This window comes from bacterium (assembly GCA_028820935.1).
Classification (GTDB): domain Bacteria; phylum Actinomycetota; class Acidimicrobiia; order Spongiisociales; family Spongiisociaceae; genus Spongiisocius.
On the sequence record JAPPHZ010000036.1, the window covers coordinates 57,164 to 113,874 of the forward strand.

Here is a 56,711-nt window from a genome sequence, read left to right on the forward strand (position 1 = left end):
CGGTGGCCGCGTCGGCGTCCAGTTCCTCGAGGATGTCTGCAGCGTCGTGGGGGTCGGCGCTGGCCAGTTCCTGCCACTCGGCGGTATGGGTGTCCAGGTACTGCTCGACCTCATCCGGCTGAACCCGGGCGGTGCTCCGCAACCGCTGGGCGAGCTCCCTTGGCCTGGGCAGTCTTATCCGCACCGGTCTGTCTCCTACGGGGTCGGATCCTGCTGCCGGAGCATGACGGGGACCCCTAGGAGGGTGCTGAAAGAGACGGGGATTGGTTGGCCCGCGATCCGTGGACCGGGGGGTTCATTTGAGGCCTTCGGGCGAACCGGACATTATGCAGCACCCTCCGACGTTCAGCCGTCGTAGGGCCGGACCGCGAGCACCGTGACCTTGAACACGCCTCCGGGTGCCTCGTAGGTGACATCATCACCCACCGCCGCGCCCACCAGTGCGGTACCGAGGGGACCCTCGGGTGAGGCCAGCAGGAAGCCGGGGACCCGGTTCTCGGGAACGGCCACGAAGTACTCCTCCTCGAACCCCTCATCGTCCACCAGCGTGACGATCGAGCCGATCTGCACGGTGCCGTCGCTGGCGGCCTCGCCGACGGTGGAATTGTCGAGCAGATGCCGGAGCTTGCGGATCCGAGCCTCCATTAGGCCCTGCTCGGTCTTGGCGGCGTCATAGTCGGCGTTCTCCCGGATGTCCCCGTGTGACCGCGCCTCGGCGAGCCGCTCCGCGATGCGGGTACGCCCGGCGGTGGTGAGCATGCCGTATTCTTCTTGAAGTTTCCGGTACGCGGCAGGCGTCAGCCAGGTCTCAGGGGTGCTCATACCGGCCAGGATACCCGTTGGGATGTTCTTGCCGGCCGGGTGCCACCAGCCGGGACACCCCCGGCCAGGGTTCGCACCGCATCGTGCCAAACTCCTGGCCCTGGGTGGAACTGTCCGGCCGGAAGAAGGTGGAAGGAGGTGAGACATGTCCGAGATACGACTTACGTCCTTCTCGCCGGGTGGCGGCTGAGCGTCCAAGCTCGGCGCTGACGAGCTGGCGCAGGTCTTGCGCCCCCTCAGAACTCACCACGCAACGTCCCATTCCGACCTCTTGGTGGGAATCGCCACCTCCGACGATGCGGGCGTGTTCCACCTGGACGACGACCGCGCGCTGGTCCAGACGGTGGACTTCTTCACCCCGATCGTGGATGAGCCCTACGACTGGGGACGGATCGCGGCCGCCAACGCCCTGTCGGACATCTACGCGATGGGCGGGCGGCCGCTGACGGCCCTCCAGTTGGTGGGATGGCCTCGGTCCGCGTTGCCGCTCGAGGCGTTGAGCGATGTCATGACCGGCGGGGCCGATGTGATGGCAGAAGCCGGGGTCACGATCACGGGCGGGCACTCCATCGACAACGAGACGCCCGTATACGGGTTCGCCGTCACCGGGACCGCCTCCCCGGCCCGGGTCGTCACCAACGGCGCCGCCCGACCGGGCGATCTGATTGTCCTGACCAAGCCCCTGGGAACGGGCGTCGTCGCCGCCGCCCTCAAGGCGCGGGTGGCCGCCGCCGCCCTGCGCGACGTGGCGGTGGAGACCATGGTGGCTCTCAACGGGCCGGCCTCTGCGGTGATGGTGGAGGCGGGTGTGACGTGCGCCACCGACGTAACGGGCTACGGACTGTTGGGCCACATCCGGGAGGTGATGTCGGTTTCCGGGGTGTCCGCGCGCCTGGACATGGACGCGGTTCCGGTACTGGCAGGTGTAGCCGATCTGATCGAAGCGGGGATGTATCCGGGCGGTAGCCTGCGCAACCTGGAGTCCGCGCGAACTTCCCTCAGGACGTCTCGGAGTAGTACGGAGCAGAAGATCCTGGCGGATGCTCAGACCAGCGGCGGCTTGCTGATGGCGGTTGCCCCGGACCGGTCGGGACGGCTGCTGGAGAAGCTCCGGCCGGTTGCACCGGCAGCTACGGTCATAGGTGAGTTCACGGCGGCCGGCGGAGAACCGGTGATAGAGGTGGTATGACCGACGTGGCCAGTGGTCCGGAGCGGCTCCGGATGATCGCCTCCGCCCTTTCCATCGGGGGTCTGCAACGCCATATCTTCCTGTGCGCCCAGCAAGCGAATCCCCGCTGCTCGACCTACGAGGAGAGCAAGGAGGCGTGGCGCCGGCTGAAACGGACCGCCAAGTCGCTCGACATAGCCTCGGCGCCCCCGGGGTGGCGGGGGAACCTCTCCCGCCCGGCGACAGGGGTGGAGCAGGGCAATGGCACGATCCTGCGATCCAAGGTGGACTGCCTGCGGGTGTGCGAGCAGGGACCGATAGCGGTGGTCTACCCGGACGGGGTGTGGTACCACTCCGTGGCAGGCGAGGTACTCGACCGGATCATCCAGGAGCATCTGGTGGAGGGCCGTCCTGTCGACGAATACGTGTTCGCGGTGGACGACCTGTCGGCCCCCTCCAGAGCGTGATGCGTCTCCGTGTAGCCGTCCCGGTCATCGCACTGGCCATGGTGGTCTCGGCCTGCTCCCAGCGTTCGCCGGAGCTTCCACCGGTCGATGTCCCCGCCGAAGTCGTTCCTGACCTCGTCAACCCGGCGGATGTGGACAAGATGTTCCCGCTCGGTGGCGACTGCCTGCTGGCGGTTGGAAGCGGCGTGCGGGTGCTGGACGTGGTGGACGGTACGGGTGCCGCCGGTGCGCTTCGGCCGGGTGACATCATGACCTCGGTTGATGGCGTGCCGGTCAGCTCCCGGGAGATTCTGCTCCAGGTGCTCGAGGGCCGGCGGGTGGGGGAGCGATTGGTTGTGGAAGGAACTCGCGTCGGTGCCCCGTTCAGCGTTTCGATTGCCCTTTCTCCGGTTCCCGGTCAGACGGGACGGGCCATCCTCGGCGTCATCACCGAGACCAGGCTGGAGGCTGTCCGGCCGGCGAGCCTTCCCGATGCGGTCATCGACGACCAGCTGGCCCGTCCGGTGATCGTGGACGGCGGGATCTACCGGTACGTGCCCCTGGGCGCGGTCTGGACACCATATCCGGGTAACCCCGCCGAGCACATGGCGGAGTTGGGCTCCGACATCTACACCGTGGCAGCCGAGGAGCCTCTCTCCCTGGTTCGGGTGGGTGACGAGGAGCCGATCGCCATCGATCCCGGGCCGGTCGTCTACGAGACGCCGGTAGGTCCGCTCGAGGTGGTGGCTTCCGGATTCGACGAGGTGGTCGGATCGGTGGGAGGGTTGTTGCTCATAGCCGGGCAGGCGGAGGCCGGGCCCGGAGACACCGCCGCGGCGGTTCACGGGGTCGATCCTGTCGCGGCGACGGTGGAGTGGATCCGCCCCTTGGGTCTGTCGGACTCCGGGAACACGCTGGCCGCCGTCGATGCCTACCGGAGCCCCTCCGGTGATCGTGCGCTGGTTGCGCTCGTCGAGTATGACGTGGAAGGCGGCGGCGGAACAGAGCTGTTCAATTACTACCTGGTGGACGAGGAGGGCGAGGGGACGGTGGGTCCGCCCGGCATCGATCAGTTCTTCCCCACCGACGGTGTGACCGGCTGGTACGACGACAACTCGCTCATCTACCTGGTCGATATCGAGGTTCCGCAGATAGTCCTGTGGTCGTTGGGCAACGGCGAGCACACCCTGCTCAGGTCATATACGGCTGAGGAGGCCTTCAGCCTGCGTACGGCGTTTCCGGTAGGGGATGGAGAGCACATCGTGGAGGTGCGTGACGGCGAGGTGTTCCTGGTTGACGTGAACCGCCCCGAGCTCACCCGCCTGATTTCTCGTGGATGCCGGCACGTGCCTATAGAAGGCAGGAGCCTGGGCTAGTGGTCTGTCTCCGCAACAGCCAGGTGTGTTCTGGCTGCCATCGGTGTCCCGTCGCTGCGTTCCGCTTCCTCAACGTACCGCTGCGGGTACGCCTTCGTCAGCGGGCCTTGCGAGGAACACCGCTGCCGACGCCATACCACACCGCCATTACACAGACAGACGCGAAAGTGGCCTGTCTGCGCAATAGCCAGGTGTGTTCTGGCTGCCATCGGTGTCCCGTCGCTGCGTTCCGCTTCCTCAACGTACCGCTGCGGGTATGCCTTCGTCAGCGGGCCTTGCGAGGAACACCGCTGCCGACGCCATACCACACCGCCATTACACAGACAGACCACTAGTCGGAGCCGGGCTACTCGGTTTTCTCGGCGCCTACGGCCTCGGGTGCCGGGGCTGTGACCGGGAGGCCTCCGTTGCCTTCCACGTCCTCCGGAGCGGCCAGACCTAGGGCGGACCGATGATCCTCCACGCTTACCGCTGCGAAGCCGACGGGATTCTCCTTGGTTATCACCCCTGCTTCGAGGCCGATGATCTCGGCAACCTCGTCACCCGAGATGGTCTTCTTCTCCTGGAGACAGACCGCCACGTTGAACACCGCCGCCTTGTGCTGTTCGAGCATCTCGTAGACTTCGTCGTAGAGCCGCTGAAGCCTCCGCTCCACCTGGGAGGCCATGGTCTTGGCTATCTCGCCACTCGGGTCGGGCGGCTGGTCGAGTGCGTGGCGGGGCATACCGGCGCTCGAAGCGATGTTGTCGCCCATTCCCCAGACCCCGATCATGCGGCTCTCGATAGTGGTTGCGTTCCGGAGATCACCCCCCACCCCCATCGAGTTGTCGCCCTTGAAGAACATGCGCTCTCCGGCAAGGCTGGCCAGCGACACCTTTATGTCCACCTCCAACTCGGTCTTCCATTGGACGAACCGGTCCTCGAGGGAGATGTATGAGACGAAGCCGCCGACATCACCGCGGCGCTCGATGGTGGCGACATCGACGTTGGCGTGGGACTTGAGAAGGTGGGCGGCCACCGCGTGGCTGGACTCGTGGATGGCGACGGCGAACTCTTCGCGCTCCACGTACTCGAAACCTTCGGCCGGGCCCATTTCCTTGAGGGTCTTGGCCTTCCAGATGTCATCCCACCCGATGATGTCGCGGTCAGCTCGCTGGGCCAGGATGAGGGCCTCATTGACCAGGTCCTTGATCTTGGCGCCGGAGTAGTACGGAGTCTTGGCGGCGAGCTCCTCGATCTGTTCGTCGGTGATGTCGTGGCTGACCTTGGCCAGATAGCCCTCGAACGTGCGAGCACGGCCCTCCTTGGTCGGGAATCCGACTTTGTAGATACGGTCGATCCGTCCCGGACGTAGCAGCGCCGGGTCGAGCACGCTGGGGAGGTTGGTGGCCATCATGATGAAGATGCGGTACTTGGGTGGAGGCTTGGGCTTTATCCCGAGCGCCTTCCGGGCCTTGTTGGTGATCCCTCGAGGCTTCTTCAACCCGGATATCTCGGTCAGGAGGGCTTGGAGGGTACCCATACCGCCGCCTCCGCCGCCCATCATCATCACTCGGTTGATCCACGTTCCGGGAAGCCCTTCCGGTTCGCCGGAAGCCGGGCTCGTCCGGGCCGCATCCCCTTCGATGATGCTGAGGGACTGCGGGCTCAGGTAAAGGGAAGCGTTGCAGCCCATCCCGGCGCTGAGCGGTGTGGTGGGTTGTGGCGGTCCTCCTCCCTGGGCGAGGGCGCCCCGGTTACCGAGGGCGTCGGCCTCGTCGAAGAAGACCACCACGCCCCCATGGCGCAGGGCCAGCTTGCGGAGCTTCCGGAACAGACCCTTCACCTTCAGGATGCCGACCCCCATGAACATGGCTTGGAAGGCGCCGGGATCGACGAAGACGAAGGGGAGGCCGACCTCACCCGAGGTGGCCTCGGCGATGAGCGTCTTCCCCGTTCCCGGAGGGCCCCACAGCAGGATTCCACCGGGCACGTAGCCACCTTTGGCCTCGATCTCATCCGGCTTCTCGAGGAACCCGACGTTCTCCCGGACCAACTCGAGTACATGGTCCTGACCCCAGACATCGGAGTACCGGGTCTCTATCTCCTCCGGCATGATCGTGTCGACGCCCCCTCGGGACAGGAACCAGAAGAGGGCGGCGAATTGCATGATCAGGAACAGGGGATAGAACAGGAACATGATGAACTGCTGCAGGTTGCGGGCCAGGATGCGGGGGAGTTGGATCACTGCCTCGACCGGTCCGTTCACGTCGGCCACGAAGTAGTCCACCACCGAGCCCAGGATCAGCAGGAAGATCAGGATCCGGACGTAGCGGCCGAGCCGGAAGCGGGTCCACGGCTTGAGGCGTCGGTGAGCTTGGCGTTCCATCCCCCCGAAGAACCCTTGGGCCCAGAACCGGTTGTAGCGGGCCCACTTCTCCGAGACGTAGTAGTGGATCTGGCGGAGCAACTCGATGGGCAGGGCGATCATCAGCACCCGACCGAATGTCTCGTTCCAGGTGTCCCCGAAGGCCTGGCCGAATGTGGTGAACGGGGCGGTGACCTTGGCGCTGATCAGGATGCCGAGGAAGAACAGGATCAGCACCACAAACTTGATGCGATCCCACGTAGGGGAGCGCCTGCGGACGTCTGTCTTCATAATCGGCTTCCTTATCGGCGGGTGTTCACGATCCACGACTCGACCGCCGCCACGATATGCTCACCCTCCCGGGCGAAGCATTCCAGGGAGCAACCCGCCGCCATCGAGTACAGCTCGGTGGCCTGCGGATTGGTGACGGCCAGCACGTAGACGAGTCCCTGGCTCTGCCCATCCTGGGCGGTGAGCCCCACCGTGGCGCCGATGCCCTCGAAATCCCTCCCGAACGTGAAGTCCCACGTGTCGATCTCCACTCCCTGGCCCGGGTTGGTGACGTCGTAGGCCGAGACCGCCATCAAGCGGCGTGAGAGTAGGTCCTTCTCTTCCGGGCTGATCTGGCGGATTATCTGGGCTCCCACCGGGAACGGGGAGGTTGCCGCATCGAGGGACAGGTTGTTCAGGTCACGTCCCGCCGCGCCGTCGAACGCCACGAAGCTGATCGGCCGGTAACCACCGATGTCCGGCACGAACGGCACCGGAGCGATCTGGGACAACTCGTCGGCCCGGTAGAGGTTCCAATTCTTGGGCAGTTCGAAGAGGGACCGATTCTCCGCGTCCCGGTAAACGGTGATGTCGGGATCGCCCCCGCCGCACGCGGTCAGCAGCAGGGCCCCGACCAGTACAAGGATCACGATCCTCGAGTGCGCTCTCATGGGTGTTGATGTCCTCGCCATAAACGCCGTCCGGGTATTCTACGCTAGTGGTTTGTCTACGTAACGGCGGTGTGGTCTGGCGTCGGCAGCGGCGTTCCTCGCAAGGCCCGCTGACGAAGGCGTACCCGCAGCGGTACGTTGAGGAAGCGGAACGCAGTGACGGGGCGTCGATGACAGCCAGAGCACCCCTGGCTGTTGCGGAGGCAGACCACTAGGACGATGAGCTAGCGGGGCCGTTTGCGATCCCTCGGGCTCAGCGGAGATCGATTCGAGAGCGTTGTGATCGTGTCCCTCGTGACCTTGCTGGCCCACCATCCCTACGACACCGTTCTGGGCTTTTCGATCGCGCTGGTGGGGATAGTCCTGATCATGTGGGCCGAGAGGCGGGCCAAGGCGCGGCGCCAGGACGGGAACCACCGATCCGCGCCTCCGGATAATTAGTTGCCAGTCGGTAGTTTCTAGTTTCTAGCTTTAACTCACTACTAACCCTGATTAATCATGTTCTCAGCACACCGATGCGCATCAGGCCACCTCAACCTCCAAATATGCGAGGCGGCCACTCCTCATCCGGCGGTGAATGTTTCGCCAAGCCGAGGCAGGGGCTGCGGATAGCTCTGCTCCCCAAGTCAAGAGCCCGTAAGCCCTCGCTTCTGTCATCCTTCAAACCCCTATCCATGAATAATTAAGGCGAACAACTAACAACTAGCAACTAGCAACTAGCAACCAGAAAGGCAGACCACTAAGATTCCCGCCGATGTCCGATTCACGTGTGGCCGCTATCGGCGAGATACTGGGAGGCGCTCCCGACCATCTGGTGGAGCGATCGGCAGAGGCTCGCGCGGCGGCACAGGGGATAACGGTCGATGAGGTGTTGAGCGCCTGGTCCGGCGGGGCGGTTTTGGCCCCTACGGCTCCACCTCCGGCATCCGATCCGGTCGTGGCAGAGACCGAAGCTCCTGCGGCGCCGGCACCGGCGCCGGTAGATCCGATCCCTGGCGACGTGCCGCAGCCTGCGCTCCAGCCGGTAGCCGTTGCCGCGGTCGAGGTCGTCGAGGAGGAGGAAGAGATCGAGCCGGTCGATCCGGCGCCGTTGGCAGATCGAGTTCGCTTGGGCGCCAAGGTGGGAGCCGGCTTCGGCGCAGTGCTCGGTTTGGTGTCGTTCGCGGCGATGGCGCCGCTGATGCTGACCCGGCTTTCGCAGACAACGGCGGCGGGCGCTCCGGCCGGTGAGGTCACCTGGACCTACGTGGCTGCCACCGCAGTGGTCTGGACGGTGGCGGGCGCCATCATCAACGTGGCCTCGCGGGGGATGGGCCGCTTCAGGTCACCGGCCTTCGACACCGAGACCGGTTGGGTCGGTTCGGTGTTCTCGGGGGGTTTCCTGGGTCTGGTGGTGGGCGCCGCGTTCGGAGGCGTCCTCTATGCCACCGGCGAGGCATCCCTGTCGGGGACGCAACTCCTTGCCGTCAGTCCCCTCTCGATCATGTGGACCTGGTTGGGCTGGACGGCGCTGGGCGCGCTGATCGGCGGGCTCGGCCAGGCCATGGCGCAGCCGGCCGCCCTGTCCGGTACCGAGGCGGAGGAGGCCCGCGAGGTCCGGAAGCGCCTCACCGACGGGTTGGCCATGCCGGTGCTCGCGACGCTGGTGATCGCGGTGATCGTGGTTGCCTTCGGGTCCCTGCTGCTTCGCTATGCAGCGTTCGCTCCGCTGATCGCCATCCTGGTTTCCATCGGAACGATCGGTTTCGCGGCGCTGATGTCATCGCGTCCCAACCTGCGTGTCACCAAGGCAGAGTTCCTGGTGGCGGCGGCCGGTGTCGGGGTAGTGCTGACCATGCTGGCGCTGATCGCGGCGGCGCTGTCGGGCGAGGGCGACGAGGGGGGAGCCGGAGAGCCCGCCGGGCATGCTCTGGAATACGTCATCACGGATCCGGCGAGCCGGTAACCCTCCTTGACACGGGAGGGCGGCTCCCTCAACCGAGCAGCAGCACCAAGCCCCCGATGGTGAAGACGATCATCGCCGCCAGCATCGGATACTGGGACCGGACCGCCATCTCCGGGGGGAACCTCTCCAGCGCTCGATCATGGGCCACCAGCACCGCCAGCATGTGACCTATGGCGATGGCAGTTGTCTGGGTCCATGCGATGGTGCCGGTCGACAGGATCGTGTAGTCGACACGCCACTGGGCCGTACCGAACAGGTTCCATCCGAGCCCGTACGGGTCCGAAGCCAGCCTGATCAGGTTCTGCCCTTCGAAGACCAGGAAGCTGAAGTAGTGGGCCACGGTGTAGGCCACCATGATCGGGACCAGGGAGGGCCCGAAAAGGTCGCCCAACTCGTACTCGGGCTCGCCGGTTATCCGGGCCATGGCCGCGATGGCCACGCGGTACAGCGCCATCACCACGCCGATCCCGAATACCAACCCGCCGGTGTTCACGGCGGTCAGTTCCCACCCGGACCGGTTGGAGACGATGTCGAGCCACAAGGAACTCCGCGAGAAGCCGTCGAACGTCGTGGCGCCTATGACCACCAGAACGAGCCGCACCGTTCCCGGGCCCATGCGCATCCGCGCCAGCCCGGTCACGGGGTACCGGAGCCGCAAAGTTCCGCCGGCGTCCTTGTGGAGGGGCGCCAGCGCGCTGATCGTGCGGAACAGGACGGAGAAGCCGTCAGCCTGCCGGACCCAGGCCGGTCCGTGGAGCACGGCCCCCGCTACGAGTGCGATCGCATAGAGCAGCAGGTAGGCGCCGATCGTCCGGGGCGCCGCGCCCTGGTGGTATGCCAGTTCCATCCAGAGGAACACCACCATTCCGAGGAGCGAGATCGGTTCCCCGCCCCGCGCCGGCTCCGGTTCGATTCCCGTACGATCCGAACGGCGGATCCGCCCGCTCAGGTCGGCCAGGGTTGCGAAGGGGTTGACGGCGGCCCACAGGTCGCCTACGAAGGCCGACGCCACCGCCACTCCCACCCATACGAGCACGAAGGCCGCGAACGGCGCCAGGTTGGAAGCCACGTCAGGATTGCCCCTGAAGGCGGCGTGGATGGTCACCGCCAGCATCGCCACCCCGATCAGGCGCGTGATCGGCAGGAGACCTCGCGCCACCGACTCCAGTCCGCGCGGGAAGCGGACACCGCGGGAGGCGGGCGCCAGGCGGGCGTAGGTCCAGTAGCGGCCCAGCACGGCAAACGAGACGAGGACCGCGAACGCGGCCGTCCAGGCGAATTGCCAGATGGGGATCGGTAGATCGAGACGGCCGCCCAGTCCGTGGGCGCGGGCAGGCGTCGCCATGGCCAGCAGCAGCACAGCCGCCACGGGCAAGGCTGCGAGGCGGGCCCGGGTCAAGACACCTCCAGCTGGAGGACCAGGGTGTGGGTTCGTTCCAGCTCCACCTCGAAGACGCCGGGAATCGATGCTTCGAAGGTCAGTCGGCCCTGGCCTTCGACCAGTTCGATGTAGAGGTCATAGCCATGGATATGCACCTCGTCCGAGGTGTTCCCGCTCACCCGGAGCGTCACCCATTGTCCGACTCGCGCCGCCTCGCGCCGAACGCCCCCCTCCACCGAGCCGTCCGTGATCGTCAGGTCGATCACCACTCCGGGCGGATTGGCTTCGGTGGTCGGCGGAACGGTCGTGGTGGAGGGAGCCGGTGGCGCCGTGACCACCGAGGCAGCGGGCGCGGATGTGGTATCCACATGGGAGTCGCCGGCGTGCCAGGCTGAGCTGTGGGCGTCTCTCATGGAAACCGCCAGGGGCGGATCCGCCGACCGGTCCAATCCCACCAACAAAGGTTCCGACGTACGCAGGTGATCGTACAGATGGGCCAGCGGGAAGCGGAAGTCGCCATCGGGCGCCGGAACGATCTCTATGACCTCACCGCCGTCGGTCCGTAGCACGAACGACTCGATGGCTTCCAGGTCGCCGTTGACTTCGAGGACCACTCCCTGGACGGTCTCGAGGGAGGGTGTGTCGCCGGAGTCGCCGCAGGCTGCAAGGAACAGAAGCAGACCCGCCAGCGCCGCAACGTACTTCATGATCCCTTGCGAAGCTCCCGTTCCAGGGCTTCCCAGCGTTGCTCGTACGCATACCACCGGAACCAGACCACCACCAGGACACCCCAGAGGATGGCGCCGCCGCCGAGCTTCATCACCAGCCCGGCCAGGGTCTGGTCGGTGATGGCGTCGATACCCCACAGGCGAGGCGCCTCGGCGTAGAAACGGTAGAGAGGCTCCCTTCCGAATGTCAGGAACGAGGCCGGGATGGTGGGCAGCAACGAGTGGGCGAACAGGTACAGCATGCGTAGCGGAGGGGTAAGCCGCTTCAGTTCCGGCACCGGGCTCAGCACCGGAATCCACATCACGACGGCCGCCGCCATCAGCAGGGCGTGAATGGCGAAGTGGTAGATGCCGGAGGTGACCATCAGGTTCACGATCTCGGGCCAATGGATGCCGACCAGGATGCCGTTGAACACGAAGAAGGCCGCGAGCGGTCGGGTGAGCGGGCGAAGGACGCTGAAGAAGCGCGGGTTGGTGAAGATCCTCCGGAGCATCCAGGCCGGTGTCCCGGCGATCATCAACGGGGCCGACACCAGCGCCAGGGTCATGTGTTCGATCATGTGGAACAGGAACAGGTGCTGTTCGGCGATGTCGTGGAAGGGCCAATCCGATACCACCCATAGCGATGCCAGCCCCGAGGCGAAGAGGGCCACCTGGCCCCGGGTGACCAGCGGTCCGTCGACCTCCAGGTAGGGACCGATGCGGCGGATGGTGTACACGTACCAGAAGCCGACCACGAACACGAAGGCCCACACGTCGAAGTGGGGGTGCCAGGCCGGGATCATCTCAGTGATCCATCAGGCCGTGTGGTGGTGGCTCGGGGGCGTTTCATCGGGGGTGTCGCTCGGGATAAGGCCAGTGTAAATACCGGCCAGTAGTTGGCTACCGGCAACTGGCAGCCCTAGAAGGGTGCTGAAAAAGACGGGGATGGGTTGGCCCGCGATGTCGTGAGCAGGAGTTTCGTCACAGGGTCTCGGGCCAACTGGACATTTTTCAGTACCCTCCTAGAACAGGACGACTGCGCCCAGCGCGGCGAGGGTGATCAAGTACAGGGCGCCCGCCAGGATGGCGCCGGAGGTGAAGAACCGGGACAGCAGTCGCTTTTCAAACCTGAGGTGCATGAACATGGCAACCACCAGGTAGAACTTGAGGGCGCTCAGGATCAGAAGGGCCGGGACGGTCAGGGACTGGCCGATGGCGTCCACGCCGGCCTCCAGGTAGAAGAGCGCAACCTCGGCGGCCGTGAGCACCGCGAGCACGATGGCGATCATCACGTACTGCCGAGGCTGGGGATGGTGTGCGCCGCCGGCCATTCCTAATGCCCTGCTTCTCTCATTGGATCAGGTAGACGAGCACGAAGATGACGATCCAGATGATGTCGACGAAGTGCCAGTACAAGCCTACCAACTCGACGTTGAGCCCTTCGGCCTCGGACAGGCCGCCGGTGCGCATCGACTTGAAGGCCAGCACCAGCAGCATCAGGATCCCGAGAACCACGTGGAGCCCGTGGAATCCGGTCAGCATGTAGAAGGCGCTGGCGGCCGGGTTGATGTTGAGTTTCAACCCGTGGAGGATGAACTCCGCGAACTCGAAGAACTGGCCGGAGACGAAGACCGTTCCCAGGAAGGCGGTGGCGAACAGCCATGTCTTGGTCTGGTCCTGATCGCCGCGCGCCAGCGCCGAATGAGCCAGGACCATCGTCAGCGAGCTCATCAGCAGGACGAACGAGCTGATCGACGTGAACGGAATGTCGTAGAGTTCGACGGGATACAGGGTTCCCGGCCCGAAGTCACGGCCCTTGAACAGCAGGTAGTTGTTGATCAGGGCGCCGAAGAACAGGAACTCCGAGCTGAGAAACACCCACATTCCGAGCTTGCGGCTGTCGATGCCGGTCAGCTGGTGGTGGCCCCCACCCTCCTCGTGGCCGTGGGCGATGTCCGCCATCAGACGTCTCCCTCGCTCATCGCCTGTCCGGTGTTCGCCTCGTGCGCGTCGCCGTCGTGGTCGCCGTGCTCCTCGTCATGGACCTCCTCGAGCGGTTCGGACCCCCAGGCGAACAGCGCGCCGATGGCGACGAAGGCCCCTGCCGCCAGCATGGGGATGCCCCACGGGTGGGTGTGGTACATGATCCCGTAGGCGATGAACATGATGCCCAGCCCGACTATGAAGGGGAAGTACGAGGGCGCCGGTAGGTGGATCTCGTGGTCGGGGTTGCCGTTGGAGCGGATCAGCTCGTCGACCAGTTCATCCGCCTTCTCCTTGCGCACCGCCCGGCCTTCCTCGTCCTCGTCATACTTGAGGTGCCAGAAGTCGTCCAGGGAGGTGACGGTCGGCTCCACCGCGAAGTTGTATTCGGGAGTTGGGGAGGGCATGGTCCACTCCAGGGTGCGGGCATCCCACGGGTCATTGGGCGCTACCCGACCCCGCCGCTTCGAGTAGCTCCAGTTGATCATGAAGACCAGCACCCCGACGGCGATGACGAAGGCGCCGACGGTCACCACGAAGTTGCCGGCGCCGAGGCCCGCCTCCTCGGGGTAGACCCAGGTCCGCCGCACCATGCCCTGCAGTCCCAGCCAGTGCATGGGACCGAAGGTCAGGTTCATGCCGATGAACATCAGCCAGAAGTGCCACTTGCCCAGCGCCTCGTTGTACATGCGGCCCCAGACTTTGGGGAACCAGTAGTAGATGCCGGCGAAGAGACCGAAGAGGGCGCCCCCGAACAGCACGTAGTGGAAGTGGGCCACGATGTAGTAGGTATCGGTCTGCTGCCAGTCGGACGGGACCACGGCATGGGTGACCCCCGACAGGCCCCCGATGACGAACAGGGCCACGAAGCCCAGCGAGAACAGCATGGGCGTGGTCAACCGCACCCTGCCTCCCCAGACGGTTCCCAGCCAGTTGAAGATCTTTATCCCGGTGGGAATGGCGATGGTCATCGTGGACAACCCGAAGGCGGCCTGGGCGACAGTGGGAATACCGGAGGAGAACATGTGGTGGGCCCAGACCCCGAAGCCCAGGAAGGCGATGGCGGCGCCGGCGAACACCACCGCCGGGTAACCGAAGAGCGGTTTCTTGGAGAAGACCGGCAGGGTCTCGGAGACGATGCCCATGGCCGGCAGGATCAGGATGTACACCTCGGGGTGCCCGAATAGCCAGAACAGGTGCTGCCAGAGGATGGGATCGCCACCGGCTTCCGCCACGAAGAACAACGTCCCGAACTGCCGGTCGAAGGTGAGCATGAACAGGGCGATGGCGATGATGGGGAGCGAGAAGAGCAGCAGCAGCGCCACTACCAGGGTCATCCAGACGAACACCGGCATCCTGAGGAGCCGCATCCCCTTGGCCCGCATGTTGAGGATGGTGACGATGAAGTTCACCGCCGAGATGAGTGAGGCTACGCCCAGGATCTGCAGTCCCAGGGCCGCGTAGTCGACCGCCGTGCCGGGGGAGTAGGTGGCGCCGCTGTTGGGGGCGTAGATGAACCACCCGCTGTTCGGGATCGACCCGAGGGCGCTGGCGTCGGCGGCGCCACCCGGGAGGCTGCCGCCCACCGGAGGCGGGGAGGTCCCGAAGATGAGGGACGAGTAGATGAAGAGGCCCCCGAAGAGGAAGATCCAGAAGCTCACCGCGTTCATCCGGGGGAAGGCCACGTCGCGGGCGCCGATCATCAGGGGCAGCAGGTAGTTGAAGAAAGCTGCCGAGATCGGCATCACGAAGAGGAAGATCATCGTCACGGCGTGGGTGGTGAAGAGGCCGTTGTATTCGGCCGCGGTCAGGAATGCCCCGTCCGGGCCCGCCAACTGGATCCGGAGCAGCAGGGCCTCGATACCGCCGGCGAGGAAGAAGATGAAGGCGGTGTAGCCGTACATGAGGCCGATCTTCTTGTGGTCGGCGGTGGTGATCCACGACCAGAATCCGTAGGTAAGCCGGGGACGCCGGAAGAGGGTGGTCTCAGCCCGCTCGACCTTGTCGGTCGCTACGTCGATTGCCATGAGGCCCTCCTAGCTAGTGGTCTGTCGGTGGAATGGTGGTGTGGTATGGCGTCGGCAGCGGTGTTCCTCGCAAGGCCCGCTGACGAAGGCGTACCCGCAGCGGTACGTTGAGGAAGCGGAACGCAGCGACGGGGCGCCGATGACCGCCACAGCACACCGAGCTTTTTCGCCGACAGACCACAATCATTCCAGGCTCGACAGGTACACGACCAGGGCGTCGATCTCGTCGGCGGTCAGGCCGAGTTCGGGCATGAACGAGCCCGGCTTCCAGGTGGGTGGATCGGCCAGCCATAGCCGCAGGCCTTCCTCCCAATCGGCCTGGGTGGGGTCGAGTTGGGCGGGCAGGGTGGCGCCGGCGAACACGCCCCGGCTGGCGAAGTGCGTCAGGTCGGGGGCGGGGACGGTCAGCGTCTCGGGGTCGGGGTTGTTGACGCCGTCGATGATGTGGCAGCCGATGCAGGCGCCGCCCAGGAACACCTCCATCCCGCGCTCGGCCTCGGAACCGGGCTCCGGCGAGACGGCGGGAAGGAGTTGGCCGGCCGTCCAGGCGTCGTAGTCTGCCCTGGTCATCGCTACCACGCGGGCCCGCATCCGCGCATGGCTCAGCCCGCAGAACTCGGCGCAATGACCCCAGTATTCGCCCGGGTCGTCGGCATACAGCCGCTGCTCGGTCTCCTGCCCGGGGACGAGGTAGCGCTTGCCGGCCAGCTTCGGAATCCAGAAGTTGTGCAAGACGTCTTCGGAAGTCATCTTGGCGCAGACCTCGGTGTCCTCCGGGATCACCATCACGTTGGCTGTCACCACGCCCGAATCGGGATACCGGAACTCGAACCACCACTGGTGCCCGATCACCTCCACCTCCATGGCGTCGCCGGGGCACTCGGCCAGTTCGAACAGGGTCGAGATGGTGGGGACGGCGATGGCGGCGAGGATGATCGTCGGAACCACCGTCCAGATCAGCTCCAAGCGCGTGTTGCCGGCGACCTGCTTGGGCTCGGGACGTTCCTTCCCTTTTCGCTCCCTGAAGAGGAAGACCGCCAGCAGGAGAGCGCCTTGGACCAGCACGAATATCACCGCTGCGCCCCAGAAGACGGGCCAGAACAGCTCGTTGATCCGCTCGGCTATGGGACCCCGGGAGTCGAAGGTGTTGAGGGGTTGTTCCACCCTCCCGCAACTCGCAAGCAGGATTGCGGTCAGGAGAGCGACCGGCAGACGTCTGGACAGCCAAAGGACCGGCCGCTCGCGTCGTTCCATGTCTCCCTTCCAAGCCAGGGCCGCGGGGTACCGCGCAGACCCCTATATGTTACGGGTTCGGGTATCCGGCCACCAAGCCGGGGACCTCGGGGGGCGCCACGCCTCCCGGCGCCTCAGGAGGTCACTCTATCCAAGGCAGCATGTAGTTCAGCGCGATCGAGCACGCCCTCGAATCGGTGGGTCACGATGCCCGCGCCGTCAACCACGAAAACCCAGGGCTCGTTGGGCAATCCCCACTCGACGACCGCCCTGGTCAACTCCAGGTCAGCGCGATTGGAGGCGTCCAGGTTCTCGTAGATCTCCACATGGATCCAGTTGACGTCCGGGTAGATGTCGATCAGCGGTTTCGCTACGTCGACCACGGGGCCACAGGTCTGGCTGGTGCAGAAGGCGGGAGTGGCGAAGACGATCACCGACGGCCGGCCGGAACCGACCGCTTCCCCAACGGTCGTCTGGTAGAGACGGACGTCGGGCGCCGGGTCGGTGGTCAACGATCCCAAAGGTGTTTCCGGGAGGGTCTTGGAATCGGAGGGCGGCGCCCGTTCTCCGATCCCGACGGTGCGGGGCTCGGGGCTCACCGAGAACGGGGCGCCCTCGATCGCCCGATCATCTCCAGTCCGCATCCGGAAGGTCCACGTGCCGGCCTGGTCGAAATCGACCTCCGCCACCCACAAGCCCCGGACATCCGGAATGGCCCAGATGAACCGACCCGGCACCTCTTGAGACAGTGAGCCGCCCGGCGCCACGAAGGCAAGCTCTATCGGCTGGTCGGTGACCAGTGATCTGTTCTCGGCATCGATGGCGGAGACCAGCACCCGCTCCCTGCCCACCGCCAGATCCGAGGAGACCACCAGCACCAGTGCGTCATCCAGTTCATCGGAACTGCTGCCACACGCAAGGAGGCCGGCCGTTACAACTACCAGCAGCCATCGGGTAAGGATCCCGCCGGACTGGAGTCTCCGAAGCCCGGGATCGGAGAAGAGGGGCTTCCCAGCGTCCTGTGTTCTTGGTTCGGCGCGTTCTGTGACCTGTGGCGGTGGTGGGCGGCGCGGGCCACCCGGACATGGCCCGGGCGCCCGAACAAGGGGGTTGAACATGTCACGCACCCGTCGCATACTGTCCGGCAGTCACAAGCACCGCCGGTTCTCTGCTTATCGACGTCGAGTGAACCGGCACAGGGATCAATTCGGGAGCGGACCCGTTGGGGGATGGCGGAACGCGTTCGGACCGAAGGAGGTGGTGGCTGGGGGATGGGCCCGCCGGGGCGGGGCGTGTCCCGGCGTTTTTCGCGTTCTCGTTGTCTCGGGTGCGGATGTATCTCGGAGACAGGGCACTAGAACGGTGCTGACAGGGGCGGGGATGGGTTGGACCGTCGTCACGCTTCGACCTGGGGTTACTTCTGCCCAGCGGCCAACCGGACACTTTCTGGTAACGCTCCTCCCCACCCGATCCAAGTACCGGCTCAGGCGGCGCGGATCGCGACCGGCATGCCGGGTGTCACGTCGAACAGGTCGATCCCGTCGAGGGGCATGACGAAGCCCCTGATCCCGTTACGGAGCCGCTCGCGGTCCTCTGCCAGTTCCTGCGCCGATGCCTCGGCGCGGCCGGTCACCAGCCGCGTGAAGGCCACGCAGGGCTCTGCCACCTTCGCGTTCGAAACCAGGATCGAAGCTTGGGGGTTTCCGATGCGGATCCCTCCATCCAATTCGGATTCGGAGATCACCTCATCACTGGAGACGATCAGGTTCTCACCGCTCGCACCGAGCGGGATCGGTGTGAACCGCTTCCAGATGTCCTCGTAATGAGAGGTGAATCCGATCGAAAGCGCCCGCCCCGGGCGGTGGGAAGTGGCCTGCGGGTGATAGCGGTGGTGGCAGTCCACGATCCACGAGCCGCCGTCGAAACCGATCGGCCCGTCAGGCGTGAGCCGCAAGGTGGACACTTCGGCCAGGGGATCGAGCCGGTATACCCCTTCGTCGCGTTGGTGGCGCCGGTGGATCTGGAGCTTGACTACTTGCCCGACCTCTACCCAGTCACCCATCACGTGGTTCCTTCCGGTTCGTGTTCCGCCTGCGCTCGGTCAGGAGGGTTCGGAGCAGGTCCGGACGGTCGGTGATGAGACCGTCCACTCCCATGTCCAGCAATTCCTCCATCTCGGCCGGATGGTTGATGGTCCATACTATTAATGGAACCCCCAGCCTCCTGGCGGCCCGGACCGTGCGGGGCGTGACGATAGTGACGCCACGATCCTTGACGGGCACCTGGAGGGAGTCGGCTCGGGGGCGGTACGGCAGGCCGGTCCGCGCCGCGGTCAGGAACCGGACAATCTCGGCGGGGCCGGCCGAGGTTGCCACCGGCCGGTCGATCAGCGCCCGGAACCGGCGCAGGCGGAACCCGCTGAACGAACCGACGACTACCCGTTCCCACAGGTCGAGACGGCGGATGAGGTCTACCAGGGCCGCCTCCATGCCGGCGCTCTTCAGGTCGAGGGCGAATACGCCGTCCGGATAGGTGACGACCAGTTCCTCGAGCGTCGGCACCTGGATTCCCTGTCCTCGATGCGGGTAATCCCCGTCGCGCTCGAGTCGATAGCCGGCGTCGAGGGTCCGGAGTTGCTCCAGCGAGTAGTCGGACACGAGGCCTGCGCCGTCGGTGGTGCGGTCGACCGTGTCGTCGTGGATGGTGACAAGGATGCCGTCCCCCGTGATCTGGAGGTCGGTCTCCAGGTATCTGTAGCCGAGATCCACCGCGCCCTGGAAGGCGACCATCGTGTTCTCGGGCCACAGCAGCCCGGATCCCCGGTGCGCCATGGCAATAGGGTGCTCGTGCCCGAGCGCGACGGGAAGCGACATTGGCCGGAAGGTTACTGTGGCCTGTGTCCTGCGGGTGGTGGCTGAATCAAGAGCCGGCCATAGATGGGCGCGCCATATGCCATAGTATGGCTAGTATGGGTGATATGAAGACGACGCTGGACATTCATGACGAGTTGCTTGCGCGGGCCAAGCGCCACGCAAGGGACACCGGTCTGCCGCTGCGGGCGGTCGTGGAGGAGGGGCTGCGGTGCGTGCTATCAGTGCCTGAGCCCGCCGCTTACGAGTTGGCTGATCGGCGCGTCGGTGACCCGGAGCGGGCGGACCCTTTGGAGCGGTACTCGTGGCCGGAGCTGCGTGGGTTGATTTACGGCGGCGAAGCACCCTGATGCTCGCCGTCGACACGAGCATCCTCGTCTACGCGCATCGCCGGGAGAGCCGCCACGGAGAGCAGGCCTACGAGGTCCTGCGGGCGCTCGCCGAAGGAGACCGGACCTGGGCGATCCCGTGGCCGTGTTGCTACGAGTTCCTCAGCGTGGTGACCAACCGGCGCATCTGGGGCGAAGCGGCCTCCTCTCCGCAGCAGGCGTGGGGTCAGTTGGCCGCGTGGGTGGCATCTCCGTCGAACCGCCTCATCGGCGAGACGGACGGTTTCGTGGAGATCCTGGCCGGATTCGTGGATCGCCCGCGTGTCGTCGGCGGCATTGTCCACGACGCTCGGATCGCCGCTATCTGCGTCGCCCACGGCGCCGAAGCACTGTTGACGCGTGACCGCGACTTCTCGATGTTTCCGAAGCCTCGCACCAGAGACCCCCTGGCCACATAGCCCACACGTCCCGATCGCCCCGGTTATCTGCTGACCACCACCTCGCCGGCCTTGAGCACCTTCCACACCAGGTTGGTTCCTGGCCGGTATGGAAGGTGGGTTGGGCTGGGAGCGTCGAGAACGATCAGATCAGCTACCGCGCCATGGCCAAGCCAGCCCCGGTCGCCCAAGCCCAGTGCCCGCGCACTGCCCATCGTGGCCGCCCAGATGGCCTGGTCGGAGGTGAGCCCCATCTCTGTGACGGCCAGCGTGATGGCGAGCGGTAACGACTCCACCATCACCGGCGCCGGGCTGCAGTCGGTCCCCAGTCCCAGCGGGACGCCTCGCTCCATGAGCTTGCGAAGCGACGCGGGGGAGCGCCGGGTACCGAGCACCGCCGTGGGGGTGATCACCACGCTGATGCCCCTCTCTGCCATCTGCTCGGCCTGATCACGGTCGGGATACCCAGCGTGGTCGACCACCGGGACCGAGGCTTCCAACGCCAACCTGTACACATCCGGCGTCCGGCCCCGATGGTGAATCCGGGTCCGGGTCCCGAGGCTTGCGGCAACCCCGATGAGACGGCGTGCTTCCTCGGTTGCCAGAGCGTCGGTTCCGAGAGACAACCGGACCGCCGCTCCCAGCCTCGTCGCGGCGGGAACGTGTAGCTCGGCCACTTCATCCAGCGTCCTCTCACGGTCGGATGCGGTCACCGGCAACCCCGGTACGTCGAACGTGGGCACGAGGTCAACCACATGACGCCGGCCCGCTTCGACCACCGTGTCGATGAGCGCCAGCTCCCGCTCGTAGTCGTTCGAGTACCCGGCGGACGCTTCGACCGTGGTGACGCCGAAGTCGAGCATGCGGTTCAGCCGCCGGCCGATGACCTCGGCGATCCGGGAGGCATCCGCGAGGTGGTTGAGGCGGGCTGTCGTGGCGCTGCCGGAGTGTGCAACCGCTCGGGCTTCGGGCATGCCGGTGCTCCTGAGCACGAACTCCTCGCTCCGGTCGCCCGCGAACGCCAGATGGGTGTGGGCGTCCACCAGTCCCGGAAGAACCGCCCGGCCCCCGCAGTCCAGGCTGGGCAGAGACCGGAGTCCCTGGGGCGTTCTTTCCGAGGGCCCCGCCCAGACCACCTGGCCGCGGCGGATCGCCACCGCGGCATCCGTTACGAGACCCAGCAGACCGGGGAACCGCCGATCATTGGTGGCCAGGGTGCCGATGTTGTCCAGCACCATGTTGCCGATCGGTGTGGCCTGTTCCCGCACCAGGCCGACCGCGAGGTCCACACAGGCATCACAGATGGCGGCGCCTGCCTCGCCCATGACCAGGTTCCCGGCATCTTCCGCCCGGGTCCCGCAGAAACTACAGATCATCGGCCAGGCACCGGCATCGGCGACAATCCCGCATGAATGGGCTACTGGCGACTGTGACCATGACCTGTCTCACCGCCCAGATAAGTTACTCGAAACAGCCCGGAACACGGGGATCGCCGTTGGAGGTGTTTAACGGGTCAACTCCAAATGGCGCTTATGGGGACGGCTCGGATCCGGTCGGCGAGTTGGAAACCGCGGGTCCGGTGTGCAGAATCACGCCGGCCAGGAACCGGTTGTCCACCTGGTCGCATAGAACGATACCGCTTCTGCTCACGTTGTGATGTCACTTCTGCGCGGCTCTTGATGTCGGGTCTACCCACACTTGCGCAGGGTCAGGGTGGACCCGCTTCGTTGATGATCGCATCCTTTGAGGGTCAGAGAAGCTTTCCTGCCAGGTAGTCGATCACGACCCCCGGATAGAGCGAATGGAACGGCCGGCCGAAGTTCTTCATCGTGATCTTCTCCTGTACCCGCGTGGTGTGGTCCTGGGCGTCCAGCTGGAAGGAATGGTTGGCGCCCGGGATCACCCGCAGCTCGACATCCCTGTTCCCGGCGGCCCATAGGGCTCGGACCGTCTCGAAGGCGTCTTCCACCGGCACGTTCAGGTCCGCGGCGCCGTGCAGAACGAGGGCGGGGGCGGCCAGGTGGCGGAACTGGTCCTCGGGAGGGAGATCCAGGTCGTACCGCAGGCTCGACAGGTCGCGGGCCCTGGTCACTCCATCGAACTCCGCCGTCGCGATCGACCGGCGGTTCTCGATCGCGCTCACGATGGTTCTCATCATCATCGCATCCTCGTAGGCCTTCGGTGAATGCTCCTTGACCCACGCCACCTGGGGCTCGCCGAGGCCCATGTAGTCACGAACCAGGCCGTAGTTGTACTCGAGCAGCTCCGCGATCGACCGGTAGAGGGCGCCCTGCAGCACCGCCGCGTCGGGCTGCCCCACTTCGAGCGCCACCCGGCAGAGCACGTAGGCGCCCGCGCTGTGGCCGAGCATGGCCGCCCTGCCGTTGCACTCCGGCACGGCCCGGACCCATCGCCACACGGCCCCGGCGTCGGCGACCTCATCGGCGCGCCGGACTCCCAGTTGGCCGGTGCTCTGGCCTGCTCCTCTCCGGTCGAAGCGGAAGGAGGCGATGCCCGCCCGCGCCAGACCGCGGGCGAGGATGGCGTACATGCCGCGCCTGGGGACTCCGGGCCACAGCCTCGGATCCACATCCGCATCTCTGAGATCCGAGAATGTCCCGCCGAGGAGGAGGGTGACCGGCCACGGAGCTTCGCCAAGGGGCATGGTCAGGGTCCCGGCCAAGGTAGCGCCGTCGACCTTTACGAAGCGGTCCTCGTCCCGAAAGGATGCGGCCCGGCTCACCGGATCACCACCCCAGAGGCCGACTCTTGCATTCGAGTGTGCATCGGAACGCTCCTGGAGGTGCATCTTGGCTGGGATGCGATGTTCGGAGGTAGGAACCCCTGTGATCCCGGTAAGCAAGCCTACCCACGCCGCCAGCGGCCGAGCCGAGGGTCGTGTTCAGGCGTCCAGGGCCATGAAACGATTCAGGTCTACGTGGCAACTCCCTCTTGCAGACAACTTGACGGCCGGCACATTTGTTGTAAACTACTTTGTAATACAAACTAGACGGGAGGTTCCCGGTGTCAGGCTCAGAAAGTGGAGGGTCCACCCTCACCCCTCAAGAGAGTTGGGGATCCATCCACACCACGATGGACAAGGCGAGGAGTTCGATGTACCTCGCCGGAACCTCACCCATCCTGCTGCTGTGGGGAGGTCTCACCGCGGTGGCGTACCTCTTTGCATACTGGCTCCAGACCGGGGGCTCCGATCTGGTGGAGCAAAGGCCGTGGGTGGTGGTGCCGTTATTCGGCGTCCTGATCGTGGCCGGGACAGTCGGGAGCGCCATCATCGGGCACCGGGCGGGGAGCAGGAACGTGTCCAGGGAGGCCAGCCGAGCGGTCGGTCTCCGGGTCTTCGGCTTCTGGATGGCAGTGGCGGTGGCGGCCTGGCTCATTCCGGCAGCCGCGGGGATGTGGAATGACGAACTCGGTCCTCGAATCCCCCACGTGGCTATCGGGATAGTGGCTCTGGGGTACATCCTGTACGGCATGATGACGAGGCCGGCGCTGGCAGCCGTCGGCGTAGGGATAGCCGCCGCCTACTACGTTCCCAGCTTCCTGGCGGGTGACGCCGCACTGGTGGTCTCGGCAGTGGCGACCCTGGCGGTCGTGGGCGGGGGCGCAGCGTGGTTGCGCAGGATCGGAATCCGGTGACCGACGAGCCCGTCGACCTCGACCAGATCATCCATCAGCCGGTCCGACTGCGGATCATGACGCTGCTGGTCTCCCAGCCGGGCAACGGCCGGGTGGCCTACACGTTCATCCAGAGGACTCTGGATGTGACCGGCGGGAACCTCACCATTCACCTGCGCAAGCTCCGGGACACCGGTTACGTTGCGATCAGCAAGGAGTTCCGGAACGAGAAGCCCTCCACATGGGTGAACGCCACGCCTTCGGGCCGCCGGGCCTTTGCGGACTATCTCGTCAACCTGGAGAAGGTGCTGAAGTGGGTCCCGCCCCTCCAGCCGGAGAGTTAGCAGCCGGAACGCGCCATGCCGGCAGCGCCAGGCCGAGGACTTGATTCACCCTGCTACGTACGGGTCCTGGCTCGGTAGAAGGGGCGTAGCTGGGCGGCGGCGGGGATGCGGACTCCGGCAAGCTCGATGTCCCAAGCACCCGTCTCTATCCACTCTGGGGTCACGCCCTCGTCGCGGAGAACGTAGCCCATGGCCAGGCAGGCGCCGAAGGTGTGGCCGTACATTCCGGACGTTGTGCGGCCGACCAGTTCGCCGTCGCGGCGGATCGGCTCGTCGTGGTAAACGATGCCTTCCGGGTCCTCCAGCTTGAACTGGACCAGCCGTTTGGGTAGCACGCCTGCCTCGCGCTGGGCGACCAGGGCTTGGCGTCCCAGGAAGCCGCCCTGCTTGTCCCAGGCCACCGCAAAGCCCAGCCCGGCCTCCAGCGGGGTGTCCTCGTCGGTGATGTCGTGGCCCCAATGCCGGTAACCGGCTTCCAGCCGCAAAGTGTTCATGGTGTGGTATCCGGCGGGGTGGATGCCGGGTGCCCTTCCCGCCTCCATGACCGCGTCGAACAGATCGACCGCTGCTTCGCGGGCGACGTACAGCTCCCATCCCAACTCGCCCACGTAGCTGACCCGCAGAGCCCGTACCGGTATGCCGGCCACTGTCATCTCCCGTGACCATCCGAACGGGAAGGATGCGTTGTCGAGGGGGGTGTCGGTCAGGGCGCTCAGCAGGGCTCGCGACCGCGGTCCCATGACCCCGATGGTGGGGAGCTCCATGGTGATATCGGTCAGATCGGCGTCGTGGCCCCGTAGCGCCCGTCTCAGGGTGTGGTAGTCCCGGTTGGCCACCGCGGCTCCCGTCACCACCATGAACTCCTCGGGCCCGGTGCGGGTGACGGTGAGATCGGCCTCGATGCCGCCCCGGTCGTTGAGCCACTGGGTGTAGACCACCTTTCCGATCGGCGTGTCCACATCCGCGCCCCCGATGTGGTTGAGGACAGCCCGGCCATCGGGTCCCCGCACGCGGAACTTGGCGAACGAGGACTGGTCGTACAGCGCCACCCTCCTGCGGGTGGCCTCGCACTCGGCGGCCGACGCCGGATACCAGTTCTGGCGGCCGTACGAGTACCGGTACTCGCGTTCCATTCCCTCCGGCGCGAACCAGTTGGGTCGCTCCCATCCGGCCACCTCCCCGAAGACCGCGCCCAGGTCGTCGAGGCGGTCGTGGAGGACCGACCGGAACACGTCGCGGGCCGATACGAACTGGCGGAAGGGCCAGTGCATGGCGTAGAGCAGCCCCAGGCTCTCGGAGATACGGTCCTCCAGGTAAGCCTTGCCGCCCTGGAACGGGAAGGCCCGGCGGAGGTCCACCGCCGACAGGTCCATCGGAGGGTGCCGCTCGGCGATCCAGTCCGCCAGCACCCAACCCGCCCCGCCGGCCGACTGGATACCGACCGAGTTGAACCCGGCGGCCACGTAGAGGCTGTCCACTTCCGGAGATTCACCCAGGTAGTAGACGCCGTCGGGTGTGAAGGCCTCCGGTCCGTTGAGGAAGAGCTGGATGCCGCACTCGGCCAGGGCGGGGATGCGGTGGATGGACCTCTCGAAGATCGGCCCGACGTGGTCCCAGTCGTCCGGCAGGGTTCCGAAGGTGAAGTCCCGCGGGACCTCGTACTTCCAGGTCTTGGCCTTCGGCTCGAAGAACCCGGCCATCAGCTTGCCGGTCTCCTCCTTGAAGTAGGTGTAGTTGGTGGGGTCGCGCAAGGTGGGCATCCCCGGCAGCATCCCGTCGAGCGGTTCGGTCACCACGTAGAAGTGTTCGCATGGATGGAGCGGCACGTTGACGCCTGCTGATGCCGCCAGCTGGCGGGTCCAGATACCGCAGGCCAGGACCACGGTCTCCGCCTCCACGTAGCCTGCCTCGGTCTCGACCCCGACCGCCGCCTCGTTCTCCACCCGAACCCGCTCTACCGCGATACCCTCGCGGATCGTGACGCCCCGGTCCCTGGCGCCCTTGGCCAGCGCCATCGTGGTGTCCACCGGGCTGGTCTGGCCGTCTCCGGGTATGTAGACCGTGCCCACCAGGTCGTCGATGCGGAGCAGCGGCCACATCTCCCGCGCCTGCTCGGGGTCGATCACCTCCATCTCCACGCCGGCCGTCCTGGCCATCGACATGCCGCGCAGGATCTCCTCCCACCGCTCCTCGTCCGAGGCCACCGAGATCGATCCGGTGGTGCGGTAGCCGGTGGACTGGCCGGTCTCGTCCTCCAACTCTTCGAAGAGGCGGGTGGTGTACGTCGCCAGCCTGGTCAGGCTGTGGCTGGACTTGAGCTGGCTCACCAGCCCGGCCGCGTGCCAGGTGGTCCCTCCGGTCAGGGTGTTCTGCTCGAGGAGCAGCACGTCGGTGATGCCCCGTCTGGCCAGGTGGTAGGCGATCGCGCACCCGACGATCCCGCCGCCGACCACCACCACTTGGGCCCGGTCCGGGAGGGCTCCGCCGGACGGGCTATCCGGTGGCGGCGCGACTGTGGAGCCGGGATCCGTCATCGGCCCTCGTACTCAGCCACCTAGCGCGGACCTCACCGTCTCGTTGGCGATGGAGCCGCCCCGGGTGTTGACGCCCTCTGCCAGCTCCGGGCGCCGCTCGATGGCGGCGTCGACGCCATGATCGGCCAGCAGGCGGACGTAGGGGATGGTTGAGTTGGCCAGAGCGAAGGTGGAGGTGCGGGGCACCACGCCGGGGATGTTGCCGACCGCGTAGTGCACGACCTCGTCGATCAGGTAGGTGGGGTCGGAGTGCGTGGTCTCCCGTGAGGTCTCGAAGCAGCCTCCCTGGTCGATCGCGATGTCGACCACCACGGAGCCCGGCTTCATGTCGCTGACATCCTCGGCGGTCAGGACCCGCGGGGCGCGGGCGCCGGGCAACAGGACCGCGCCGATGACCAGGTCCGCATGCAGCACCGCTGCTTGAACATCGGCTCGATTGGCGATCAGGGTCGTCACCTCCCGGCGGTACAGGTTGTCGATCTCGCGCAGGCGCGCCGGGTTCAGGTCGAAGACCTTGACGTTGGCGCCCATCCCCACCGCCACGCGGAGGGCATTGCCGCCGGCCATGCCGCCACCGATCACCACCACATCGGCGGGCGCGACACCGGGGACCCCGCCGAGGAGTACGCCACGGCCTCCACCCGACTTCTCGAGAAAGCGGGCCCCGACCTGGGTGGCCATGCGCCCTGCTATCTCCGACATGGGCGCCAGCAGGGGTAGGTCGCCGCCGGGAAGCCTCACCGTCTCGTACGCCACCGAGGTGGTGCCTGCCCGGCAGAGAGCCGAGGCGACCTCGGGATAGGCGGCCAGATGTAGGTAGGTGAACAGGATCTGGTCGTGGGAGAGGTGGGACAACTCCTCCTCCTGAGGTTCCTTGACCTTGACGATCAAGTCGGCGCTCGACCAGACATCGGTAGCGGCGCCGACGATGGAGGCGCCCGCGCTGGCGTAGTCGTCATCGGAGATGTACGAGCCCATCCCGGCGTTCTCCTGAACCAGGACCTGATGGCCGGAGCCGGTCAGGGCTTCCACCCCGGCCGGCGTGAGAGCTACCCGGGACTCATCCGGCTTGGTCTCGGTGGGTATCCCGATCCTCACGCGATCCCTCCACCGTCAGTGCTGTGCCGGGTTAGGAGCATGCCGAAAAAGATGGAGATGGGTTGGCCCGCCACCCCTTGACCCGGGCTTCAACTCCCGCCATGGCGCCAACGGGACATCTTTCAGCACGCTCCTAGATGCTAGAGGCGAGCTGGACCAGGACCTGCGACACACCCTCGGTTATCTCGTCCAATTCGGTGGTGGCGACGAGTGGGGGAGAGAGCATGATCTTGGCGCCGCCCCGGTCGTCAACCCGGAGGTGCATGCCCGCTTCGAGGGCCAACGGGGGTAGAACCTCGTAGACGGCCCGCTTTGCTTCCTCGTCGGAGTATTCCCGGCCTTCCTTCCGGCTATGCCCTAGAGCAAGGGAGTACAGGTAGCCGGTTCCCCGGACGTCCATCACCACATCGTGCGCTCCGGCGAGATCATGAAGGCTCGCCTCGAATAGCGGCGCGTGGCGGGCGACGTTGTCGATCACCTTCTCGTCCCGCATGGCGGTGAGGTTGGCGATGGCGGCTGCCATGACCACCGGATGACCACCCCAGGTCGCGCCGTGCAGGAAGCTTCCGGTCGGCGAGTCCAGGACTTTCTCGACCAGCGGCCGGCGCACCAGAACGCCGCCGATCGGCGCGTAGCCCGAGGTGGCACCCTTGGCGAACGTGATCATGTCGGGTTCCGCGTCCACGACCTCCGATCCGAACCAGGCGCCGAGTCGCCCGAACCCACAGATCACCTCGTCAGCGACCAGCAGTACGTCATACCGGTCGCAGATGCGACGCAGTTCCCGCCAGTAACCCACCGGAGGAACGAGGGACCCGCCCCCGTTCTGGACCGGCTCGGCGATCACCATGCCCACCTGCTCCGGTCCCCGGCGCAGGATCTCCTCCTCGACCACCCGTGCGGCTTCCACCCCATCCGAGAAGCCGAGGGTGTTGGGTACATGGCTGAAACCCGGCAGGAGAGGTAGGAAAGGCTCTCTGATGGGTTTCAGACCGGTAGCCGAGAGTGCGCCCATGCTGGTGCCGTGATAGGCGTCGTTCCGGGCGATGACGCCGGTCTTGGTGGGCCGGCCTTCGGCCTGGTGGTACTGGCGGGCGAACTTGAAGGCTGATTCGTTGGCCTCGGAGCCCGAACTGACGAAGAACACGGCGTCCAGATCGCCGGGCGCCAGATCGGTGATCAACGAGGCGGCCTCGAGAGTGACGGGAGTGGTGGCGGACCAGGACGGGAAGAAGGCGAGCTGCTCGGCCTGCTCGCTCATGGCCTTCGCGATGTCGGTCCTCCCGTGGCCGATCTGGACCACGAACAGCCCGGCCAGCGTGTCGAGGTACTTGTTGCCCGCGTGGTCCCAGAGATAACAGCCCTCACCGCGGGCGAACACGGGGACGGCTCCGGAGCGCCAGTACTTGGCGCCGGTGAAGGACGGCAGGAGGTGGCTCAGATCAGGTGAGTTCGTCATACCGGAAGTCTACCTGCCCGCCGGGCCTGGGTAGAGTGATAATGTCGATCGTCGGGGCGGTGAACGATGACGTCTGATCAGCACTACGCGACGGTCGCCCGCCTGTCCGACTCCCTGAGCGACGAGACGAACAAGCCACGTTTTCGCCGTCTCAAGGACGGACTGACCCGGGCGATCGAGAGGGGGGAGTTGCACGGGGGTGAGATGCTCCCCTCGTCCCGGGTGCTGGCCGACCACCTGGACGTCTCCCGCAACACTGTCAACCGGGCCTACCGGGAACTGGCGGTGGAGGGGTTCATCGAGCCGATCGAACGGGTCGGCTACGTGGTGAATGAGGGTCTCGGTGATGGCGATGCGGGTGTGCCGCACCGGGATGGATCGTCCACCCCGCCCAGGGTCCGCTGGGACGAGAGGTTGGACGCCCTGGCCGACGGCCATGACGAACGGACCCGGCCGGCCGGTTGGCGTTCCTACCCCTATCCGTTCGTGGTCGGGCCGGGTCCGGAGGCCTTCCCGATCGGTTCGTGGACCAGGGCTATGCGCATGGCGCTGCGCGAGGAGCACAGGGGCACCAGCCTCCACAACCTGGACGACCAGGATGACCCGCTCCTCGTCGAGCAGATCCGGCGCATCATCCTTCCTGCCAGGGGTATCCAGGCCGCGCCTGACCAGATCCTGGTGACGCTGGGAACCCAGCACGGACTCCACCTGGTCGCTGAGGCGTTACTCGGAGCCGGGTCCACGGTGGGCGTCGAGGATCCCGGCTATCCCGACGCCCGGAGGATATTCCTCAAGCAGGAGGCGAAGCTGGTGCCGTTACCGGTCGACGCCCACGGCGCGACCGCTCCTGAAGGCCTGTCGGGGCTGGACTTCGTGTTCATCACCCCGGGCCGCCAGTTTCCCACCAACGTGACGATGACTATCGGCCGCCGGCGAAAGCTTCTCGCTCAGGCCGCTCGCGACGGCGCGCTGATCGTGGAGGACGACTACGACTCGGAGTACTGCTACTCCCGACGGCCCCCGCCGGCCCTCAAAGCCCTCGACACGACAGGGCGCGTCGTCTACGTCGGGAGCTTCTCCAAATTCCTGGCCCCCGGGTTGAGACTCGGATTCGTGGTTGCCGATCCCGTCCTGATCGACTATCTGCGCCGCTTGCGACATCACATGCTCAGGCATCCTCCGGGGATCATCCAGCGCACCACCGCCCTGATGATGGAGGTGGGTGATTACGGAAGGGTGATCAGAAGGCACCGCCGGGTACTCAGGTCCAAGTGGCAGGCCATCACCGAGGCGGTGGACGACCTGTTTCCATGGCCGGTACCGGGCACCGACGGGGGAATGAGCCTGTGGGTGGCCGGCCCGGAGGATCTGGACGCAGCCTTCCTGGCGGAGCGGGCACTGGATGACGGGGTGGTGATCGAACCGGGCCGATCCTGCTTCCTTGGCCCGGTCCGTCCCGCTCGCTACTTCCAACTCGGGTTCGCCGCCATCGATCGGGAGGCGATTCGCCCGGGAATAGAGCGTCTGGCCCGGTTCCTCTGAGCAGATTGGCGGATCCGCCGTCCCGCCTCTGACCTGACCTCCAACTCGATGGGGTGTGGCTGTCGCACCCACAGGTATAGCCAGGTAGCGTTTCTTAGGATAAACCATCGAATGGTAGGGGCGACAACCGAAGTCATCGCCCACCACCACAACTTGGCGGGTATTGCCTGTTGGTACAGGACCGGGCCTCACATGCTCGGAGTCGTGGAGCGTAACCTCCTGGCTGCGGTTCGACTCCGCTGCCCGCCGCCGTTTCCCGCAGCCTTGCGGACCAGTGTAGCACATACTCTTCCATTGACAGCATCCGCCAACCGGTATTTATCTTAGTTTTCTTGCACATGTCGTCTGGTCGTCGTGAACCGTTCTGCCCGCTTCACGAGGCAGGGGCGCCGATGGCCACCGGAGCACGCAGGCTGTTTCGCAGGCGGACCATTAGAATCGGGAGTGCGGCCGGCTGCGGTATGGTGGCAGCCCCGTAATGGGTTACCTGTTCTTTCCAGGTCGAGAGGTGCAGATGTCGGATCAGGTTCGAGGAGACGACGGATCCCATGATGCCGGTAGCGATCTGGCCTTCGGTATGGCCATCATGAAGGGCTCCATCGTCGGTCTACCCCTGATGGTCGCCTTCATGACCGTTGCCGTCTGGCTGATGACCGATCAGAGCTGGCAGACCTCGATCGCTACCGCCTTGCTTCCCGGTGTCCTGTTCGGCGTTTTCGGCGGCGGTTTTCTCGGCATGATCCGGGCGATGGATCACTGAACGAGGGCTCTCACTCGTCCTCGTAGTCGTCGTCCTCGTCGTCATCGTCATCCTCGTCGATCAAGCGGTCCGCGTACGCCTGATCGGCTTCGGACGCTCCCTCCGGCCGCCTGAGCGGTAGTTCGACCGTCATCTGGGCGAACTCTCCCTCCTCCGAATCCACGGAGATGGACCCACCATGGGTCCGGACGATGTCGCTCGAGAGCGCCAGGCCCAGGCCGGTGCCCTTGTCGGTCGGCTTGGTGGTGAAGAACGGATTGAAGATCTTGTCGATCACGTCGGGAGGGATGCCGTCCCCGTTGTCCCGAATCACGACCTGAACCCGGTCATCGATCCGCTTGGTCTTCAGCCAGACCGTGGGCGTGTAGGGCGTGCCATCGCGAGGTGTCTCCTGGATCGACACCCGCTTGAAGTCGACGGCTTGGCAGGAGTTGCCGACCATGTTGAGGAAGACCCTGCCCAAGTCCTGCGGGATGGCCTCGATGTCGCCTACGCCGGGATCGAAGTCGCGCTCGATGGTCAGCTGGAAGTCGGGATCCACAGCCCGGGCGCTGTGGTAGGCCAGCTGGGCGTGCTCGTTGAAGACGGTGTTGAGATCGACGGTCTGCCATTCGCCACCACCCCGGCCCATCATCAGCATGTCCTGCACGATCCGGTTGGCTCGCTCGCTGTGCCGGCGGATCCGTTCGAGGTTGTCGGTCAGATCCTCGACGATCTCGGCTATCTCGTCCTCGTCCAGGTCGTCCTCCTCGAGGATCTCCTCGAGTTCCTCCAGCAGTTCCTCGGAAGCCTCGGAGAAGTTCTTCACGAAGTTCAGCGGGTTGCGGATCTCGTGGGCCACCCCGGCGGTGACCTCACCGAGCGCCGCCAGCTTCTCCTGCATCACGATCTGGTCCTGGGCCCGCTCCAGCTCGGAGAGGACCTCCTCCAACTGGCTGTTCTTCTCGACCAGCTCGGCGGCCATCTTCTCGACCAGGTTCAGGCGCTGGACCTCGAGGGCGTGGCGGCGGAAGACCTCCAGGGCGGCGGCCATGTCGGCCACCTCGTCCCGGCCCTTGATGTTGACCTCGGCTTCGAGGTCCCCGTCGGCCATCTGCCGCATGCGCGCCGACAGTATGTGGATCCGGCGGAGCAGCACCCGGCCGACGAAGCCGTAGCTGATGGCGAAGGCCGCGAGCACGCCGAGGATGCTGATCGTCACCAGCAGGGCGCGGCCGGTGTTGATGGCGTTGTCCGATGCCTGATTGGCCGCATCGGCGGCCTGGTTGGCGGAGGTGACCAGGCCATCGACCTCCGTGGTCAACTCTGCGGCCAACTCGGTCGTGTGGAGCAACAGGGCGTCCTGGCTCTCCTCCAGCCTGAGCTTCTCGATCAGGAGGTCGAAGCCGTCCCCCTGAGTCGTGGCTGTACGGAGCAGTTGATCGAAGAGCGGGGTGAGTGAGGTGTGGAGCTCGGTTCCCTCTATGGCGCCCAGGCTGATCGCCAGGCGCCCGGAGGTCGATTCGAAGCTCTCCTGGAGGGGTTCGATGTAGGCCGCGTCCGAGACGCTCAGGCCGCTGGACAGGAGCTGGGTCGCCAGCGTTGCTTCCGACTTGAGCGACGCTAGGTGGCGGTAGCGGTTGAACTCGGTCTCCGACAGGTAGAGGGTCCGGCTGACCGGCGGTTCGCCCAGATCCCGAAACCCGGTCAGCTGGTAGAACAGCTGATCGTCGATGGCGGGGACGATTATGTCGTCGAGTCGGGAGCGCAGGTCGATGATCAGCAACCTCAACTCCTCCGCTCGCTGGACGAGGGTGTGATGCTGGGAAAGCTGTCCCTGGATCCGGTCGATGTTGAACAGCAACTGGAAGAAGACCGCCTGCGCGTTGGGGATGTAGGTCTGGATATGATCTTCGGTTCTCGCCAGCCTTTGCAGGAGGAGGATCTGATCCTCGAACCCCTGCTGGGCTTGGCGGATCTCCTCGGATATGGCGCCGACCTCGGTCGGTTGGGCGGCTACCAGCCTGGGAGCTGCCGCGGCGAGGGTCCGGCTGTACTCGGCCATCCGGAACGCCGCCTCCATCTCGGGCAAGCTCTCGCTCTCCACCCTGGCCTGGGCGGCGCCGACCCGGTTGAACGAGACCCAACCGACGAAGCTGGCCGCAATGGTCAGCGCGACGACGGCTCCGATCCCGATGTACATCTGGGTGGATATGAGGGTGCGGAGCGCCCAGAGGCGGCCGAGCCAGTTCACCATATCCTCTTGATCTTTTGGGCCGGTTCGTACTCGCCTTCGCTGTTGATGAAGGTGAGGAACACCCGGTCCGAGCCCTGGTTGTCACCCGCGCCGAAGTTGAGGGGGAACCCGTCGATGTCCATGGCGCCGCCGTTCAGGATGCTGTCCAGGAAACAGGCGCGGGTCGGTTCGAGTCCGCATGCCTCCAGGCCGAAGATGGCCAGCCGTCCTGACAGGTAGCCCTCCAGGGAAACGAAGCTGGGCGAGGCATCCGGGGCGTAGGCCGCCAGGGCGTCTATGTAGGAGGCCACGACCGGTATGGACCTATCCGTGGGGAACGGCACCACCTGGGTGACGAATACGCCCCGGCCGTCCGGGCCGAGCTCCCTCGCCAGGGCGTTGCTTCCCACGAAGGAGATGGTGATGAAGATGGGATCGAAGCCGATGTGTCTGGACCAGGCGATCAGGGCCGCCACGGGCTGGTAGGCGCCGACCACGATGACCGCGTCGGGGTTGCCCAGGGTGAGGTCGATGAGGCCGGTCTTGATGGCCGTCGTGTTGCGAGGGTAGATCCCCACCGATACGGGCTGCATGTCGCGGCGCTCGAGTGCTGCCTGGGCGCCCTGCAATCCGGTCCGGCCGAACGAGTCGTCCTGGTACATGATTGCTATGCGCTCGATCTCCAGGTCCTGGGTGAGACGGGCCACCATCTCCTCGGTCTCCTGGGCGTAGGACGCCCTGAGGTTGACGATATTGGTCCAACTCTCGGACCGGAGGAACGCGGCGCCGGTGAAGGGCGCCACGAAGGGGACTTCCGCCTCGGCGGCGACCGGGGTGGCGGAACGGGACGTTGGCGTTCCCACCTCGCCTATCAGGGCGAATACCTGCTCGTCCTCGATGAGCTGGAGGGTGTTGGCGATGGCCAGTTCCGGTTCGTACGTGTCGTCGAGGCTGATCAGTTCGAGGCGGCGACCACCCACCCCCCCGTTCGAGTTCACCTCGTGGAAGGCGGCATTGATGCCCAGGCTCATTTCCAGACCCAGCTCCTGGGCCGGGCCGCTGAGGGCCGCCGACTGGCCGAACAGGACCCGCTGGTCGTCCACACCCGGGGTGGCCTGGCCCGAGGCGGCCGTGGCGGCGGAGGAGGTGGTGGTGGGATCGGTGTCTTGGGGGCCTTCGCCTGCCGGCGGCGACCCGCAAGCGGCCAGTGCTAGCACGAGAATGCCGGAACCGATGGCCTGAAGAGTCCGTGGCCGGCGCTTCCTGACCCCCATCCGGCCGGAAACCCCTATTGGGCGCGCCTTATCGTGATGGTCAGATGATTCCAACCCTCTTCCCTTCGATAAGCAAGGTCGTCCACCATCTCCCGGATGAGAAAGATTCCCAGACCGCCTATCGGTCGATCATCCATGTCCGCGCCGGGATCGGGAATCGGCGCGTCCTTGGTCGGGTCGAAAGCAGCGCCGTTGTCATGCAGCTCGAGCACTATCTCGTCAATGCCGGGCGTGATCGATACCTGGAACTCGGACAGGCCCTTCTGCCGACCGTAGGTCATGGCGTTGAGCGCCAACTCCTCCAGGCATAGCTGGACCAGGTAGAGCAACTTGGGGGACCACTCGTCCTCTTCCCCGATGCCTTCGATCTGAGCGGAGATACTCTCGAGCATCTCCGCGTTGGTCGCCTGCGAACCCTGCTCGAAGTCCAACGCCAGCGAGCGCGAAGCCATCGCTACCTCGGGATCCTGGAGATGGTCAGACAGGTTATGTCGTCCGATTGGGGCGTGCCACCGGCGAAGGAGTGCACGGCTCGGAAGACGGCCTCGTTGGTGTGTTTAGCAGACGTGGGCGGCTCTTCCATGAAGATCGCCTGCAGGCGCTCCACGCCGAACTCCTCGTTGTCAGCGTTCATGGCCTCGGTGACACCGTCGGTGTACAGCAGGAGCGTGTCGCCCGGTTGCAAGGTGAGGGTTCCCTGCGCGAAGGGCGCCCCTTGGAGGATCCCCAGGGCGATCCCCCCGACCCGAGGAACGAACTCCGAGCTCCCATCGGCGTGGATGAGCAGGGGAGGGTTGTGGCCGCCGTTCGCGTAGGTCACTTCGCCGGTCATCGGTGAGTACACCGCGTAGAAGACCGTCACGAACATGGCCGTCTCGTTCTCCTCGGTCAGGAGGTCGTTGACATCGGACAGGACCATTCCGGGCTGTGGCAACCCGATAGCAGTTCCCTTGAGGAGGGTCCGGCTCGACATCATGAAGAGCGACGCGGGCACGCCCTTGTCGGACACGTCGGCGATGGCGAGTCCGATGTGGTCTCGCTCCAGCATGAGGATGTCGTAGAAGTCTCCGCCGACGTTGCGGGCGGGTTCCATGCTGGCGTGAATCCCGTACCTCTCGTGCTGCGGGAACTCGGTCGGCAGGATGGACTGCTGGATCTTGCTGGCCACGTCCAGTTCGTTCTGGAGCACGACCAGCTGGTCGCGGGAAGCCAGAGCCTCCCGCCACTCCACCAGGTTGCGGAGGGTTCTCGCAATGGTGTGGCGCAGGTCCTTGAAGTCGAGGGGCTTGGTGACGAAGTCGAAGGCGCCGCGGTTCATAGCGGTGCGGATGTTCTGCATGTCGCCGTAGGCGGAGATGATCACGGAGCGGATGTTCGGATTGACGCTCGGTATCTGTTCCAGCAACGTCAGGCCGTCCATCTGGGGCATGTTGATGTCCGACACCACCATGTCGATGTCGGGTTGCGCGTTCAGTTTCTCGAGGGCCTCGATGCCGTTCTGCGCGAATTCGAACGTGTACTTGCCGGAGCGGATGGGACGGCGCATCCGCTGGAGGATGAGGGGTTGCAGGTCCGGCTCGTCGTCGACGACCAGTATCTTGTACGGGTAGTTGTGGCTCGCCTCCGGGTCTTTATCGCCGGACCGGCGGGATCGTTTTTCCGATGCCATGACTCGACCTCGATGATGCTCGCTATCCGGAGAAGGCCGGATAGGCGGGTATGACGGTCACCGAAACAGGGTTCGCCTGTTTCCTAGGAGCGTGCCGAAAAATGTCCCGTTGGCGCCATGGTGGTAATGGAAACCCAGGTCGAGGCGTGGCGGGCCAACCCATCCCCGTCTTTTTCGGCATGTTCCTACTTGAGCGCGCCGACAGCATCGGCTCCGGAGTCGAAGATGGCGATGATCTGGTCGAACCCGCTTATGGTGAAGATCTCCTTGACGGAACTGGAGAGCGAACACACCCCGAACCCGGTCTGCTTCTGACGTAGTTCCTTGGCGAGGAGCAGGATTACCCGCAGGCCGGCACTGCTGATGTAGTTGATGCCCCCGAAATCTAGAACGACTCCGTTGTCGTCGTCGCTGACCACCGCCTGAATGGACTCAAGGAACTGGGCGGAGTTCGATCCATCAATGCGGCCCTCGGCATTGATCACGAGCACCCCGTCGGTCCGTTCGGTGTTGATTTCCATGGTTACCCTTTCCTGGATCGTTGGTGTCGACGCTTCCTAGCAGGTATCGGAACGCATCAGTTGCCCGAATTCTCCACTCTATCGACTGTTTGCCACTGGTACGCGGTTGAGGGTGTTGGTTCGAGTCGCCTACGGAGGACTCAACGTCACTTCGCCTCTTGATCAGAGGGACGCCGATGACGGCGGCCCCGGGGCACCCGAACGGTAGGATAGTGGTTCACCCAGGGTCTTGCACCGGATACCTCCTCCATCCTCCCGCCACCGTACCACGGGGAGGCGCGCCTGATTCCGCGCGTGCCCGGGGGCGGCCTACGGCTCGAAGCCGAGGCATCGAATCACAGCCGACCGCCGTTGCGCAGACAGACGCGAAAGTGGTCACTAGCCTGGCGGGGCGTGCGTGGAAGGGAGCCCGATGTTCGAGTTGATGCAATTCCTGCATATCCTGGGTGTGGCGGCCTGGTTCGGCGCCAACCTGGTGCGGGCCTTCGCCCGCGGTCCCATGACCAGTGAGGGCGACGGCTCCGCCGCCGCCTGGCACCGCGTCACCGTTTCCATGGGCCGGGTGATCCACACCCCGGCGGCGATCGTGGTGTTCGTAACCGGGTTCGGCCTGGTCGGCCTGGCGAACGATGCCTACAGCATGACCGACCCGTTCGTGGTGGTCGGGATTCTGGCCGTCGTGATCGGCGCGGTGCTGGCGATGACCGTCATAGGCCCGAACGGGAGACGGATCGCGGCCGCGTACGAGCGGGCCGATCACCGCCAGGCCGAGAGCCTGTCCCGCCGCTCCAGCCTGGTGGGTTGGGTGGATACCGCCGTACTGGCTTTCGCCATCCTCGTCATGGTGACGCGCTGGGGCGCCTGACATCTCGGGGACACCGGGCCCGGTGGGCAGGTGTCGACGGGAAGGGGCTTAGCCCTGCTCCAGGTCGTGGATTGCTTCAAGGGCGATCCTCACCATCTGGTCGAAGGTGCGCTCCCGCTCGGCTGAGGAGGTCTGCTCCTCGGTCACGAGGTGGTCCGAGACGGTGACGATGGCGAGTGCCTGGGCTCCCTCTTCGGCCGCGATGGCGTAGAGCGCCGCCGCCTCCATCTCCACCGCCAGCACCCCCATCCGCTGCCAGATCGCCAGGGCGTCGGTGTAGCTGTTGTAGAACAGATCGGAGGAGTGGAGGTTCCCGACATGGGTGTCGATCCCCATTCCGGCGGCGGCATCGGCGGCCGCGCGGAGAAGCGGATAGCTGGCGGTGGCCGCGTAGTCCCAGCCGTTGTAGCGGGTCCGGTTGATGGCCGAATCGGTGCCGGCGCCGATCGCCAGGATGACGTCCCTCATCTTCACGTCGGTGGAAATCCCGCCGCAGCTTCCCACCCGGACCAGCCGCCGCACGCCGTAGAAGCGGGTCAGTTCGGTGAGGTAGATCGATGCCGAAGGCATCCCCATGCCGGTGCCCATGGTCGACACGCGCGTTCCCTTGTAGGTGCCGGTCAACCCGAGCATGTTGCGGACGGCGGTCACCTCGGTGACGTCCTCCAGGAACGTCTCCGCGATGTAGCGGGCCCGGAGCGGATCGCCGGGCAGCAGGATGGATTCGGCGAACGCGCCATCCGGAGCTGAAATGTGCGGCGTGACCATGCGTGCCTCCTTAGCCCTGATTCTTCATGTTTCCAGTCACGCCGACGTACATTAGGCCTGATTATTCCTGTTCCCAGCACACCAACGCGGATCAGGCCACGTGAACCACATAATGCGCATGCGGCCACATTCCACCCCGCGGTTGATCCCGCACCGACTGGAAGACGGGCCAGTCAGATGGTTGTAACCCCAGGCTAGGAGGACGAAGCATCCATCTCGTCACCCGGACAGACCACCACCATGAATAATCGGGGCTAGGCACGTCAACTTCACGAGTTCATTCCTGCCACTCCAACACCGGGCAGGTGAAGGTCACGCCAAGCCGAACTTAACGACCAGATAGCTATAACCCCAGGTCGGGAGGCCGAAACTAGCGCGCCATTCAGCGCACAAAACCCCCGATCCATGAAGAATCGGGGCTACCGGGCGGTCAGGACCAGCCAGGAACAGCTGGCGCAGAAGTCATCATCCTCGTCGGGCCTGCCGTTTTCCGGTGTTCCTCGATGCGGTCGCGGTCCACGATGTGGTACGTTCCTCCCGCGAGGTGGTACCTCCGACATCGGGAGATCCGGCCATGGGCAGGGTGCAATCAATTGACCGGGCTTTCGCCATCCTGGACGTCATCTCGGCCTCCGACCTGGGAATCACCGAACTGGCCGAGCGGGTCGCGATGCCCAAGAGCACGGTGGCCCGGCTGGTCAAGACCCTGGTGGAGTTGGGCGCCGTGGAGCGGGTGTCGCCCGGTTCCACCTACCGGATCGGTCCCCGCCTGTCCGGTCTGGCCGCCGGCAGGAGCCGGGCGGCCGAGTTAGTGGCGCGGGCCCGGCCCCATCTCAAGATGCTGGCCGATGGACTGGGGGAGGACGCCGGGCTTGCCATTCCGGACGGCAACCGGGTCCAATACATCGCTCAGGAGGACGCCCAAAACAATATCGTGGTGAGGGATTGGACCGGCACCCTTCTACCCATGCATGTGGTCTCCTCCGGGCTGGTGATCCTGGCCCACTGGCCGCCCGAACAGCTGGATAGCTATATCGCCTCCAACCCTGAGTCCTACACCCGCTACACGGTGACGGACGCTCGGCTGATACGGCAACGCATGAAGTCGATCCGTACCCAACGCCACGCCTGGGTCGTGGACGAGTTCGTAGAGGGGATGAGCTCGGTCGCCTCCCCCGTCTACGACCACCAGATGAGGGTGCTCGGGGCGATTCACGTCCACGGCCCCTCATACCGCTTCCCGGGCTCGGCCGACCGGGACGCCATCGCCGCCCGTGTCACCGACGCTGCCGAGCGCGTGTCGATTGCGCTCCAGTAGAAGGCCGTTCTGAACAGATAGTAACCAGCACTAGCAACTAGCGACTAGCGACCAGCTCAGGGGGTGTCGTGGCGGCGGGTCGAGATCACCCGGCGCGCCATCGGTTCGAAGAACTCCAGAGGCAGGGACTCGTAGTCGGGGTCGAAGCAGTTCTGGTCGTATCGGGCACAGAACTCCACCGTGTCGTCGTACCACGGGTGATCCTTGTACCTGTCGCGGGCGTCGCGATCCCCGCCGAAGTAGTGGAAGTAGTAGTAGCCCTGGAAGAGGCCGTGGTGCCTGATGATCCAGTAGTTCTTCTCTGATATGTAAGGACGCAGCATGTCCGCCGCCACCTGGCTGTGGTTGTAGGGGGAGACGAGATCGCCTATGTCATGGAACAGGCAGCACACCACGAACTCCTCGTCCTTACCGTCCCGGTAGGCGCGGCTGGCCGACTGGAGGGAGTGCTCGAAGCGGCTGACCCGGTAGCCGGTGTCTCCCTCGTTCCATTGGACCCACTCGAGAAGGCGGTCGACGTAGTCGGTATGGAGTTGGTGTTCCATCCTCTCGAGGAGCTGGTAATCCTCCTTCGTCCCGTCTTCCATCCGGGTGAACGAAACCTGTTCCACAGCCATCCCCGCGCGATCGGGGACAGGATACAGCAGAAAGGGAGTGGAGGCTCCCACGAGGCGGCGGACTCGATGCGTCCGAGTGAGCCGTGCGGGCCTCCGGAACGGTGTTTTGGCTCGCGTCCTCTCTCGTGGGTCGGTAACATCGCGACGGCGGGTATCTCCCGCAGGGAGGGGCAACGATGAACAGCGAAGTCGAGCGCGAACGCCAGGCCATAGGGGCGGCTATCGGCGACATGACCTTGGTCGGATTGCTCGGCCGGAACGCCGAGCGGTTCGGTGACCATCCGGCCATCCGGTGGAACGCCGGCGAGGAGACCCGGACCCTGACCTGGTCCGAGTACCGGGGCCAGGTGGTGGAGGTGGCAGCCGGGTTGCGCACCCTCGGCGTCGAGGCCGGGAACTTCGTCGCCATCATGGCCGGCAACCGGCCCGAGCACGTGATCGCCGACCTCGGGATCGTTCATGCGGGCGCCGTTCCGGTGTCGCTGTACAACACTCTGGCGGGCGAGCAGATCCAGTACATCGCCGATCACTGCTCCGCCCGGGTGGCGGTGCTTGAGAACGCCGACTATCTGGGGCGTTGGCAAGGAATCCTGGGGGACCTGCCCAACCTGACCCACATCGTCGTCATGGAGCCGCCCGAGGACGGTGACGACGAGCGGATCATGTCCTGGGAGGCTCTCCGCTCGGCGGGCCGGGAGGCGCTGGCAGCTGATCCGGAGCTGGTCGAGCGGTCGTCGGTGGCGGTGGCGCAGGACGATCTGGCCACCCTCATCTACACGTCCGGCACGACCGGGGTGCCCAAAGGGGTGATGATCAGCCACCGCAACGTGATGTGGACCCTGGAGTGCGTCTCCCGCACCTACTCGCTGCCCGATCACCTGCGGCTCGTGTCCTACCTGCCCCTGGCGCACATCGGCGAGCGCATGGCCAGCCACTACGTCAGCCTGTACTGGGTCGGAACCGTCCGCTACATCCCCGACCTCACCGAGGTGGCGGCGGCGGTCCAGGAGACCCGCCCGCACGTCTTCTTCGCCGTGCCCAGGGTGTGGGAGAAGTTCCACGCCGGCCTGATGGCGCGGGTCAACGCCGAGCCCAACGCCCGGCGGCGGGCCCTGGCGCTCGGCGCCATCGAGTTGGCGATCGAGGGGCAACGGGCCGAGCAGGAGGGCCGCCACCTCGGGCTGGGGGCCCGCCTCAAGCTCAAACTGTTCGATCGCATCCTCTTCTCCAAGAAGTTCCGGACCGGTCTAGGCATGGACGCGCTGAAGGTGGCCATCTCGGCCGCGGCGCCCATCTCGCCGGATCTCCTGCTCTTCTTCCGGGGTATCGGCCTACCGGTCTTCGAGCTGTACGGGATGACCGAGTCCTCCGGTCCAGGAACCTCCAACGTGCCGGGCGCCAACCGGATCGGCACCGTGGGCCGGGCCATGCCGGGCGTGGAGCTGTCCATCGCGGATGACGATGAGATCATGTTGCGCGGTGGGCTCATCACCGAGGGTTACTACCGCGACCCGGACACGACCGCCGCCACGTACGGAGAGGACGGATGGCTGCGCACCGGCGACCTGGGGCGGCTGGACGACCACGGCTACCTCAGCATCATCGGGCGCAAGAAGGAGATCATCATCACCGCGGGCGGCAAGAACGTGGCCCCGGCCCGGCTGGAGAACCTCATCAACGAGCACGCCCTGATCTCCCAGGCCTGCGTGGTGGGCGACGGTCGCCGCTACCTGACCCTTCTGTTGGCCCTTGATCCCGACATGGCGGAGGGATGGGCCGAGAGCCAGGGCGTGGAGTACGGCAGCTTCGACGAGTTCACCCGCCATTCGAAGGTGCTCGCGGAGGTCGACCGGCTGGTGGAGTCGGCCAACGCCCGGGTCGCCCGGGTGGAGCAGGCTCGCAAGTGGACCGTGGTGTCGGAGAAGTGGTCGGCCGAATCCGGCGAGCTCACCCCGTCGCTCAAGATGAAGCGCCGGGTGGTGCTGGAGCGCTACTCCCGCCAGATCGAGGACCTCTACGAGGACTGAGCCCTCCGGTGCGGTGGGGACGGGGCCCGAGCGCCGGGACCAGGGTGGCCGAGGCATGACCCGGGCGCAGGTCGTGATCACCCGCCGGCCGCCCGGGGCGGTCGTGGAGATGCTCCGGGAGGTGGCGGAGGTGTGGGTGTTTCCCGAGAACCGAGCCATCCCGCGGGCCGAGCTGCTGGCAAGGGCGCCTGACGCCGACGGCCTGTACTGCATGCTCACCGACCGCATCGACACGGAGTTGCTGGAGGCCGCCGGCCGGCTCGAGGCCATCAGCCAGATGGCGGTGGGCGTGGACAACATCGACCTGGCCGCATGCACGGCGCGGGGCATCCCCGTCGGCTACACCCCCGACGTCCTCACCGAGACCACCGCCGACACCGCCTTCGGGCTGCTGATCGCCGCGGCTCGCCGGTTCAGGGAGGGTTTCGAGGACGTGGTGGACGGCCGCTGGGGGGAGTGGGATCCGATGGCGCTGGTGGGCCGCGACATCGCCGGATCCACCCTGGGCATCGTGGGCCTCGGGCGGATCGGGCAGGCCATAGCCCGGAGAGGTGCGGGGTTCGGCATGCGGATGCTCTACACCAAGCGGAGCCGCGATCGCAGCGCCGAGGAGATGTTCGGAGTCGAGTACCGCACCCTGCCCGAACTGCTGGCGGAGGCGGATCATGTGGTGGTGGTGACCAGCTTCCATCCGGGCACGCACCACCTCATCGACCGGGATGCCCTGGCCGCCATGAAGCCGACCGCCACGCTCGTGAACGCGGCTCGGGGTCCGGTCGTCGATACGGACGCGCTGGTCGAGGCGCTGGCACGGGGGACCATCGCCGCCGCCGGCCTGGACGTGACCGATCCCGAACCCATCCCGGCGGACCATCCCCTGGTGGCCATGAACAACTGCTTCATCGTCCCGCACATCGGGAGCGCCACCGTCCGCACCCGCATCCGGATGGCGGAGCGGGCGGCGGCCAACCTGGTGGCTGCCCTGGAGGGGCGGCGGATGCCGTATTGCGCCAACCCGGAGACCTACGCTTGAGCTAGTTGCTAGTTGCTAGTTGCTAGTTGCTAGTTTATGTTAGATTACATGTGGCACCTGCCCGCTGGCCACGTGGCAGTGTTCGGGTTGTTAGCCTTGGAACCGCGGAGAATGCGGGGGATACCTATGCAGGAGATACAACTAACCGCTGTTGTCCGGCAAGAGGACGGTTGGTTCGTAGCGCAGGCATTGGAGGTCGACGTCGCGAGCCAAGGTGAGTCGCCCGATGTTGCGCTTGACAACCTCGCTGAGGCGTTGGAACTCCATTTCGAACCGCCCCGCTCGACTGTGGCACCACAAGTCCATCACCTCCGAGTGAAGGTTGGAGCGGCTTAGCCCGCTCCCCTACAGGCAGGTCGCTCGCAAACTGCACAAAGCGGGGTTTGTGGAGGTCAGCCAAAAGGGCAGTCACGTCAAGTTCGTGAGGCGGGATGGCGATGAGATTCGCACCGCCGTTGTTCCGCGTCACAGGGAAGTGCGAGTCGGGACCTTGAGCAGCATATTGCGCCAGGCGGGACTGAGCGTTGAGCAGTTCAACCGCCTCTAGATTGCTGGATCTGGCAAGAGGAGGCTGACCGACCCTCCCGCGACCTCTGCCCTAGCGGAACTCACCCGCTCCCTTGGCGGCCGATTGTCAGTGTCCTCCCCGATCTGCACCATTTACTGACCAGTGACCACTTACTACTCGAGACGATGGTTGAAGACGGCCAGGACGGCGCCATCGGCTACCTCGATCTCGACCTCCTCGCCCAGCGCGACGTTGCTGATTCCCAGCGAGCTGTGGATTGGGAGCGAGGCATCCCGGAGCGGCCATCGGGCGTGCCGGACATGCACCCCGCGGGCTTCGCTCCCGATCGGGATGAGGCTGAAGACCTCCCCCTGCGTGGTGGGAATCGATCTGCTCCCCCGGACGACGTAGGCCGTTTCCCGCTCCATGACCCAGCTAACCGCAACGTGGCCGGCTGCCGGGCTCCCGATTACCCCGACGTTGCCCAGCAGATGGTCGAGACGCCCGCGGCCGCCGCCCACGAAGACGATCTCGCTCGGATCGTGGCGGAGCGCGACCTCGAGCGCCAACTCCAGATCGGTGGCGTCCTTGTCAGCGGGGTGGCCCTCGATGACCGTCTCGTCATCGAAGACCCGCTCCAGGGCGCTTCGGGATATCGAGTCGAGGTCGCCTACCAGGATGTTGACGGTCACGGCACCGGCGGCTGCGATATCGGCGCCGGAATCGGCGGCTATGACGAGGTCGGCCGGCCCGAGGTTGCCGATCCGTTCCGGCGAGACCGGATCACCCCCGACGAAGACATGGACGACAGCCACTCAGGCTCCCGGCGAGAAAACGGCCATGGAGCCGGCGCCCAGGAGGACGGGGCGCTCCTCCTCGAGGAGCTGGAGGAAGACGAAGTCGTCTCCCAGGTCGGAGGCGGCATACACGAAGGCCGAGCTGTCCGGCGCCCAGAGCGTATGGCTGTGGCCGTATTGGTTCCAGAATGGGATGTAGCTGCGCAGGAAGTTCTCGGTGGGGGCGATGCCGGGGTATGAGGTGATGGCGCCGTCCTGGTACACGTCCATCGAGAGCCGGCTCGCCTCGTTGATTCCGAGCAGGAGGATCTTGCTGCTGTCGGGGCTCCACTGCCAGGCCACCGTGTTGGGGGCATCGAGCTCCGCTACCTGACCGCTACCCGGCTCCACCAGGTACATGGAGGTGGGGCGGGCCAGGTTGTGGAGCGAGTAGGCCACCCGTGTTCCGTCGGGTGACGCCGCGAATGCGAAGAAGCCGGCCCCCGTTCCGATGACTTCGATTTGACCGCTTACCAGGTCGTGGATCACCAGTTCGTCCTGGGGTTCCTCGCTCTGGTCCCCGGCGGGACGCACGTACAGGATCGAGCGGCCGTCGGGCATCCAGGACGGTGCCTGATAGGCCGACCAGACGAAGTCGAAGGCGGCTATGCGGGTGATCTCTCTGGAGGACAGGTCGAGGATGTGGAGGTGCGAGTTGTCGAGATGGGCCAGCATCCGCGAGCTGTCCGGCGACCAGTGGAAGTAATAGGAATTGGCGGAGTCCACCATCGTGACCGTCCCGGTGTCCAGGTCGAGGACTGCCAGAGCAACCTGGGCATCAGCGTTTCCCAGCATTGCCACGAAGCGACCGTCCGCGCTCCAGTGGATGTAGAACACCACGAACGGGGTCCCGTAGGCGGTCAGGGATCCGTCGGCTCCAGGACCGACGACTATCCAACTCCCAGCGCTCGAGGCTCTCGAAAAGGCCACCATCCGGCCGTCCGGCGACCAGCTGGGCTGGGCCAGGTAGCCATCCGCCGTCTCCACGTACAGCTCGTTCCGCTCGGCCCCGGGACCGAGGACGGTCACCCCCTCGCCCAACCGCCCGTCGACCAGCACCGGGCCCGTTAGCGCCTCGATCCCCCGGTCCGACAGCTCCGGCGCGGCCGGCATGGTCGTCGTGTCGGCTGCCGAGACGGTCGTGGCGACGGTCCCTGTCGCGGCGGGCGCGGTGGTGGCGGTGGTCGTTGCGGCTCCTGTTTCGGCGCCGGCCGGTAGGGAGGTGGCAGCCGTGGCGGCGCCGTCCTCCGCTGCTGCGACGGTGGTCGCCTCCGTGGAAGGACTTCCCTCGAATACGACCTCGTTGCTCGAGGTCGAGCAGGCCGGGCCTAGAGCCATCATCGCTGCGACGAGGGCAAGCATTCCTGGTCGCCACGATCGGGCCGCGCCTGCTCGGAGGCTCATGTGTGGACTGTACCCGACTCGCCACGGCAACGGTTGGCCGGACGGGTGGCTACCCTTGCGACCATGACTATCAACGCATTGATGAACTTCAGCGCCGAAGCCCTCGAGAGGATCATCGAGATCCGTGACCAGGAGCCGGGCGAAGAGGAGTACGGCCTGCTGATCGAGATAACCGGCGTCGAGGGACTCCAGTTCGGTTACTCGTTGTCGTTCGTCCCGCTCGGCGAGGCGGAGCCGTCCGATCACGTGGAGCGCCACGGCGACCTGGCGGTCGTCATCCCGGCTGCGGACACCGAGAACATGACCGGCGCCCGGCTGGCCATGTCGTCGAACCCGATGACCCCGGGGTTGGCCATCGACAACCCGAACAACCCGTCGCCGGACATTCCGGACTTCGACGCAGGGGATCTGACCGGGCCGATCGCGGAACGGGTCCAGCAGGTCCTCGACCACCAGGTGAACCCGGCGATCGCGGCCCACGGAGGCCAAGCCAGCCTGGTGGGCGAGGAGAACGGTGTGGTCTACCTCCAGATGGGTGGAGGATGCCAGGGTTGCGGGATGGCCGCCATGACCCTGCGCCAGGGAATCGAGCGGATCCTGCGGGAGGCCATCCCCGAGATCGTCGAGATCGTGGACATCACCGACCACCAGGGCGGCGAGAACCCCTACTACGCGGCATCCCACGCACATTCCCACTAGGCGCCCGCTCAGGCTAGGCCAAGCCTGACGTAACGTTCCTGAAAACGCCTCCGGCCTGGAGAATCCTCAACAAGCGCGGAATGCGCTGCGAGGCGGCGCCCCTGGGACGCGGAGGCGAGCGGGTCGCCTGTCACGTCGCCGCGCCGGTCTTAGAGCCGATCGGGCGGGTCGATCCATCCACATATTCACTGTCAAAAACCCAGGAGAAATCCCTGGCCACCGTTTCATCTGTCTTTTTAGACCAGAAAATGTGGTAAAGTGCTGGCAGACCTGCCCAGCCACATTTTCAAGACCAGAGCGAGGGTGCGATGTCTACAGGATTCGGAGCTTCGGCCGCCCTTGATGACCAGATCCAACTCATGCTCGATCTCTTGGCGCAAGGTCGCCCTCCCGCGGAGATCGAAACGGCCCATGTGGACGTCAAAGAGGAGCCCGGCCGTCGCGACCGGCGCGGCAAGTCCCTGCCGGCAAGCCGCGAGAACGAGGAGGCTGCCGGGTACCTCACGGGCGAAATGGCCTGCATGGCCAATACCCCCGGGGGTGGCGCGATCATCTTGGGTGTGTCCGACGACGGTGTCAGGATCGGCACAGGGCTTGATCCGGAGTGGCTCCGCCACCGCATATTTGAACTGACACAGCGCAAGCTGACCGTCTCTGCCCGACCCTTGATGTTGGACGGCTGCCGCTTGCTGGTGCTGTCCACGCCCGAAGCTTGGGAGCCGATCCCTTACAGGGGTCGCTATCGCTGGCGTTTGAACGACAACTGCGTTGATGTCGATTTCACATCGTGGAATGACAGGCGGCTCCTTCGCGGAGGCTTCGATTGGTCGGCCCAGCCGTCATCTCACTCACTGGCCGACGTCAAGCAGACCGCTGTCGACATCGCCAGGCGGTACATGCGCGAGAACGGCAACGGTAGTGGTGACGGCGGCCATCTGGCGATGGCGACGAGTCAGGACATGATCCGCCGTCTCAACCTTGTGGACGCAGACGGCCGACTGACCAACGCAGGATCGCTGCTCTTTGTGGGAACTCCCGAGATCGGAATCGACTACGTTCGGCGGGAGGTCCCCGGTGGCGACAGCACGCATCGCGTGCCCCGTGCCGGTCGGCCTTGGTCGAGCGCCTTTAGCGAGGCGTTCGGGCCGTCCTTCAGCCGGGAGGAGGTGGGGCGCCGCCCGTTGCTAGAACAGTTCGCCGCGGTGGAGCAGGCGATGGACGTGGCGAACGCCGTGGTTCATGTGCCGGACGGCTTCGCGGCGCATCAGATCGACTCCATCCCGCTGAGAGCCATGAGGGAGGCGCTGGTCAATGGCATCGTCCACCGCGACTGGAACTCCCCGCAACCGACGACCGTCGAGCATGTCGGGTCCGTCCTGACTGTCACCTCGCCGGGGGGCTTCGTCGGAGGGGTCGCCCCCTCGAACATCATCACGCATCCTGCGGCGCCCCGCTATAGAAGTCTCGCTGAGGCCATGGCGGCTATGCGGTTGGGCGAGCGAGAAGGGATCGGCGTGGACCGCATGACGGCGGACATGCTCTCTCTGGGTCACCCACCGCCGGTCTTCTCGGAGGTTGATGGCCCGTACGTGCGGGTCGCGCTGGTCGGCGGCAAGCCGGATCTGGAGTGGCTCCACTTCATCGGCGGGCTCGAGCCCTCCTCGCGGGGTGATCTGGACCTGCTGCTTCTCGTGAACTGCCTGATCGACCGCGGCTGGGCCGATGCCAACTTGGCGGCTCCGGTTCTGCAAAGACCTGTCCAGGAGACGTTGTCGATAATCGAGCGGGTTGCTGATCGAGTTCACATCGACGGAAGGCCGATCATCGAGAATGTTCACGGCATTCCCGAGGGTCACCCGCCTGCCCTCCGGCTGTCGGACGGTGCCCGCAGGCAATTCGTCCGCAAGCTCGAGCGATTCGCCACGCGCGCCGGACGGGAGTCGGTGATGCTGGACTACGCCCGGGCGAGGGGACGCATCTCCTCGACCGAGGCCGGCGACCTGGCGGGTGTCACCGCGTCTCACGCCGCCCAGATGCTTGCCGCGCTGGCTGATGCCGGGCACCTGGTGGGGAGCCGTCCCAACCGGCGGGGCCGCGGCTTCCACTACCTGCCAGTGCGGACGTGAGCACGTTTCCGATTGCTGGGCAAGGTTTACCTCGCGTTCACCCTGGAAGACCGGTCCCTTAACCCTGACGGCTTAGCGTTCCCTCCGGATTGAGGGTTCAGAGAGCATGGATGCCGATCGGCAACGTATGGCGCCCGCTCGCGCTCGTCGCGTTTATGACGCTGGTTGCCGCGGCATGCGGTTGGGGACCCGACTACAGCCGCGTAACCACCATCGCCACCACCCTCCCTACCCAAGGGGCATCCTCGCACGGTGGTGGTTCGGCGTTGTCCGGCAGCCGTGGTTTGCCTCCGTCCGATCCGTTGTCCGTGTCCGGGGACATCGTCGTGGCCGGTTCGTCGACAGTGTTCCCGCTGGCGGAGGCGATGGCGGCGCGGTTCGAGGATGAGGGCTATTCGGGCCTGATCACCGTCGATTCGATCGGCTCGGGCGCCGGGTTCGAGCGGTTCTGCGTGGCCGGCGAGTCGGATGTATCGAATGCGTCCCGTCCGATCAAGGAAGCGGAGGTGGAGCAGTGCCGGGCGATCGATCGGGAGCCGATCGAGTTCCGGGTGGGGACGGATGCCTTGGCGGTGACGGTCTCGCCCGGGAACACGTTCGCAACCGATCTGACGGTTGCGGAGTTGGCGGTGTTGTTCTCGACGGCGACGACTTGGCAGGATGTTCGCGCCGGGTTCCCGGCGAATCCGATCCAGCGGTTCATCCCGGGGACGGACTCGGGAACGTTCGACTACTTCGTCGAAGAAGTGTTCCACGAGGATGAGGGTCCGATCCTGGGGGCCGGGAATACGCAGTTCTCGGAGGACGACAACGTGTTGGTCCAGGGCATTTCGGGGGATGGGTGCGATCCGTCGAATGCCGCGACCACGTGCGCGGTCGGCTTCTTCGGGTATGCGTACTACACGGAGAACGGCGATCTGTTGAGGGTGCTGGATGTCGAGGGCGTGGAGCCGACCACGGACTCGGTGAATGCGAATACCTATCCGCTGGCTCGCCCGTTGTACATGTACTCGACGGCTTCGATCATCGCGGAGAAGCCGCAGGTCGGGGCGTTCCTGAACTTCGTGCTCCAGTTCGTGAACGAGGAGGTCGGCGAGGTCGGGTACTTCCCGGCGCCCGACAGCGTCCTCGACAGCGCGGCCACCGAACTCAAAGCGGCCTTGTAGGTGGGTACCGGAAAGATGTCCGGTTGGCACGATTCTCGCAACACGGGATCCGGCGAGGTGGATAGTCGCGGCCACCGAGGGGAGACGGAACCATCGCGACGCGACTGACATCGGAGGCTTCGCCGATGGCCGGTTCCTTGCGCAAGAGGCGGCGGCCGGGCGAGGCGGCGATACGTGGGCTGCTCTTCATCGCAGCCGCCCTGTCGATTCTCACCACCGTGGGCATCGTCTTCGAGTTGGGGAAGGAGGCCCTGCTCTTCTTCAGGTCGGAGGAGGCGTCGCTGGTCGAGTTCCTGTCCTCCACGCAATGGCAACCGGCCATTCTGGACTTCGGCATCTGGCCCCTGGTCCTGGCCACGCTGACCACCTCGGTCACGGCCATGGTGGTGGCGCTGCCGGTGGGTCTGGCCACCGCCATCTACCTGAGCGAGTACGCCACCCCCCGGGTGAGAGGCACCATCAAGCCGGTGCTCGAGATACTGGCCGGCATCCCGACGGTGGTCTACGGCTACTTCGCCCTCACCTTCATGACCCCGCTTCTCAGGTCCATCCTGGGGGTGAGCGTGGTGGAGATCTTCAACACGGCATCCGCCGGGATCGTGGTGGGCATCCTGATCATCCCGCTCGTCAGCTCCATGTCCGAGGACGCCCTCCACGCGGTGCCGATGTCGCTCCGGGAGGCCTCCTACGCGGTAGGGGCCACCAGGTTGGAAGCCTCGCTGCGGGTGGTGCTGCCGGCTGCGCTCTCGGGTATAACGGCGGCCTTCGTGGTCTCGATCTCCCGGGCCATCGGCGAGACCATGGTGGTGGCGATAGCGGCCGGCGCCGGGCCCAAGAACTTCACGTTCGGCGCCGACAGCCTGTTCGGCTACATCCTGAACCCGTTCGTGGCGGGCGAGACCATGACCGGACACATCGTCCGCATCAGCGGCGGTGACCTGAGCTACAACTCGATCGACTACAACTCCATCTTCGCGATCGGGCTGGCGCTGTTCGTCATCACCCTGACGCTCAACGTCCTGAGCCGCCGTTTCGTGGCCCGATTCCGCGAGGTCTACGAATGACGGCGTCCGGTACGGAAGTGGACAGCGGGTCCTCCGACCTCCTGCGAACTTCCGCGCAGATGAGGCGCCGGCAGCGCCGGGGACTCGTGGCGAAGTTCGCACTGCTGGGCGCCCTGATGGTGGCGGTGGCGGCGCTGGTGACGCTGATCGTCACCATCCTGAACTCGTCATTCGGCCTGGTGGCGGTTGAGAACGAACGCTCCCCGGGTGAGCTGGTAACCGGCCTCGGATACCCGGAGGGCACCGCCCTCGGCGACCTGACCAAGGAGGATCTGGTAGCGCTCCTCGAAGCCGAGATCTCGACCAACCTGGGCCGCCGGTTCGAGCGGGAGCAACGCTTCTTCGGCGACCGGATGGTCTTCGAGGATCTGTACGTGCTCAACGACCTGTGCATGACGGACGATCCCCCGCCCGCCTGTTACCTGCCCGCCCGGAGCCATTCCCAGGTCGAGGCGCTGGTGGTGGAGCGGGTGGTGGAGCCCACCATCGTCGGCACCTGGTCCTTCTTCTCGTCCGTGTTCAGCCGTCACGAGGTGGAGGCCTACGCGGCGCAGAAGTACCCCGGCGCGGAACTGGAGTTCCGATCCTGGCTCTCGTGGGACTTCGTGGTCAATCCGCAGTCGCCGGAGCCGGCCATCGCCGGGATCCGCACCGCCCTGCTCGGGTCGCTCTGGGTGGTGCTGATCACCCTGGCCTTCTCCTTCCCCATCGGGGTCGGGGCCGCCATCTACCTCGAGGAATATGCGCGCGAGAGCCGCCTGAACGCCATCCTGCAGACGAATATCAACAACCTGGCCGGCGTTCCGTCGATCATCTACGGGATGCTCGGTCTGGCGATCTTCGTCCGGACCCTGGAGGCCATCACCAGCGGCTCGTTCCTGGGGACCGGCAGCGAGGCGACCGCCAACGGCCGGACCATCGTGTCGGCCGGCCTCACGCTCGGCCTGCTGATCCTGCCGATCATCATCATCAACGCCCAGGAGGCGATCCGGGCCGTACCGGGCTCGCTGCGCCAGGCGGGCATGGCGCTGGGTTCCACCAGATGGCAGACGGTGCGCTCCCACGTTCTCCCCAACGCCCTTCCCGGCATACTGACGGGAACCATCCTGGCCGTGGCCAGGGCGCTCGGGGAGACAGCCCCCCTCGTGGTGGTGGGTGCGTCGACCTTCATAACCACCGATCCGAGCGGGCCGTTCTCGAAGTTCACGGTGCTGCCGATCCAGATCTACCAGTGGACGAGCCGGCCTCAGGACGAGTTCCGCAACATCGCCGCGGCCGCCATCCTGGTGTTGCTGGTGCTGCTCCTCACGCTCAACACGGCGGCGGTGATCCTTAGAAACAAGTATTCTCGGAGGACAGCATGACGACCGTGGGCAAGCCTGAGGTGAACGAGAAGAAGCGCGTCAACCTGAACGTGCCGATGGGAACCACGACCGGATCGGACCTCGAGACCGTCGCCATGGAGGCGGTGAACCTCAATGCGTTCTACGGAAAGTTCCGGGCGGTCAGGGACGTCAACCTGTCGTTCCGGGACAGGCAGATCACGGCCCTGATCGGACCGTCCGGATGCGGCAAGACCACCCTGTTGCGGACCCTGAACCGGATGAACGACCTGGTTCCGGGCGCCCGGGCGGAGGGCGAGGTCCGGTTCCACGGGCAGAACATCTTCGACGCGTCGGTGGATCCGGTGGAGTTGCGTAGGCGAGTGGGAATGGTCTTCCAGAAGCCCAATCCGTTCCCGAAGACCATCTACCAGAACGTGGCCTGGGGCGCCCGGATCAACGGTATGAAGCAAGACCTGGACGGCCTCGTGGAGCATTCTCTCCGCCAGGCCGCCCTCTGGGACGAGGTCAAGGACAAGCTCGACGAGAGCGGCTACTCCCTGTCCGGCGGCCAGCAACAGCGTCTCTGCATCGCTCGCGCCATCGCGGTGAAGCCCGAGATCATTCTGATGGACGAGCCGACTTCGGCGCTCGATCCGGTTGCGACCCTGCGGATCGAGGAGCTGATCCAGGAGCTGAAGGTCAACTACACGATCATCATCGTCACCCACAACATGCAGCAGGCGGCGCGGGCCTCGGACCACACGGTGTTCCTCAACATGGACTCCGACCGGGCCGGGTACGTGGTGGAGGCGGGGACCACGGGCACGCTCTTCACCCGGCCCGCGAAGCAGGAGACCGAGGACTACATCACGGGTCGGTTCGGATGACCGAGTTCCGGAGCCTGTTCCATTCCGAGCTCAACCAGCTCGAGGTCCTGCTGCTCGACATGTCCGAGCTGGCGGAGGTCCAGATAAACAACGCGGTGGAGGCGTTGCTGCAGGGCGATGCGGAGCTGGCCCACCAGGTGGTGCTGGGGGATCGCGAGATCGACCAGCTCTACGTGGAGGTGGAGCGGCGCTGGCATGAGGTGATGGCCCGCCAGACCCCGGTGGCCTCGGATCTGCGGCTGATGTCGCTCATCCTCCAGGCCGGGCACAGCCTGGAACGGATGGGCGACCAGGCATCGAACATAGCCAAGATCGTGGAGGCGACCTCAACTCTCCCCACCAACAGGACCATCCTGTTGCATATCCGGGAGATGCGGTCGATCGTGGTGCCGATGGTGGAGACGGCCATGGAGGCGCTCGTCAAGAGGGACCTCAATCTCGCCCTCCGGCTGCCGGAGCTGGACGATCCTGCGGACTGGTTGAACCGCAACATGTGGAAGGAGGTGGCCGCCTGCGCGTCCAATCCCGAGATGCTCGAATGGGCGGTCCACATGATGCTGGTGTCGAGGGCCCTGGAGAGGGTCGGCGACCGGGCGGTCGACATCGGCGAGCAGGTGGCGTTCCTGCTGACCGGCGAGCAGCACGAGTTCCCCGAGGGCTGGGTAACGGCTCCCGGTTCGGTATGAACGGGACGTCGATCCTGGTGGTCGAGGACGAGGAGACCCTCGCGGAGTCGCTCCGCTACAACCTGATCCGTGAGGGTTACGAGGTCACGGTGGTCGATGACGGCCGCATGGCCCTCGACACCTTCCGGGCCAAGGCCGCCGATCTGGTGGTTCTGGACCTGATGCTGCCCGGGCTGGGCGGGTTCGACGTGCTGAGGCAGATCCGGGCGTCGTCCGAAGTCCCGGTGGTGGTGGTCACCGCCAAGGATTCGGAGCCCGATGTGGTGGCCGGCCTCGAGCTGGGCGCCGATGACTACGTCACCAAGCCGTTTTCGATGCGCGAGCTGATGTCTCGGATCAGCGCCAACCTTCGCCGGGCCTCCCGGGGTGTCCACCCTCCCGACTCCCTGGTGCTGGAGGGCGGGCCGGTGGCGCTCGACGTGGATCGCCATGAGGTCCGGGTCAACGGCGAGTTGGTCGCCTTCCGTCCCAAGGAGTTCGATCTCCTGGAGGCGTTGCTCCTGCGCAAGGGCAGGCTGGTCCATCGCCAGGTCCTCCTGGAGGACATCTGGGGGGTGCCCTTCTTCGGCGACCCCAAGACGCTCGATGTGCATATCCGTCGCGTGCGAGAGAAGATCGAGGATGATCCCCGCTCTCCAGAATGGATCGTCACGGTCCGGGGCCTGGGATACAAGTTCGTCGTTGAGGGCTGACACGAGGGGCGCCCCCCGGCCAGGGCCCGCAGCGATTCGACCGTGGCCCCCTTCCGGACCGTTCTCCTCCCCGCCGCGACCGCTCCACCCACCCGGAGGCCGTGACTGATGGCCTCTCCGGCCCCTCCACGCGCCCGCCGTATCGGTCCGGCGCTCGCCCGGTGGGCGGCATCGGCGAGTCTGGCGGCGGCCGGCATCGCCGCGGTGCAGGCGCCTCCGCCATGGCCGTGGGTAGGCATAGGGGCGGTGGCGCTGGGGGTGGTCTCGTTGATGCTCCAGTACCGGATCCATCGGCGGGAGCGGAGCGTTGCCGAAGCCCTGATCGAGGAACTCGAGGCGGAGGGGCTGGAGATGTCGAGGAGCCGGGACCTGTACGGATCGCTCCTTTCCGCGCTGCCGGTGGGCGTGGTGGCCGTTCAATCAGGCCAGGCCGTGTACGCCAACCCGGCCGCCATCGAGGTGCTCGGGGACCGGGTGACCCAGGCAGGCGCACCCATGCCGGGCGCGGTGCGGGAGGTCATGGAGGAAGCGGTCGCCGGCCGGTCCTCGTCGGGCCGGTTCTCGCAGGGACTGCCCCGCCGGGTGATGGAGGTTGCGGCCCTACCCGTCGGAGAGGGTCTGGTGTTGCTCCATCTGTCCGACATAACCGAGCGTTCCCGGATCGACCGGATGCGCCAGGACTTCGTGATCGCGGCGTCACACGAACTCAAGACCCCGGTGGCGGCGATCAAGGCGGCGGCCGAGACGGTCCTGCTGGCGCTCGAGGATGACCAGGATGTGGTGTCCAGTTTCTCGGGACGCATCCTCGACAACGCGGTCCGAATGTCGAGGACCGTCTCCGACCTCCTCGACCTGTCCCGTCTGGAGTCGGGCATTCTGCCGTTGGAGGCCTGCGACCTGGCGGAGGTGGTGGGAGAGGTGGTGGAGCGGTTCGTCACCGCACGCCCCTCGATCGAGTGGGATGCCGAGCCGACCCTGGTGATGGGTAACCCCTCCTACCTGGCGCTGGCGTGCCGGAACCTGCTGGAGAACGCGGTGCGCCACACCCCCGATGACGGCCGGATCCGGGTGGCGATGGGCACCGCCGACGGGGAGGCGACCGTGGTGGTCACGGACGACGGAACCGGTATTCCCTCGGACGAGCTGCCCCGGATATTCGAGCGTTTCTACCGGGTCGACGCGGCGCGCTCGCGGGCCACCGGCGGGACGGGTCTCGGCCTGGCGATCGTCAGGCACGTGGCCGACCTGCACCATGGCCGCATCGAGGTGGAGAGCAGGCTGGGGCAGGGTTCCACCTTCCGGCTTCGCATCCCGGTTCGCCCCCCTTCGTAGCGCAGACCTTCTCGCACCGCCGGGTCCCGAGTCCCTCCTGTCCTGTACGGCCTCCGGGCTCCTGCCGGTACACGGAGGCCGATCCGGGGTGGCCGCCTGTTCCTCCAGAGCCCGGCCTCCGCCGCAACAGTCGACGCTTTTTCGCGAGGTCGGACGGGGGGCGAAATGTGTCATACCCCTCCGATACGTTGTCTATTGCCAAGCACCTACACCGGCCGATGCGTCTACCGATCGGAACGGCCGGCCCGGAGGGAACACACGGGGCTTCAATGGAGCGAACCGCCGACCCGG

54 protein-coding genes and 1 tRNA gene (1 of these 55 cut by a window edge) are annotated in these 56,711 nt (G+C 65.8%); 27 read left to right on the plus strand and 28 right to left on the minus strand.

Annotated features, from left to right (window positions below):
- Together mgtE and OXM57_10640 are read right to left on the minus strand one after the other, a co-directional pair.
- Positions 1-184: the start of a magnesium transporter gene (gene mgtE / locus OXM57_10635; protein MDE0353134.1), read on the minus strand. The gene continues 1,199 nt to the left of window position 1, outside the view; the window shows 184 of its 1,383 coding nt (coding positions 1-184); its start codon is at positions 182-184; the stop codon falls past the left edge of the window.
- A 161-nt stretch (positions 185-345) separates the two neighbouring features.
- On the minus strand, positions 346-822 hold the full coding sequence (locus tag OXM57_10640) for a transcription elongation factor GreA (protein MDE0353135.1): 477 nt from the start codon (positions 820-822) through the stop codon (positions 346-348).
- 145 nt (positions 823-967) lie between these two features.
- Here OXM57_10640 and selD point away from each other — a divergent pair, with 145 nt between their 5' ends.
- Genes selD through OXM57_10655 form a run of 3 tightly spaced genes read left to right on the plus strand, consistent with a single transcriptional unit; the run spans position 968 to position 3,812 of the window.
- Positions 968-2,011, plus strand: coding sequence for a selenide, water dikinase SelD (gene selD, locus OXM57_10645; protein MDE0353136.1), 1,044 nt, complete (start codon positions 968-970; stop codon positions 2,009-2,011).
- The gene (locus OXM57_10650) at positions 2,008-2,457 is read left to right on the plus strand and encodes a (2Fe-2S) ferredoxin domain-containing protein (protein MDE0353137.1); all 450 of its coding nucleotides are present in this window, start codon (positions 2,008-2,010) and stop codon (positions 2,455-2,457) included. Before selD ends, OXM57_10650 begins: the two co-directional genes overlap by 4 nt.
- Positions 2,457-3,812, plus strand: a complete 1,356-nt coding sequence (locus OXM57_10655) for a PDZ domain-containing protein (protein ID MDE0353138.1) — start codon at positions 2,457-2,459, stop codon at positions 3,810-3,812. Before OXM57_10650 ends, OXM57_10655 begins: the two co-directional genes overlap by 1 nt.
- Before the next feature lie 346 nt (positions 3,813-4,158).
- Here OXM57_10655 and OXM57_10660 read toward each other — a convergent pair whose 3' ends face one another.
- Positions 4,159-6,450, minus strand: a complete 2,292-nt coding sequence (locus tag OXM57_10660; protein ID MDE0353139.1) for an AAA family ATPase — start codon at positions 6,448-6,450, stop codon at positions 4,159-4,161.
- Between the two features lie 11 nt (positions 6,451-6,461).
- Entirely contained in the window at positions 6,462-7,079 is a 618-nt protein-coding gene (locus tag OXM57_10665) for a hypothetical protein (GenBank protein MDE0353140.1), read from the minus strand.
- 306 nt (positions 7,080-7,385) lie between these two features.
- Between OXM57_10665 and OXM57_10670 the strand changes: the two genes are divergently transcribed.
- The gene (locus tag OXM57_10670; GenBank protein ID MDE0353141.1) at positions 7,386-7,541 is read left to right on the plus strand and encodes a hypothetical protein; all 156 of its coding nucleotides are present in this window, start codon (positions 7,386-7,388) and stop codon (positions 7,539-7,541) included.
- Positions 7,542-7,854: 313 nt separating this feature from the next.
- Positions 7,855-9,045, plus strand: coding sequence for a hypothetical protein (locus OXM57_10675; protein MDE0353142.1), 1,191 nt, complete (start codon positions 7,855-7,857; stop codon positions 9,043-9,045).
- Between the two features lie 28 nt (positions 9,046-9,073).
- Here OXM57_10675 and OXM57_10680 read toward each other — a convergent pair whose 3' ends face one another.
- The 10 genes from OXM57_10680 to OXM57_10725 all read right to left on the minus strand — a co-directional run bounded on the left by OXM57_10680 (position 9,074) and on the right by OXM57_10725 (position 19,252).
- Positions 9,074-10,444 carry a fenitrothion hydrolase gene (locus OXM57_10680; GenBank protein ID MDE0353143.1) on the minus strand — a complete coding sequence of 457 codons (1,371 nt, stop codon included), beginning with the start codon at positions 10,442-10,444 and terminating at the stop codon, positions 9,074-9,076.
- Positions 10,441-11,133 carry a hypothetical protein gene (locus tag OXM57_10685; GenBank protein ID MDE0353144.1) on the minus strand — a complete coding sequence of 231 codons (693 nt, stop codon included), beginning with the start codon at positions 11,131-11,133 and terminating at the stop codon, positions 10,441-10,443. Before OXM57_10685 ends, OXM57_10680 begins: the two co-directional genes overlap by 4 nt.
- Positions 11,130-11,939, minus strand: coding sequence for a cytochrome c oxidase assembly protein (locus tag OXM57_10690; GenBank protein ID MDE0353145.1), 810 nt, complete (start codon positions 11,937-11,939; stop codon positions 11,130-11,132). The genes OXM57_10685 and OXM57_10690 overlap by 4 nt, the downstream gene beginning before the upstream one ends.
- 219 nt (positions 11,940-12,158) lie before the next feature.
- A complete protein-coding gene (locus tag OXM57_10695; GenBank protein ID MDE0353146.1) occupies positions 12,159-12,467 on the minus strand; it encodes a cytochrome C oxidase subunit IV family protein in 309 nt (102 codons plus the stop codon).
- A 19-nt stretch (positions 12,468-12,486) separates the two neighbouring features.
- A complete protein-coding gene (locus OXM57_10700; protein MDE0353147.1) occupies positions 12,487-13,098 on the minus strand; it encodes a heme-copper oxidase subunit III in 612 nt (203 codons plus the stop codon).
- Entirely contained in the window at positions 13,098-15,146 is a 2,049-nt protein-coding gene (ctaD, locus tag OXM57_10705) for a cytochrome c oxidase subunit I (protein MDE0353148.1), read from the minus strand. Before ctaD ends, OXM57_10700 begins: the two co-directional genes overlap by 1 nt.
- A gap of 183 nt (positions 15,147-15,329) precedes the next feature.
- Complete coding sequence (coxB, locus tag OXM57_10710) at positions 15,330-16,400, minus strand: cytochrome c oxidase subunit II (protein MDE0353149.1); 1,071 nt, start codon at positions 16,398-16,400, stop codon at positions 15,330-15,332.
- Positions 16,401-16,513: 113 nt separating this feature from the next.
- A complete protein-coding gene (locus OXM57_10715) occupies positions 16,514-17,257 on the minus strand; it encodes a hypothetical protein (protein MDE0353150.1) in 744 nt (247 codons plus the stop codon).
- Between the two features lie 605 nt (positions 17,258-17,862).
- Positions 17,863-18,441 (minus strand): hypothetical protein, encoded by a 579-nt coding sequence (locus tag OXM57_10720; protein ID MDE0353151.1) that lies wholly within the window; start codon positions 18,439-18,441, stop codon positions 17,863-17,865.
- On the minus strand, positions 18,434-19,252 hold the full coding sequence (locus OXM57_10725; protein MDE0353152.1) for a glycerophosphodiester phosphodiesterase: 819 nt from the start codon (positions 19,250-19,252) through the stop codon (positions 18,434-18,436). Before OXM57_10725 ends, OXM57_10720 begins: the two co-directional genes overlap by 8 nt.
- Positions 19,253-19,356: 104 nt before the next feature.
- On the opposite strand from OXM57_10725, the gene OXM57_10730 reads away from it, so the two are divergent.
- Entirely contained in the window at positions 19,357-19,599 is a 243-nt protein-coding gene (locus tag OXM57_10730; protein MDE0353153.1) for a DUF2191 domain-containing protein, read from the plus strand.
- Positions 19,599-20,036, plus strand: coding sequence for a PIN domain-containing protein (locus OXM57_10735; GenBank protein ID MDE0353154.1), 438 nt, complete (start codon positions 19,599-19,601; stop codon positions 20,034-20,036). The genes OXM57_10730 and OXM57_10735 overlap by 1 nt, the downstream gene beginning before the upstream one ends.
- 23 nt (positions 20,037-20,059) lie before the next feature.
- Here the strand turns inward: OXM57_10735 and OXM57_10740 are convergent, their stop codons facing one another.
- Both OXM57_10740 and OXM57_10745 read right to left on the minus strand, forming a co-directional pair.
- A complete protein-coding gene (locus OXM57_10740; protein ID MDE0353155.1) occupies positions 20,060-21,391 on the minus strand; it encodes an amidohydrolase family protein in 1,332 nt (443 codons plus the stop codon).
- 374 nt (positions 21,392-21,765) lie between these two features.
- Complete coding sequence (locus OXM57_10745) at positions 21,766-22,758, minus strand: alpha/beta fold hydrolase (GenBank protein ID MDE0353156.1); 993 nt, start codon at positions 22,756-22,758, stop codon at positions 21,766-21,768.
- A 371-nt stretch (positions 22,759-23,129) separates the two neighbouring features.
- On the opposite strand from OXM57_10745, the gene OXM57_10750 reads away from it, so the two are divergent.
- Both OXM57_10750 and OXM57_10755 read left to right on the plus strand, forming a co-directional pair.
- On the plus strand, positions 23,130-23,672 hold the full coding sequence (locus OXM57_10750; GenBank protein MDE0353157.1) for a hypothetical protein: 543 nt from the start codon (positions 23,130-23,132) through the stop codon (positions 23,670-23,672).
- Positions 23,669-23,995: a transcriptional regulator gene (locus tag OXM57_10755; protein MDE0353158.1), complete on the plus strand. Its 327-nt coding sequence runs from the start codon at positions 23,669-23,671 to the stop codon at positions 23,993-23,995. Before OXM57_10750 ends, OXM57_10755 begins: the two co-directional genes overlap by 4 nt.
- A 53-nt stretch (positions 23,996-24,048) precedes the next feature.
- Here OXM57_10755 and OXM57_10760 read toward each other — a convergent pair whose 3' ends face one another.
- The 3 genes from OXM57_10760 to OXM57_10770 form a co-directional block, all read right to left on the minus strand.
- Positions 24,049-26,529 carry an FAD-dependent oxidoreductase gene (locus OXM57_10760; GenBank protein MDE0353159.1) on the minus strand — a complete coding sequence of 827 codons (2,481 nt, stop codon included), beginning with the start codon at positions 26,527-26,529 and terminating at the stop codon, positions 24,049-24,051.
- 12 nt (positions 26,530-26,541) lie between these two features.
- Positions 26,542-27,627 carry an alanine dehydrogenase gene (gene ald / locus OXM57_10765; protein ID MDE0353160.1) on the minus strand — a complete coding sequence of 362 codons (1,086 nt, stop codon included), beginning with the start codon at positions 27,625-27,627 and terminating at the stop codon, positions 26,542-26,544.
- A 133-nt stretch (positions 27,628-27,760) separates the two neighbouring features.
- A complete protein-coding gene (locus OXM57_10770; protein ID MDE0353161.1) occupies positions 27,761-29,086 on the minus strand; it encodes an aminotransferase class III-fold pyridoxal phosphate-dependent enzyme in 1,326 nt (441 codons plus the stop codon).
- Between the two features lie 66 nt (positions 29,087-29,152).
- Here OXM57_10770 and OXM57_10775 point away from each other — a divergent pair, with 66 nt between their 5' ends.
- From OXM57_10775 to OXM57_10785, 3 genes are all read left to right on the plus strand, one after another.
- The gene (locus OXM57_10775) at positions 29,153-30,628 is read left to right on the plus strand and encodes a PLP-dependent aminotransferase family protein (GenBank protein MDE0353162.1); all 1,476 of its coding nucleotides are present in this window, start codon (positions 29,153-29,155) and stop codon (positions 30,626-30,628) included.
- Between the two features lie 155 nt (positions 30,629-30,783).
- A tRNA-Val gene (locus tag OXM57_10780) sits at positions 30,784-30,877 on the plus strand.
- A 229-nt stretch (positions 30,878-31,106) separates the two neighbouring features.
- Positions 31,107-31,388, plus strand: a complete 282-nt coding sequence (locus OXM57_10785) for a hypothetical protein (GenBank protein ID MDE0353163.1) — start codon at positions 31,107-31,109, stop codon at positions 31,386-31,388.
- 10 nt (positions 31,389-31,398) lie between these two features.
- Here the strand turns inward: OXM57_10785 and OXM57_10790 are convergent, their stop codons facing one another.
- From OXM57_10790 to OXM57_10810, 5 genes are all read right to left on the minus strand, one after another.
- Entirely contained in the window at positions 31,399-33,624 is a 2,226-nt protein-coding gene (locus tag OXM57_10790; GenBank protein ID MDE0353164.1) for an ATP-binding protein, read from the minus strand.
- The gene (locus tag OXM57_10795; GenBank protein ID MDE0353165.1) at positions 33,618-34,877 is read right to left on the minus strand and encodes an ABC transporter substrate-binding protein; all 1,260 of its coding nucleotides are present in this window, start codon (positions 34,875-34,877) and stop codon (positions 33,618-33,620) included. The genes OXM57_10790 and OXM57_10795 overlap by 7 nt, the downstream gene beginning before the upstream one ends.
- A gap of 14 nt (positions 34,878-34,891) precedes the next feature.
- Positions 34,892-35,329: an ATP-binding protein gene (locus OXM57_10800; GenBank protein MDE0353166.1), complete on the minus strand. Its 438-nt coding sequence runs from the start codon at positions 35,327-35,329 to the stop codon at positions 34,892-34,894.
- 2 nt (positions 35,330-35,331) lie between these two features.
- Positions 35,332-36,546, minus strand: coding sequence for a SpoIIE family protein phosphatase (locus OXM57_10805; protein MDE0353167.1), 1,215 nt, complete (start codon positions 36,544-36,546; stop codon positions 35,332-35,334).
- A gap of 185 nt (positions 36,547-36,731) precedes the next feature.
- A complete protein-coding gene (locus OXM57_10810) occupies positions 36,732-37,067 on the minus strand; it encodes an STAS domain-containing protein (protein ID MDE0353168.1) in 336 nt (111 codons plus the stop codon).
- 424 nt (positions 37,068-37,491) lie between these two features.
- Between OXM57_10810 and OXM57_10815 the strand changes: the two genes are divergently transcribed.
- Positions 37,492-37,932: a DUF2269 family protein gene (locus OXM57_10815; GenBank protein MDE0353169.1), complete on the plus strand. Its 441-nt coding sequence runs from the start codon at positions 37,492-37,494 to the stop codon at positions 37,930-37,932.
- A 48-nt stretch (positions 37,933-37,980) separates the two neighbouring features.
- On the opposite strand, the gene deoD is transcribed toward OXM57_10815, so the two are convergent.
- Complete coding sequence (gene deoD, locus OXM57_10820; GenBank protein ID MDE0353170.1) at positions 37,981-38,700, minus strand: purine-nucleoside phosphorylase; 720 nt, start codon at positions 38,698-38,700, stop codon at positions 37,981-37,983.
- 574 nt (positions 38,701-39,274) lie between these two features.
- On the opposite strand from deoD, the gene OXM57_10825 reads away from it, so the two are divergent.
- Positions 39,275-40,018 (plus strand): IclR family transcriptional regulator, encoded by a 744-nt coding sequence (locus tag OXM57_10825; protein ID MDE0353171.1) that lies wholly within the window; start codon positions 39,275-39,277, stop codon positions 40,016-40,018.
- Between the two features lie 56 nt (positions 40,019-40,074).
- Here OXM57_10825 and OXM57_10830 read toward each other — a convergent pair whose 3' ends face one another.
- Positions 40,075-40,635, minus strand: coding sequence for an HD domain-containing protein (locus tag OXM57_10830; GenBank protein MDE0353172.1), 561 nt, complete (start codon positions 40,633-40,635; stop codon positions 40,075-40,077).
- Between the two features lie 176 nt (positions 40,636-40,811).
- Here OXM57_10830 and OXM57_10835 point away from each other — a divergent pair, with 176 nt between their 5' ends.
- The 4 genes from OXM57_10835 (at position 40,812) to OXM57_10850 (ending at position 44,242) form a co-directional block, all read left to right on the plus strand.
- Positions 40,812-42,662 (plus strand): AMP-binding protein, encoded by a 1,851-nt coding sequence (locus tag OXM57_10835; protein MDE0353173.1) that lies wholly within the window; start codon positions 40,812-40,814, stop codon positions 42,660-42,662.
- Positions 42,663-42,717: 55 nt separating this feature from the next.
- Positions 42,718-43,695, plus strand: coding sequence for a D-glycerate dehydrogenase (locus OXM57_10840; protein ID MDE0353174.1), 978 nt, complete (start codon positions 42,718-42,720; stop codon positions 43,693-43,695).
- Between the two features lie 126 nt (positions 43,696-43,821).
- Positions 43,822-44,031 carry a type II toxin-antitoxin system HicB family antitoxin gene (locus tag OXM57_10845; GenBank protein MDE0353175.1) on the plus strand — a complete coding sequence of 70 codons (210 nt, stop codon included), beginning with the start codon at positions 43,822-43,824 and terminating at the stop codon, positions 44,029-44,031.
- Entirely contained in the window at positions 44,018-44,242 is a 225-nt protein-coding gene (locus OXM57_10850) for a type II toxin-antitoxin system HicA family toxin (protein MDE0353176.1), read from the plus strand. The genes OXM57_10845 and OXM57_10850 overlap by 14 nt, the downstream gene beginning before the upstream one ends.
- Positions 44,243-44,376: 134 nt before the next feature.
- Here OXM57_10850 and OXM57_10855 read toward each other — a convergent pair whose 3' ends face one another.
- Positions 44,377-45,018, minus strand: coding sequence for a thiamine diphosphokinase (locus tag OXM57_10855; GenBank protein ID MDE0353177.1), 642 nt, complete (start codon positions 45,016-45,018; stop codon positions 44,377-44,379).
- On the minus strand, positions 45,019-46,443 hold the full coding sequence (locus OXM57_10860) for a hypothetical protein (protein ID MDE0353178.1): 1,425 nt from the start codon (positions 46,441-46,443) through the stop codon (positions 45,019-45,021).
- Positions 46,444-46,506: 63 nt separating this feature from the next.
- Between OXM57_10860 and OXM57_10865 the strand changes: the two genes are divergently transcribed.
- The 9 genes from OXM57_10865 to OXM57_10905 all read left to right on the plus strand — a co-directional run bounded on the left by OXM57_10865 (position 46,507) and on the right by OXM57_10905 (position 56,420).
- On the plus strand, positions 46,507-47,142 hold the full coding sequence (locus OXM57_10865) for a NifU family protein (GenBank protein MDE0353179.1): 636 nt from the start codon (positions 46,507-46,509) through the stop codon (positions 47,140-47,142).
- Positions 47,143-47,450: 308 nt separating this feature from the next.
- Positions 47,451-49,268 carry a putative DNA binding domain-containing protein gene (locus tag OXM57_10870; GenBank protein ID MDE0353180.1) on the plus strand — a complete coding sequence of 606 codons (1,818 nt, stop codon included), beginning with the start codon at positions 47,451-47,453 and terminating at the stop codon, positions 49,266-49,268.
- A 110-nt stretch (positions 49,269-49,378) separates the two neighbouring features.
- Positions 49,379-50,434, plus strand: coding sequence for a PstS family phosphate ABC transporter substrate-binding protein (locus tag OXM57_10875; GenBank protein ID MDE0353181.1), 1,056 nt, complete (start codon positions 49,379-49,381; stop codon positions 50,432-50,434).
- Between the two features lie 125 nt (positions 50,435-50,559).
- On the plus strand, positions 50,560-51,498 hold the full coding sequence (gene pstC, locus OXM57_10880; protein MDE0353182.1) for a phosphate ABC transporter permease subunit PstC: 939 nt from the start codon (positions 50,560-50,562) through the stop codon (positions 51,496-51,498).
- On the plus strand, positions 51,495-52,862 hold the full coding sequence (gene pstA / locus OXM57_10885) for a phosphate ABC transporter permease PstA (GenBank protein MDE0353183.1): 1,368 nt from the start codon (positions 51,495-51,497) through the stop codon (positions 52,860-52,862). Before pstC ends, pstA begins: the two co-directional genes overlap by 4 nt.
- Before the next feature lie 56 nt (positions 52,863-52,918).
- Complete coding sequence (gene pstB / locus OXM57_10890; protein ID MDE0353184.1) at positions 52,919-53,710, plus strand: phosphate ABC transporter ATP-binding protein PstB; 792 nt, start codon at positions 52,919-52,921, stop codon at positions 53,708-53,710.
- Positions 53,707-54,396 carry a phosphate signaling complex protein PhoU gene (gene phoU / locus OXM57_10895; GenBank protein MDE0353185.1) on the plus strand — a complete coding sequence of 230 codons (690 nt, stop codon included), beginning with the start codon at positions 53,707-53,709 and terminating at the stop codon, positions 54,394-54,396. The genes pstB and phoU overlap by 4 nt, the downstream gene beginning before the upstream one ends.
- On the plus strand, positions 54,393-55,088 hold the full coding sequence (locus OXM57_10900) for a response regulator transcription factor (GenBank protein ID MDE0353186.1): 696 nt from the start codon (positions 54,393-54,395) through the stop codon (positions 55,086-55,088). The genes phoU and OXM57_10900 overlap by 4 nt, the downstream gene beginning before the upstream one ends.
- Before the next feature lie 108 nt (positions 55,089-55,196).
- Positions 55,197-56,420, plus strand: a complete 1,224-nt coding sequence (locus OXM57_10905; protein ID MDE0353187.1) for an ATP-binding protein — start codon at positions 55,197-55,199, stop codon at positions 56,418-56,420.
- Positions 56,421-56,711 lie beyond the last annotated feature (291 nt).

What these genes read in the sequence shown, in the direction of transcription:
- OXM57_10640 (MDE0353135.1), bottom strand. Translation starts at nt 822, where the DNA reads ATGAGCACCCCTGAGACCTGGCTGACGCCTGCCGCGTACCGGAAACTT.
- OXM57_10650 (MDE0353137.1), top strand. Translation starts at nt 2,008, where the DNA reads ATGACCGACGTGGCCAGTGGTCCGGAGCGGCTCCGGATGATCGCCTCC.
- OXM57_10655 (MDE0353138.1), top strand. Translation starts at nt 2,457, where the DNA reads ATGCGTCTCCGTGTAGCCGTCCCGGTCATCGCACTGGCCATGGTGGTC.
- OXM57_10660 (MDE0353139.1), bottom strand. Translation starts at nt 6,450, where the DNA reads ATGAAGACAGACGTCCGCAGGCGCTCCCCTACGTGGGATCGCATCAAG.
- OXM57_10675 (MDE0353142.1), top strand. Translation starts at nt 7,855, where the DNA reads ATGTCCGATTCACGTGTGGCCGCTATCGGCGAGATACTGGGAGGCGCT.
- OXM57_10685 (MDE0353144.1), bottom strand. Translation starts at nt 11,133, where the DNA reads ATGAAGTACGTTGCGGCGCTGGCGGGTCTGCTTCTGTTCCTTGCAGCC.
- OXM57_10690 (MDE0353145.1), bottom strand. Translation starts at nt 11,939, where the DNA reads ATGATCCCGGCCTGGCACCCCCACTTCGACGTGTGGGCCTTCGTGTTC.
- OXM57_10695 (MDE0353146.1), bottom strand. Translation starts at nt 12,467, where the DNA reads ATGGCCGGCGGCGCACACCATCCCCAGCCTCGGCAGTACGTGATGATC.
- OXM57_10700 (MDE0353147.1), bottom strand. Translation starts at nt 13,098, where the DNA reads ATGGCGGACATCGCCCACGGCCACGAGGAGGGTGGGGGCCACCACCAG.
- ctaD (MDE0353148.1), bottom strand. Translation starts at nt 15,146, where the DNA reads ATGGCAATCGACGTAGCGACCGACAAGGTCGAGCGGGCTGAGACCACC.
- coxB (MDE0353149.1), bottom strand. Translation starts at nt 16,400, where the DNA reads ATGGAACGACGCGAGCGGCCGGTCCTTTGGCTGTCCAGACGTCTGCCG.
- OXM57_10720 (MDE0353151.1), bottom strand. Translation starts at nt 18,441, where the DNA reads ATGGGTGACTGGGTAGAGGTCGGGCAAGTAGTCAAGCTCCAGATCCAC.
- OXM57_10725 (MDE0353152.1), bottom strand. Translation starts at nt 19,252, where the DNA reads ATGTCGCTTCCCGTCGCGCTCGGGCACGAGCACCCTATTGCCATGGCG.
- OXM57_10730 (MDE0353153.1), top strand. Translation starts at nt 19,357, where the DNA reads ATGAAGACGACGCTGGACATTCATGACGAGTTGCTTGCGCGGGCCAAG.
- OXM57_10735 (MDE0353154.1), top strand. Translation starts at nt 19,599, where the DNA reads ATGCTCGCCGTCGACACGAGCATCCTCGTCTACGCGCATCGCCGGGAG.
- OXM57_10740 (MDE0353155.1), bottom strand. Translation starts at nt 21,391, where the DNA reads ATGATCTGTAGTTTCTGCGGGACCCGGGCGGAAGATGCCGGGAACCTG.
- OXM57_10750 (MDE0353157.1), top strand. Translation starts at nt 23,130, where the DNA reads ATGTACCTCGCCGGAACCTCACCCATCCTGCTGCTGTGGGGAGGTCTC.
- OXM57_10760 (MDE0353159.1), bottom strand. Translation starts at nt 26,529, where the DNA reads ATGACGGATCCCGGCTCCACAGTCGCGCCGCCACCGGATAGCCCGTCC.
- OXM57_10770 (MDE0353161.1), bottom strand. Translation starts at nt 29,086, where the DNA reads ATGACGAACTCACCTGATCTGAGCCACCTCCTGCCGTCCTTCACCGGC.
- OXM57_10775 (MDE0353162.1), top strand. Translation starts at nt 29,153, where the DNA reads ATGACGTCTGATCAGCACTACGCGACGGTCGCCCGCCTGTCCGACTCC.
- OXM57_10785 (MDE0353163.1), top strand. Translation starts at nt 31,107, where the DNA reads ATGGGTTACCTGTTCTTTCCAGGTCGAGAGGTGCAGATGTCGGATCAG.
- OXM57_10790 (MDE0353164.1), bottom strand. Translation starts at nt 33,624, where the DNA reads ATGGTGAACTGGCTCGGCCGCCTCTGGGCGCTCCGCACCCTCATATCC.
- OXM57_10795 (MDE0353165.1), bottom strand. Translation starts at nt 34,877, where the DNA reads ATGGGGGTCAGGAAGCGCCGGCCACGGACTCTTCAGGCCATCGGTTCC.
- OXM57_10800 (MDE0353166.1), bottom strand. Translation starts at nt 35,329, where the DNA reads ATGGCTTCGCGCTCGCTGGCGTTGGACTTCGAGCAGGGTTCGCAGGCG.
- OXM57_10805 (MDE0353167.1), bottom strand. Translation starts at nt 36,546, where the DNA reads ATGGCATCGGAAAAACGATCCCGCCGGTCCGGCGATAAAGACCCGGAG.
- OXM57_10810 (MDE0353168.1), bottom strand. Translation starts at nt 37,067, where the DNA reads ATGGAAATCAACACCGAACGGACCGACGGGGTGCTCGTGATCAATGCC.
- OXM57_10815 (MDE0353169.1), top strand. Translation starts at nt 37,492, where the DNA reads ATGCAATTCCTGCATATCCTGGGTGTGGCGGCCTGGTTCGGCGCCAAC.
- deoD (MDE0353170.1), bottom strand. Translation starts at nt 38,700, where the DNA reads ATGGTCACGCCGCACATTTCAGCTCCGGATGGCGCGTTCGCCGAATCC.
- OXM57_10825 (MDE0353171.1), top strand. Translation starts at nt 39,275, where the DNA reads ATGGGCAGGGTGCAATCAATTGACCGGGCTTTCGCCATCCTGGACGTC.
- OXM57_10830 (MDE0353172.1), bottom strand. Translation starts at nt 40,635, where the DNA reads ATGGCTGTGGAACAGGTTTCGTTCACCCGGATGGAAGACGGGACGAAG.
- OXM57_10835 (MDE0353173.1), top strand. Translation starts at nt 40,812, where the DNA reads ATGAACAGCGAAGTCGAGCGCGAACGCCAGGCCATAGGGGCGGCTATC.
- OXM57_10840 (MDE0353174.1), top strand. Translation starts at nt 42,718, where the DNA reads ATGACCCGGGCGCAGGTCGTGATCACCCGCCGGCCGCCCGGGGCGGTC.
- OXM57_10845 (MDE0353175.1), top strand. Translation starts at nt 43,822, where the DNA reads ATGCAGGAGATACAACTAACCGCTGTTGTCCGGCAAGAGGACGGTTGG.
- OXM57_10860 (MDE0353178.1), bottom strand. Translation starts at nt 46,443, where the DNA reads ATGAGCCTCCGAGCAGGCGCGGCCCGATCGTGGCGACCAGGAATGCTT.
- OXM57_10865 (MDE0353179.1), top strand. Translation starts at nt 46,507, where the DNA reads ATGACTATCAACGCATTGATGAACTTCAGCGCCGAAGCCCTCGAGAGG.
- OXM57_10870 (MDE0353180.1), top strand. Translation starts at nt 47,451, where the DNA reads ATGTCTACAGGATTCGGAGCTTCGGCCGCCCTTGATGACCAGATCCAA.
- OXM57_10875 (MDE0353181.1), top strand. Translation starts at nt 49,379, where the DNA reads ATGCCGATCGGCAACGTATGGCGCCCGCTCGCGCTCGTCGCGTTTATG.
- pstC (MDE0353182.1), top strand. Translation starts at nt 50,560, where the DNA reads ATGGCCGGTTCCTTGCGCAAGAGGCGGCGGCCGGGCGAGGCGGCGATA.
- pstA (MDE0353183.1), top strand. Translation starts at nt 51,495, where the DNA reads ATGACGGCGTCCGGTACGGAAGTGGACAGCGGGTCCTCCGACCTCCTG.
- pstB (MDE0353184.1), top strand. Translation starts at nt 52,919, where the DNA reads ATGGGAACCACGACCGGATCGGACCTCGAGACCGTCGCCATGGAGGCG.
- phoU (MDE0353185.1), top strand. Translation starts at nt 53,707, where the DNA reads ATGACCGAGTTCCGGAGCCTGTTCCATTCCGAGCTCAACCAGCTCGAG.
- OXM57_10900 (MDE0353186.1), top strand. Translation starts at nt 54,393, where the DNA reads ATGAACGGGACGTCGATCCTGGTGGTCGAGGACGAGGAGACCCTCGCG.
- OXM57_10905 (MDE0353187.1), top strand. Translation starts at nt 55,197, where the DNA reads ATGGCCTCTCCGGCCCCTCCACGCGCCCGCCGTATCGGTCCGGCGCTC.